Here is a 56,881-nt window from a genome sequence, read left to right on the forward strand (position 1 = left end):
CCCCCACACCAGACCCCGCCACACTCCACCCCGCCTGCCCATTCCAGACCTCGCCGCATCCCACCACCCACTACCCACCACCAAAGGACGCCCCATGGCAAAACACAGCCCCAAAAATCGCCGCGCCACACGCTCTCCCGTCCCAAACCTCACCCCTGAAAACGGCCCCACGCCCGAACGCAGCACCCGCTCGGAATTTGTCGGCACAGCCCCCACCCGTGTTCTGCGCACCGTGCAGGCGCTGCTTCAGGCCGGGGACATTACGCAACCTGCCGCCGATGCCGCGGAACGCTGGTATCGGGATTATGTTTTTGGCTACTGCGATTATGTGGAGTTTTCAGACCAGCACCGCCCCGGCACACTCACCCGGCATGATGCTGTGTCATGGCAACTGGTCCGCGCCCGCGCGATGGCCCGCGTGACGGACGTGCGGGAGGCGCTGGGCCTGTGCGCGCACCAGCGCCTGCGGATGCTGCTGGTGGATGAACTCTCGTTTCGTGCCATGGGCGAGGCCCTGTTCCCCACCATTTCAGCCGGGTCCTCCCAGCGGAAAATTGCCGCCCAGTGCGCCCTGTTGCTGGAACAGCTCGCCGCGCGGGAGGAGGCCGCCCGTAAGGCCGCCAAAGCCGCCCGCACCACAAAACACAGCCCCGCGCAGAGCACAGACGCCACAGAAGAGGCTTGACGCGCAGGGGTATTTCAGAACAGGGCAGGGGAGACCAGTCCCGCATCAGCAAGGAGCCGCGCAGCATGACCCGAAAACTCTATATCTATGATCACTGCCCGTTCTGCGTGAAAGCAGAGATGATTTTCGGCCTGAAAAACCTTCCCTTCGAGCGCATCATCCTGCTGAATGATGATGAAGCCGGGCCAATCGGCATGGTCGGCCGCAAATCCCTGCCCATTCTGGAAGAAGAGGGCCGGTTCATGCCGGAAAGTATGGATATCGTCACCCATATTGATCAGCAGGGCACCCCCATCCTCACCGGCACGCCCAACCCGACCATCACAGAATGGATCAGCGCGACCAGCAGCGCGGTCTATCGTCTGTTCCTGCCGCGTGCCGCCTGCGCGCCGCTGCCGGAATTCGCCACAACCGCGGCCCGCGCCTATTTCGTGACCAAAAAAGAAGCCTCAACCGGCCCGTTTTTTGAAATCCTGAAAGATAGCACGGCAGAAATCGGCACCCTGAATAAAATGCTGGAAATGCTGGCCCCCTTTATCCGCAGCCCGGAGGCAGTCAACGGCACCCTCTCCACAGATGATATCCATCTGTTTGCTCACCTGCACAGCCTCTCGCTCATTCGCGGTATCGTCTACCCGCCCGCCGTCGAAGCCTACCGCCAGACCCTCTCCCGCCTCTCCGGTGTCAGGCTGTATGACGCGATTGCCGCCTGACCCTCTTTTCTGCGTCAGCTCTCAGGTCACGGCCTCTTTAGTGCCGTGGCCGTTCTGAACGGATCCTCTGTGGCATCGGCTGGAGCGCGTTCTGTAACAGCCGCAGCTTTTCTTCAGCGACGCAAAAGCCGATATCCGCGGCAAACCCCGTTCCCTCAGGGCTGAAACCCGATGTGTCCAGGCAGCTTTGCGTCACCTGCTTCAGCCAGAGCGGATAGGATTGCTCCGTAAGGCCATGCGGCGTGCGCGACGCCAGACGCGGCCTGATCGTGCGGTCAAGATAAACAGTGATATCGGAAACGCAGAGATTTGTCGTGCGCTGGTCAGGGTGGCAGGTCTTAAGCGCTGCATTGATACAGCTTTCTACAGCATCATCAGACGTATAAGGACTATGGATGCACTGGTGCAGAGCCGCCATATCCGCATCCTGCTCACACCGTTTCTCAGCAGGAACAGGCTTATCGTCTGGTAGGTGATGCGGATAAAAAATGCAGTCTGTTAAATGGTCTCTGCTTAAAACAAACCGTAGGGAAACCGGCAGCGTCTTTGCCCCGTCAGACCATATCCCCTGCATCCCGGACGCAGTGTAAAAGCTGAGAGGATCTGCCTTCTCCCGGCTGCCGGATACAAAATGGAGCGTGAAAACCTCCTTATCCTGCCCGGATAAAACAACATGATTACCTGTAACCTGCACAGTCAGAGGAATAATTTTTTGCGCGGAGGCAGAGGAATAATGCGCCTTTGTCGGATGCGTCCAGTTTTCAAGAGTGATAATCATCGCAATCGGTTCTTCCCCGACCGTGCCACTCATTCCCAGATCCTGCGTGGCCGGAGGATTCCCCTCTGCATAAGAAGAGCCCGGCCCCATCATGCAGACCATGAGGAACAGAAAAACGCCACGCAGCACGAAGCCAAAACCCGTCACGGCCTATTTTTCCCGTTCCATAAACCGACCATACACCGTCTCCAGTTCACTCTGATGGTGCCGTGTCAGGGCCTCCAGACAGCCAAAATGCGCTGCCGGGCCGCCTGACCCACCATCATAGAGGTGATATTCAGCATCACAGAGCCCGTTTTTATAGCGTTCCCAGTCCTGTTCCGCGTGCTGAAAATCGTCCAGAGAAGCAGCAGGAAGAGTGTCCCGAATACGCTTCTCCGCCTGTGCAAGCCGCGCATCCGCCTGCCGTGCTGCGTCAGAAAGGCAGTGTGTAAAAACGCTGTTAGGCCCAACGGACCGGCACGGAGCATCCGGCGCATTCATATGCTGTGCAAAGCCGGAAACAGGTACCGCCACCAGTGCGGCCCCCAACACCATGCCGGTTAAGCGCCTGCCCATCCTTACTCACCCTGAGCCGGTGTGCTGCCACCCGCCGGAGGGGCCCCGCCGTCAGGCTGCTTGCCAGAAAGCCGCCAGATCACATTGCCCACATCATCCGCCACCAGCACAGCGCCTGTCTTGTCCAGCGCCATGCCCACAGGCCGACCGTGCGTCTGGTCTTCATCCGGCGTCAGAAAACCCGTCAGCACATCAATCGGCGCGCCCGAGGGGTGACCATTCAGGAACGGCACAAAAATCACCTTATATCCGCTCTTGGGGCGGCGGTTCCATGAGCCATGCTGCGCAATCAGCGCGCCATTCCGCCAGACGGCGGGCAATGTGCTCTCCTGCGTAAAGATCAGGCCAAGGCTCGCAGTATGCGGACCAAGCGCATAATCGGGCGCAATGGCAGAAGCTACCAGTTCCGGGTTCTGCGGGCTGACGCGCTGATCCACATGCCCGCCATAGTAGCTATAGGGCCAGCCATAAAAAGCCCCGTCTTTAACGGATGTCAGGTAATCCGGCACCAGATCACTGCCAATTTCATCCCGCTCATTCACAACCGCCCACAAAGCACCAGACTGCGGTTCCCACGCCATGCCGTTCGGGTTACGCAACCCGGTCGCAAAGGGCGTTAAACTGCCGGTTTTTACATCAAGTTTGTCAATGCGGGCACGGCCTTCTTCCGCCTGCAAGCCGTTTTCGGCCACATTGCTGTTGGAGCCAATGCTCACATACAGGGTTTGCCCATCCGGGCTGGCCAGAATGTTTTTCGTCCAGTGATGGTTATAGCCGGATGGCAGATCCACCACTTTTTCCCCGGCGGAGGTGATGGATTTCTCACCGGCCTGATACGGAAAACGCCAGACAGAATCAGCATTTGCAACATAAAACGTGTCGCCCACCAGCGCCATGCCAAAGGGGGAATGGAGATGGTCCAGAAAGACGCTCTGCTCCTCCGCTACTCCGTCACCATCTGCATCCCGCAGCAGCAGAATCCGGTTCGGGCTGGGCACATCCGCTCCCACAAGCCCCTGAATGGTGCGGGCAATCCGGTTTTTCAAATTTTCTTTGTCTGTCCCGGGGGAGTTGGTTTCGGCCACCAGAACATCGCCGTTCGGCAAGGTATAAAGCCAGCGCGGGTGGTTCAGCCCGCTGGCAAAGGCCTTCACGGTCAGCCCTTCAGAGGCATGGGGCGTTTCTCCCGCCTTCCAGCCAATCGGGCGGGCAATATTAACGGTCGGCATCAGAGTTTTGTTCGGCGGCGGCAGCTTGGGGTGCGGCCCTGTGCCCGCGGAAACAGAGAGCTGGGCCGTCTCCGGCCTCAGAACAAATTTGTAGGTCCCTGCGCCAATCACGGCCAGAACAACCCCCAACCCGAGAAGATAGCGGCTCGTACGTGTCATTGTGTGGTTATCCCTGTTGTCAGGCACACGGTTACAGACCTGCACCGGAGCCGCATAAAAGGAATTTCAGGTCACAAAATATCGGGACGCAAGAAAAATCGTCCTGCATCCCGTTAAAACACACAGCCGGGGAGGGAGTTCATTCAGACCCTCTTTTTTCAAGGAAGAAAAAAACGTTATCCCCCCTCTTCGTCACGCCCCTGCGGCGCACAGTCCGGCCCGGAGAAGGCAACAGGCCGCTGAGCCGCATCATTCACCCGTAAACTGAACACATCCGGCCGGGCATAATGGCCCGCAACATCCAGATCATATTTCGCCCGGATCACATCATCCAGATCAATATCCGCCGTCAGAATGGCTTCCCGGTCATAAACCGGGCCAGCAATAATCTCCCCAAACGGATTTACAATCACGCTGCCACCCCGGATCAGCACAGTATCCGGGTTATTGCCCTGATGACAGTGATACTGCTCCGGGGCGTCCGCCCGCGTCATATACTGGCAGGCGCTCAGCACAAAAGTCCGGCCTTCATACGCAATATGCCGCATGGACACCTGCCAGATAGCGCGTTCATCCACCGTTGGCGCGCACCAGAGGCTAATGCCCTGCGCATACAGGCTCTGGCGCAGCGCAGGCATATAGTTTTCCCAGCAGATCGCAGCACCTATCCGCCCGATATCGGTTTCAAAAACCGGCAGGGTGGAGCCATCGCCCTGTCCCCAGACCAGCCGTTCCGTCCCGGTTGGCATCAGCTTGCGGTGCTTGCCCAGAAGAGCGCCGTCCGGCCCAAAAAACAGGGCCGTGCAGTAAAGCGTGGCGCCCTCACGCTCAATCACGCCCACTACCAGATGCGCCTTCATCTTCGCGGCAAAGCCGCCAATCCGCGCCGTCTCAGGGCCGGGCACGGTAATGGCCGATTTCCAGTATCGCAGGTAATCCTCACGCCCTTCCGGAAAACGGCTTCCCAGAACCGCTCCAAAGCTCAGCCCCTTCGGATACCCGCCAATATAGGCTTCCGGAAAAACAGCAAGCTCAACCCCCTGCGCCGCCGCGGCCTCGCACAGGGCCTCCATGCGGTCCAGTGTGCGGGGCGTGTCAAAAAGGGTGGTTCCTGCCTGTATAACAGCAACACGACGCTGGCTCATGTCCGGATCTCTCATGATGATCGTAACAGTGGGGGAGAGCAGAAGAGTGGACTTTCTCCCCATATCAGGCAAATTGATTGTTTGGATAATCAAAATCACCACGGTCGATATGTCCCGCCTCGATTTCAATCTGGCCACCGTCTTTCTTGCGTTGTGGGAAGAGCGCAGCGTGTCAAAAGCCGCCCGGCGTCTGTCGCTCAGCCAGTCAGCCGTCAGCGCCGCGCTGGCGCGCCTGCGTGAGGCTGCGGGAGACCCTCTGTTTGTCCGCACGCGGGAGGGCATGCAGCCCACCCAGCGCGCCCTTGCCATGGCCGAGCCGATGCAGAGCGGCGCAATGCTGATCCATTCCGCATTTTCCGCCCGGACAGCGTTTGACCCTGCAACCAGCCGCCAGCATTTTTCTCTTGGTATGTCAGATGATTTCCAGATTGCCGCAGGCCCCCTGATTGCACGGCGCCTGGCGCAGGAGGCCCCCGGCATTACCGTCACATTCAGGCAGGCCAACCGGCATCGTGTTGAAGCCTTGTTTGAAGCCGGAGAAATCGATTTTGCCGTTATCGCCCAGCCCGCGCAGCCATCCACCCTTCAGCAGCAGGAGATCGGCCAGTCCGCTTACGCCTGCCTGCTGGACCAGCGGGCCTGTCACGTCCCAATTCCCCTCACTCTGGAGGACTATCTCGCACTCCCGCATATTCTGGTGTCGTTCTCAGGGCGGGACGGGATTGTGGACCATGTTTTGAAAAAACTCCGCCGCACCCGGCGGGTTCAGTCAGCCCTGACGCATTTTTCATCCCTGCCGCCTTTTCTCACAGGCACCCGCGCTGTCTCCACACTCCCGGTGCATGCCGCCCGGAGCCTCGCCGCCATCTCCGGCCTGACCGTCTGCGCGGCCCCCATCCCCCTGCCGTCCTACACCGTCTCCCTTCTCTGGCAACGCACGGCCGATACTCTCTGGATGCGCCAGCTTATCAGAGATGCTTTCCAGCAGGTTTTACCGGAACCAGAAACGCTTTCTCTCCTCTAAAGCCCTTTTCATAGCCCCCAATCTGCGCTCTTTTCCGTTTTTGTAACCCGTCAAAAAACCCTTGTCGGCGCGCGTGGTCACTCTTACTCCTTGGGCATCATCGCAACAGTCTCGCCAGCGGGGTTTCTCCCCGGCGCGGCTCAAGGCGCGATGAAAAATTTCTCAAAATCTCAGGAGTTTTCATGGCGCGCTCATTCCCGTCTGCGTGCCTGCGGACAGGGGCTGTGTTCTGTTCGGCCGCCACATGGTGGGTTCTGGTTGCCAGACAGGAGGCCGCGCTGGTTTTCTGCCCCATCCTCGCGCAAACCGAAAACCATCACCGGGCAGACCTCCCGCTCCCCTGGGCGGAGGCCCTGCAAGCCGGTTGCCCGGATGGCACGCGCATCCGCTGCCGTCCCGTCCTGCGGGCGTCCACCTACGGGCTGACCTATCGCGGCCAGCTCGGCGCGTGCTTTACAGAACGGCTTGTTCTGGCGCTGACCACGGAACTCCGCCACCGTCAGCGGGAAGACCGCTTCGCACCACGTCTTCCCAAAAATGCCCCGTCCTGCCGGGGTGCACTCTCCCTGCCTCCGTTGCGCCCGGAGCCCCGCTCCCCGCGTGCCCTGCATTTTTTCTGAAAGATCATGTCAGAAAAACCAGCTTCACCAAAACGACGCCCCAGAAAATCCACGCCCATCACCCCGCTGGATATTTTCACCCGCGTCATGCTGGGGGATGAAACCATTACAGACCGCCAGTTTGACGCCGCCAAAGTAGCCGCCCCCTACCTGCATCCCAAACTGGCAGGCCTGTCCATGAATGCGGTTGTCCGCCGTGGCGTTGAGGAGTTTTCGGATGATGAACTCAGCACACTTGCGCAAACAGGCGCAGCAGGCAGCCCGGACTGAACTCGCCCGGCGTGCCGCCGCACGGGATGGCCTTCTGGATTTCACGCGCTACACCATGCCGGACTACAAACCCGGCGCGCATCACCATCTGCTGTGTGAAAAACTGAACGCGGTCGAACGCGGCAGCATCACCCGCCTTATGGTGTTCATGCCACCCCGACATGGAAAATCCGAGTTAACCAGCAAGCGTTTTCCCGCATGGTATCTCGGGCGAAACCCCAAAAAACAGGTTGTCTGCGCGTCCTATGGGGCCTCTCTGGCGCAGGATTTCGGGCGGGATGTCCGTAACCTTGTCGCCTCTCGCCGCTTCAGTTCCCTGTTTCCCACCGTCACGCTGGCAGCAGACAGCAGCGCGAAGGACGCATGGCACACAGGGCAGGGCGGTCTCTATGCCAGCATGGGTCTCGGCGGCGGGCTGACAGGCAAGGGGGCCGATCTCGCGATCGTGGATGATCCCGTCAAGGACCGTCAGGAGGCCGAAAGCCCGGCCCGCCGCGCCGCCGTGTGGGACTGGTACCGCGCCGTCCTGCGCACCCGCCTCATGCCCGGAGGGGCGATCGTCTTAGTCATGACGCGCTGGTCCCCGGATGATCTTGCGGGCCGCCTGCTTGATGAAATGCACAGCGGCACGGGGGAACAGTGGGAGATCCTCAGCCTGCCTGCACTGGCGGAAGAGGCCGATCCACTCCACCGCCCGCCCGGCGCAGCCCTCTGGCCACAAGCCTTCCCGGAGCCGGAACTCGCCCGCATCCGCCTTGCCATCGGCGCGCGGGAATGGGGCGCGCTCTATCAGCAATCCCCCGTCCCGGCGGAAGGCACGCTGTTCCAGACGAGCATGATCAGCGTGCAACAGGCCGCCCCGGCAGGCGGCCAAACCGTGCGAAGGTGGGACCTCGCCGCCACCCGCCAGGGCACCGGGCGCGATGCGGACTGGACAGTCGGCGTCAAACTCTCCCGCCTGTCCGATGGCCGGTTCTGCGTGCTGGATGTCACCCGCCTGCGCGGAGACCCCGCTCAGGTGGAGGCAACCCTCCTCGCCACCGCAGCGCAGGATGGTCCCGCAACCCGCATCATCCTGCCGCAGGACCCCGGTCAGGCCGGTGTCGCGCAGGCCCGTTACCTCACAGGCCGCCTCGCGGGCTATCAGGTTAAAACCGTGCGGGAAACCGGGGATAAAGCCACCCGCGCCGCGCCCTTCGCAGCGCAGGTCAACGCAGGCAACGTCCTCGCTGTCCGCGCCCCGTGGACCCCACATTTTCTGGAAGAACTCGCCGCCTTCCCCGGCGGCGGACATGACGATCAGGTCGACGCCGCCGCCGGCGCCTTCACAGCCCTCACCGACACCACACTCCTCCCACGCTTCGCCCCGGACTTCCTTTCCAGAATTTGAATGTCTTAATGCGCCGCCCGCCTCTTCTCATTCTGCCGCTTAATTTCCTCTTCCCGCTCCCGCCGTTTGCGCTCACGAATTTCATCCATATGCGCGCCCAGATGCGCTTCCCCCCGTTCGGCAGCAAGCTGGGCCTGCCGCTCCCGCTCGGCATAACGGGCGCGCTGCTTTTCATCGCGTTCGTTGTAGCAATGCGGGCAGCTTACCCCATGCTCATAGTGGGGGGAGGTCATTTCCTCAGCGGTCAGCGGCATCCGACAGGCGTGGCACTGGTCGAGTGACCCCGGCTCCAGCCCGTGCTTCACTGTCACGCGCTGGTCAAACACAAAACACTCGCCTTCCCACAGGCTCTGCTCCTGAGGAATATTTTCCAGATATTTCAGAATGCCGCCCTGAAGGTGATAGACCTCGTCCAGCCCTTCAGCTTTTACAAAGGCCGTCGCTTTTTCACAGCGGATACCCCCGGTGCAGAACATGGCAATGCGCGGCGTGCGCCCGTCCGCCAGCAGGTCCGCCCGATGCGCGCGGAACCAGTCCGGAAACTCGCGAAACGTCTTGGTTTTGGGGTCAATCGCGCCTCTGAAGGTGCCTGCGGCCACTTCATAATCATTGCGCGTATCAATCAGGATGGTGTCCGGGTCTTCCAGCAGGGCGTTCCAGTCTTCAGCGGCCACGTAGTGCCCCACGTCAGAACGCGGGTCGAGCCCCGGCACGCCCATCGTCACAATCTCTTTCTTCAGCCGCACCTTCATGCGCAAAAACGGCATACTGGGCGCGCGGGAGAACTTGACCTCGATTTCCGCACAGCCGGGCAGGGCCCGAATATGCTCCAGCACCGCCGCAATGCCGGCATCCGTACCAGCAATGGTGCCGTTAAGGCCTTCACGCGCCAGCAGCAGCGTCCCCTGCACACCGTTTGCATCACAGACTGCCTGTAACGGGCCGCGCAGATCGGCAAAGTGTTCAAACGGCGTAAAGCGATACAGCGCAGCAACGCAAATCGGCAAATCGGTCTCAGTCACGGCAGCACCCAGTCCAGAAGTGTGATTGCAGACCCGTCAGGCCGTATACCGCCCCTGCCGCAATCAGGATGAAATCAGCCCGCCAGACTTACTCCTCCACCCCGGTGCAGGACAAGGGGCGCAGTTCAGCCTGCGCGGGGGCCACCGGCTGGCGGCGCGTGGCCAGCCAGCACAGGGCAGACCCCGCACAGACAATCAGACTCCCTTCCCAGAAGGCCAGAGGCAGAACCGTGTGCAGCATGCTGGCCGCCAGAAGGGCAGAAAAAACCGGGATCAGGTTGGAGGCCGCCGCCAGAACAGTAATGTTGCCGTATAAAATGCCCACATTCCACGCCGCATAGCCAAACCCGAGTGCGGCTGCCCCCAGCAGCAGCGTCAGCATCGTATGGAGCGTCAGGTGGACAGACTGGAGTTCCGCCCCGCCGGTCAGCAGCACATGCCCCCACAGCAGGCACGCCATCAGCGGGAAAAAGACCGTCACCGCGTTCTGCCCTCTGGCCGCGCGCGTCGTCAGGGAGGAATACAGCGCCCACAACACCGCCCCGGTCAGGGACAAACCATAGCTGAGCGGATTATTGAGGATATTCTGCGCAAATGCGGAAAGGCTTGTCCCGCTCTCCCCGGCCAGAAGGCGGAAAATCCCGGCCAGTGAGAGCAAAACGCCCGGAACAATAAGGATGGTCGCCTTCTTTCCGTTAAACAGAATAGACGCCACAACCGTAAAAGTGGGCCACAGGTAATTGACCATCCCGACTTCAATGGCCTGCCGTTCCGTGTGCGCCGCCCCGATGGAGCAGATCAGGCACAGTTCACACCCCGTCGCCAGCAGCGTACCCCAGATCAGATAAGATGGCGGAAAACGCCGCAGCCGCGGCACCCCCAGCGTCAGCCACAGGAGGCCGGAGGCAAGAGTATACAGAATAGCCGGGCCGGTGGTCGGGCCCGGATTTTCCGTAATGGTGCGTATCATGCCCACCACGGCACTCCAGAGCACCACGGCAAGAAGGCCGGTCAGTGTTGCGCCGCGTGTGGACATCGTGGTTCCGCACTCTCAGAAAGTTTCCGTCCTGATAGCGGATTTTACCCGGCGTTCAATCTTTTTTCTGCGCAGGCTGCGCCACCCGCCAGACCTGCACGGCTTCCAGCGTTTTCTGCACATGCGTTTCCGGGTCGCCGGAGGTATAGCTCAGCACAATCCGGCCCTCTGGCGTGATCACAAAGGATGTGCGGGTGGAGAGCACAAAGTCCCCCTGCGTTTTTTGGCTGTCATATAAACCGGCCACTTTCGCACCGGGGTCCGCCAGCACCGGGAAGGCGCTGCGGCACTCTTCCTTGGAAAATTCCGCCACGCGCTCACTGTTACCCGCCGTCACGCCCACAACGGTCGCGCCCAGCTTCTGAAAGGTCGGGATCGCCTCCGCAAAAGCATGTGCCTCCAGCGTGCAGCCACTGGTAAACGCGGCGGGGAAGAAATAGAGCACCACCGGCCCCTTCTTCAGCTCTTCCTTCAGTGAGAATTTAATGGGCTTCCCGCCCAGTGCGCCGTCCAGTGTAAAATCCGGGGCCGTCACACCATTGGCCAGCGCCGCGTGCGCAGCAGGTGTCAGGGCATCCGCACCCAGCACGGCAGACCCGGCCAGCATCGGGGCAATAAGCGCCAGCCGCGCAAGGCGGCGCATCGGTGTCACAAGACGAGTCATCATACTACTCCGCATGTCGTTGCAGGACAAAAAGGACAAACGCTCAGGCGCACACACCGGTTCACAGCAGACCTCACAGGCTAATCCCCGCAGGCAGATCCTGCCGCAAACCCGGCAGACAAAACGCACGGGCGAACCACACGGGCACATCACATAAGCAAACCCAGCAGACACACACCACACTGGCAAACCAGACAAGTCACCCCGCATACCGGCGCACACCCTGAGCCATTACAGCCGCATCTCAAACCGCTGCCTCTGGCCACCACATTGGCACAGCGCCCGGCGGGACGCTATTTTTTCAGCAGGGCAACCGCACCCCAAACGCAGGGCTGACGCAGAATCGTCACTTGAGGCTCTTCCTTTTTTCTGCCCATGCTGCATAGGTGAAGGGTCAGTTAAAGGATGAAGACCATGAGCGATGATATCATCAGCGACGAAAACGAAGTGATCGTCGGCTACCTCGTGCAGCGTGAAGACGAGGACGGCGACGTGACGTTCTGGGACCCGCGCAACGAGTGGCAGGAAGACCCCAACGAAGGCAAGTTCTACGAAAGCGAGGACGAAGCCAACGCAGACGCCAAAGCTCTTCAGGAAGGTGACAGCGCAACCATCACGGTTGAACTGGTCTATGAAGATGATGAAGACCCTGAAGAAGACACTGAGGAAGGCGCTGAAGACAAAGCCTGATCCCTCAGGTTCTTTCTTCACCCCCCGTCAGACACAGAGCTTTTGTGTCCGCAGGGCAGGGCGAGAAAGCACGGGGCGCTTACCGGCGTCCCGTATCTCTCTTTGCCGCGCCTTCCTTTTCCTGCGTGTCAGTCCGCGTTCAGGAATCCGCTTTCAGCACCGCACAGGCCACCCGGTCGCCAGACCCGCCAATCGGCTGCGTCGTGTAATCATCAGGGTGCACATGGATCACCAGTGCTGCGCCGCCATTCTCCAGCAAGGCTGCCCGCGTGGTGCCGGGTTTGAGAGAAACCAGCGTGGAATAGAGTTCCACCGTCGCCTGACCATCCGGCCCGACATACAGGTTCGGTAAATCCCCGTTATCATTTGCGTTTTCATGCAGCAGACCATGCACCACCGGCTTGGTGGTATGCACATGCGCGCCAGCACTGGTAAATTTCGGGGCTTCACAGCTCGCTTTTTCATGGAAATGCATCCCATGCCAGCCCGGCGTGAGGTTACGCGCGTTCACCCGTAGCAGCACGCCGCCCGGTGCATTTGTCACCGTCACAGTGCCCACATTCGCACCGTCCGTGCCCACCAGCGTCCCGGTGGCGGTCTCCGCCGCACGGGCCAGAGGGGATGCCATAACGCCCAGCAGCAGTCCCGCTGCCAGTGCTTTTGTCAAACCTGTTGTCATACCGGCTGTTCCTTCAATTCTGACAATCCGCAAACCGTAACCCGCTTACAGGCTTCGGGTTCCGTCGCCTACGTTTTTGTGAGCGCACCACCCCGCACACGCTCCAGCCTCCCTCTGCTCCGGAGACCTCCCCCATGCCCCGCCCGCCCTTCCTGTCCCGCTGGCTCCCGGCCCGCGCCCGGTCTCTCGAACATGCCCTATCCCCGGCGCGGTCCTCCTCAGATTCCGTAGCCAGCCTGATCTCCCCTGCAACTCGCCCATCAGGTTTTTCACCCACTTCATACCCAGTCCTGCCCTATGTGCCGCCTCCAGCACCTGCTGCTGCCCGACAGGAACCGCGCTTCAGCTTTCCGCTCGCCTCAGCCAGCACACCGCGCAGCCCGCTTTCCGCCAGCCAGAACGCTCCTCACGGCATCGGCCCGCGTGACATGGCGGAAACCCTGCGTGCGCAAAGCCTTCCGCCACAGGCAGACATCTTCCGGCCCTACCAGCCGCCCAGAGGCGTGCGCGGTGATGGCCGCACCCATCTGGCGATGGACAGCACCGCCTCCACCAGTCCCGGCCTGCTCGGCTGGCTGAGGCAGGCAGTGGCGGAGGGTGTGGCCTTCCCCGGTTACCCCCGTCTGGCGGAAATGTCCCAGCGGGCCGAATACCGGCATATGGTGGAGGTCATCGCGGCAGAGGCCACGCGGGAATGGATCACCTTCCGCGCCCGTGGCACAGCGGACAAAAAGCAGCGTCTGGCCGATCTGGAGCAGGAATTCATCCGCCTGAACGTGCGGGACGTGCTGCGCCGCATGGCGGAGTATGATGGCTATTACGGCATGGGCCTGCTCTATGTGGATACCGGCCAGCCCCGCACCGGCGGCGGGCTGGAAGCCCCGTTACTGCTCCGGCCGGAAACCTTCCGCAAAGGCTCCCTCCGCGCCCTCGTGCCGATCGAACCCGTCTGGACCACGCCGGACCAGTATGACACGACAAACCCTCTCAGTGCCGAGTTCTACCAGCCCTCCCGCTGGTGGGTGCAGGGCGGCCTGCTGCACAGCACACGGCTGTTGCAGTTCATCTCGCGCCCGGTGCCGGACCTGCTGAAACCCGCTTATAATTTCGGCGGGTTGTCGCTCTCACAAATGGCCCGCCCGGCGGTGGACAACTGGCTGCGCACCCGCCAGTCCGTGTCAGACCTGCTCAATGCGTTCTCCATCGTGGCACTCTCCACAGATATGTCCGCCTACGCGCAGGACCCGGAGGGTCTCCTCAGCCGTGTGGAAGCCTTCAATCGCTTCCGCTCCAATCGCGGCACATTCGTGCTGGATAAAGACAGGGAAAAACTGGAGCTTCTGGCAGCCCCCCTCGCGGGGCTGGACCGTCTGCAAGCGCAGGCACAGGAGCAGATGTGCGCAGTGGCGCAGGAGCCGCTGGTCAAATTCACCGGTATCACCCCCAGCGGCCTGAACGCCTCAGCGGACGGAGAAATCCGCGTTTTCTATGACCGCGTGCACGCCTTTCAGGAAACACTCTACCGCAAAAACCTGACCACCATCCTGCACATGGTCATGCTCAACCTGTGGGGCGCGATCGACGCGGAGATCGATTTCACCTTCGTTTCCCTCTGGCAGATGGATGAACTCTCCCGCGCCACGCTCCAGAAAACCCGCGCGGATATCGACGCCCAGAACATCCGCTCCGGCATCATCACCCCCACGGAAGCCCGCTCCCGCACCGCGCATGACACCAGCGGCCAGTACGCTGCCGTCAATCTTGCAGGCGCACCCCCGGCGGCCTGAACACGCCTCCCGGCACGGTCCGGGTCACACCCCCCAAAGCCGCCCACGCTCCGGGGCAGGCAACCTTTTCCAAAAATCCCGAGACAGGACAAAGCATGACGCCGCCTGACCCGCCCGCTCAGCCTTCGCTTCCCGCCAGTTCCGGGCACCCTCCCAGCCAGACACACGGCCCGTTCGCCCACCGCGCTTCAACATCAGCATCCGCACCCTCTCTTATGCCCAATCACGCCGCAGATCCCGCTTCAGCCCCCACCATTCTCCGCAGTTCCGGTGCTCGTTGCTCGCCGGATACCCCCTGCGGCAAAGGGCGAGATGCCGTCGTGCTCGCACTGGACCGTTCCGTGCGCCGCACCGATGTCGATGGACACCTCCACATTGCCCGCTGCATCCTCTCCGCTGCCACGGTCTGCCCCTATTACGGGTCGGAAATTCCCGGCGCGGAGGCTCTGGGGCTGGAGCCGGATACGCTGTATCAGGTCTATCGGGACCCAGACGCTCTCGCCCGCGCCGCTGCCAGCATGGCGGGCAAACCCATCCTCATGCAGCACCAGCCCGTCTCCGCGCAGGACCACCCCAAAGAAATCACAGTAGGTGCCGTCGGGAGCGATGTCCGGTTTGAAAACCCAAACCTGATCGGCAGCCTGACAGTGTGGGACCAGTCCGCCATTGCCGCCATAGAAAGCGGGCAGCAACGGGCTGTTTCAGCAGGCTACCGCTACCGCGCCATCCCACAGGGCGGCGTGCATGGTGGCATGCCCTACAGCCTGACCATGACAGATATCACGTTCAATCACCTCGCTCTCGTCACGCAACCACGCGTGAAAACCGCCATCATTGGTGATTCCGCTCCCGCACTCCACAGGGATCATGCTTCCATGACACACCCCACACTCCAGCCGTCAGAACAGACACAGTCGAGTCCAACAAAAACGGAAAACCCCTTGTCTGTTGCAAACTGTTCCTCCAGCCATCCTCCGGCGGTCCTCTCCGCCAGCCCCGGCACACAGCCCCCGGTAATGCCTGCCACGCCGCCAACGTCGCAGCCTTCCGGCTCCCCGACCACCGCACCCGCTCCAGTCCCCACCACAATGGACGCCGCCCTCACACAGGCCGTCCAGCAGGCGGAAGCGGATGTTATTCGCCGGATGGAAGCCCTCCATACCGCCCGCGCCGCCGTGCGCCCGTTTGTGGGGGATGTCACGATGGACAGCGCCACCGCTGTCTACGGCTTTGCCCTGCGTGAACAGGGCATGGACCTCACCGGCCTACCGGAAGAGGCTTACAGGCCCCTGTTCCAGCAGGTTGCCCGCCTGAAGGAAAAAGCAGCCCCGCTCGGGATGGATGCTGAAAAAACCGTCTCTTTTCGTGACACGTTCGGCCTCGGCCGCATTACGGTGAAAGCATAATTCATGGCTTTTCAGACACAGATCAACACCCAGCCCGCCCCCGGCCTGCCGGGAGATTTCGCATCCCTCAACCCCACAGCCACCTTTCCGGCAGGGGAGGGCGCTCTGGTCGCCGCAGCCGGAGGATGCACCATCGGCGCGTTCGGCTGGGTGCAGACAGATGGCCGCAGCGTGGCCAACGCGCCCGCCAGCGGCACCACCACCGCGCCGGACGGCTTCGTGCATCGGGACCTTTCGGGCCAGATCAGCAGCCTGTTTGATGAAAGTAGCCTGACCATCCCACAGGGTTTTCCGGTCAGTCTGTTCACGGCGGGGGATTTCTGGGCCCGCTGCCGGAACCACCGTCTCCGGTGCCGTGCAGACCCGTTTTTACGTCGCCTCGGCTGGTGCTGCGGGTGACCTTGTCAAAATCTCAAGCTGGAGCCACGCTGTATGAGCGATTTCACAACACATCTGGCGGAACTCAATCGCCTCGGCTTCATCATGCCGGAAGCACGCGGCATGATCGCCAACAGCCTGCTCGCGTCGGATGCTCTGGCGCAGGACGCCCAGCCCGCGCTGTCCACCACCGCCAGCGGCGGCATCCCGGCCTTCATGAGCGCATGGGTCGATCCGGCCCTTATCAAGGTCGCCTTCGCCCCCATGCGCGCGGCGGAACTGCTGGGTGAGGTCCGCAAGGGGGACTGGGTAACCCGCACCGCCATTTTCCCGATGATCGAGACAACCGGCGAGGTCTCCAGCTATGGTGACTGGAACGGCAACGGTCAGGTCAGCCTGAACCCCACCTACCCGGACCGCCAGTCCTACCATTATCAGGTGTTCGTCTCGTGGGGGGAAATGGAACTGGCTCTGGCCGGTCAGGCCCGCCTCCAGTGGGCCGCCAGCCTGAGGGAAGCCGCGGCTCTCAAGCTGAACAAGTTCCAGAACCAGACTTATTTTTTCGGAATCAACGGCCTGCGCCTGTATGGGTATCTGAATGACCCGCGCCTGCCTGCCGCCATCACACCCGCCATCAAGGCCGCAGGCGGCACCGGCTGGGCCGCCGCCACGCCGGAAGAACGGCAGGATGATGTCATTGCCCTTATCAACCAGCTCCGCAGCCAGACCGCCGGGCTGGTGGATACGGAAACCCCGATGGTTCTCGGCCTGTCCCCCACGCGCATGGGCCTGCTGACCCGCCGTAACAGTTTCGGCCTGTCTGCGGCCTCCCTCCTGAAAGATACCTATCCCAACATGCGTTTTGTGCAGGCGGTCGAGTATGGGGATGCCGCGGGCAGCACCACTCAGACCATGCAGATCATGGCCGAGCATGTCGGCGCACAGAAAACGGCAGAAACCGCCTTTACGGAAAAACTCCGTACCCATGCCGTGGTGACGGACGCTTCCGCATGGAAGCAGAAACTCTCTCAGGGCACATGGGGCGCCATCATCTACGTCCCCGCAGGTATCGCCACCATGGCGGGCCTGTAAAAAACGTTTCCGTATCCTTCTTCTTTTCTCATACCCTCAGTGTAAGGAAACATCCCGGCATGGCCACACCCTCCACCGTCACCATCGGCTGCAAACTGCCCAACGGCCTCGTGCTGTCACTGGGCGAAGCCCGGCATGAGCTGGCGGGCACCCGCGCTTCCGCCGTGATCGGCGGCTACGGCCTGACCCCGATCCCCGCAGAGTTCTGGGCCGCGTGGTCCCGCGCCTATGCGGAGTTCCCGCTGCTGAAAAACGGCCTGATCTTCGCGCAGACAACGCTGGAAAAAGCTACGGGGCAGGCGCGGGAACAGGCCGCCCTGCGCACGGGCACGGAACCGCTCAACCCCGCCACACCCGCCCCCGGCATCACCCCGGCCTGACAGGGCAGGGGGCGGCTCTATCCCTATTCCCAGCCAGTTCCGTAAAGGAAAGTCCCAATGCCCTCCGTGCTGTTTGATGCGCAGGTCTGGCAAACCCGCTATCCCGCGCTCTTCGCCACCGTCGGGGCAGAGGGCGCACAGGCCTGTTTTGATCAGGCCAGCCTGTTTTTGGCGAATGACGAAACCTCACCCGTCAGCAACCTCTCCCGCCGCGCCATCCTGCTAGGTCTGATTACGGCCCATCTGGCGCAACTCGGGTTTGGGGCGGCGGCTCCGGCCGGGCAGGAGCAGCCCACACTGGTTGGCCGCATTACGTCCGCCCGTATGGGCAGCGTCGCGGTCGAGGCGGACATGGGGCCAGTCACGGCCTCTCAGTCCTGGTGGACGCAAACGCCTTATGGTGCCGCCTACTGGGCGGCCACGGCGTTCCTGCGCACCGCCCGCTACGTGCCGGGTTCCCCGCAAACCCCGCTGTCATGGCCATAGCAGACGCGCCTCATATTGCCGTACCCCACAGCGTCTCAGCCGATTTCGGTCAGACGGATTTACACCCGTTTCCCTAAAATCGCCGTCAGAAAAAGCCCTGCTTTCATGCCCATACCCATACTCGCGCCCGCGTCTACGCCCACGCGCATGTCAGCCAGCCCCACGCCCGCTTCCCTCTCTCCTGCCAAAACGACCGCAACACATCAGCCCGAACCCGCCTCCGCGCCAAGTCCGACACCACCCGGCACATCCTCCACCCAGACCCCCTCTGTCAAAGCCGGGTTTTTCAAAACAGCTACGGAAGCAGACGGCACGCCTGTTGGCTCTATCGCTGCTGTGCAGGAGTTTGGCGCGGTCGTGCAGGGCAGGGGCGGGCATCCTATCGTCATTCCACCGCGCCCGTTTCTGCGCCAGGCCATCGCGCGCTGCCGCAACGCATGGCTCCGTCAGTTAGCAGATGCCCTCAGAGCCAGCCTTCGCACCCGCGCAGGCACTCCCTCTGGCGGGGCAGGCGCCACGCAGTCTTCTTCCGAGAGCCTCCAGAATTTCAACACTCTTTTGAAAACCCTCACAGCACGCGCCTCTACCTCACAGGCTCTCACCGCACTGGGGCACAGTATGCAGGCGGATATCACGGATACCATCCGGCAAACCCACACCCCACCCAACGCCCCGTCCACAATCCGGCATAAAGGGTTTGATAACCCTCTGGTGGAAACAGGGACCTTGCAGAATAGCGTCAGCTTTCAGGTGGACGCATGAAAAACCTGTTTCGCCTCGCCGCAGCGCAGATCAGCAGCATGACGCCCCCCATCATCGCAACCCTCCGTGCGCAGGAGGGGCACAGCACTCAGCCCGATGGCACAGTCACCCCGCGCTATCAGGACCTCCTGCTCCGTATCATGGTGCAGGCGGCCTCCAGCGCTGATCTCACACAGGTTGCCGGGTTGAACCAGAGCACAGATACCCGCGTGGTCTATCTGCCAGCGGAACTCAAGGGCATCGACCGCGCCCACCAGTTCGGTGGCGATATTTTAGTGTTTGAAGGCTCGGAATGGCTGGTCACAGGCCAGCCCGAAACATGGGGAGGCGGCCAATGGTCGAAACTTCTGGTTACCCGTCAGCGTCCGTCAGCCTGCCTCCCGTAACAGCAGCGCTGACTACCGCCCTGCGGGCTTTTCTGCTGGCTGTTCTCCCGCCGGATGTGCCCGTGCTGCTCGCCCGACAAAACCGCATGCCCGCCCCCAACGGGCCGTTTGCTCTTATGGCCGTGCTGCTCCATCAGCCCGTCGCCACCAGTGCCACGCGCTACACGGCCACCAGCCGCATCATCCTGCAACAGCAGGAGGTTACCGTGCAGGTCAGCCTGTTCGGGCAGGGTGCTGCTGACAACTTGCACCGCATCAGCACCCTGTTCCAGAATGGCTGGGCTGCAGAATTTTTCACGGCGTTTCAGCAAAGCGCACCTGCACCGGCTGCATCCGCCTCATCTGCAAGACTGCTCGCCAGCCCGGCAGACATCCCGCGCATCGCGCCCCTCTATGCCGGGTCCGCCCGCCAGCTCCCGTTTGTCAACGGAGAGCAGCAATATGAAGAGCACTGGCAGATCGACCTGCACCTTCAGGCCAGCTTCGCCCTCTCACTTCCACAATCCATGGCGTCTGCGGCCCGGCTCGTGCTGGCAGATGTCACCAGTTCACAGGGTTCTCCTTCCGCATGACGCTTCCCATCAGCTCCCTCGTTACCGTTACACCGGGCGTTCTCTCTCCGGGTGGCACTGTCAGCCTGCTCAACGGCATGGTGTTTTCTCAGAATACGGCGTTGTCATCTGGCGTTTCCTCATTCGCTTCAGCGGAGGAGGTCTCTGCTGTCTGTGGCGCAACCTCTGTGGAAGCCAGTATCGCCAGCATCTATTTCTCGGCTTACACAAACGCGCAGGATACGCCGGAAAAACTCTATTTTTTCCAGCTTCCCGCCACGCCCGTTGCGGAGGAATACGGCACCTATCTCTCCACCGCGGCCGATCAGGCCACCGACTGGTCCCCCTTCCTGTTCGCGTCCGAGCCGGAACCCGCCGCCAAAACCCAGATCGCCACATGGCTGGCTGCACACCCCAACCGCTACTGGGGCGTGGTGCAGGACAGTGATGCATCCATCCTCAGCGCCAATGCCACCACCAGCTTCGGGGCGACCGTTACGGCTGCCAACACGCCCGGCCTGACCTGCCTGTGCAATGTGCAGAATAACAGCGGCACACTGGCCGCCGCCCTGTGCCTCGGCTGGGCCGCAAGCCTCAACCCCAACCGGGCCGGGGGGCGCACAACGCTGATGTTCCGCAACAACAGCGCGGTCCCGCCCCTCACCAGCCTTACAGCCTCACAGGCGCAGGCTCTGCTCGGGAATGGCTACAGCTTTTATGGCTCTTACAAAAGCACAGATTCCACATTCAGTTTTCTGAATAACGGGTCTGTCTCCGGCCCATTTAGCTGGGCAGATAGCTATATCAACCAGATCTGGATGAATGCCAGCTTCCAGAATGATCTCATCACCCTGTTCTCCAGCGCCGGGCAGATCCCCTATAACGCCGTCGGAGATTCGCTGATCGCCACCGCTGTACAGAGCACGATTGATACCGCCCTGTCCTTCGGGGCCATTCAGCCCAATGTCACTTTGTCCGATGCGCAGAAGCAGGCCGTCAATGCGGATGCCGGGCGGAGTATTGATACCGTCCTTTCCACCCGTGGCTGGTATCTTCTGCCGGGTGCCTCGACCACATCCGCCGCTGTCCGCGCAGCACGCGGCACCGTGCAGGGCCGGTTTTTCTACATGGACGGTCAGTCCGTGCAGTCTATCGCTCTGGCCTCTGTAGAAGCCCAGTAAAACCCAGACCAAAAAGACTTCAGTGAAAAGCCCGCAGTCAAAAACCGGCTGAAAAACCAATAATAAAAAGACCGAAGTCAAAAACAGATAGAGGGCTGCGCAGTCACGCTCAGGCCAAAATCCCGGTCAAAGTCCGGCAGACGCACTGCAACGGGGTCACAAAACGCCCCGACACACTTCTGCTCAACCTGCACCATAAAACCCCCTGCAAGGAGGCCCGCCTGCATGTCTGATTATGACATTACAGCCGCAAATTCCGTTTACACCATCACCGTGCCGGGGCTGTACAACACGCCCATCACGCTGGAAAATTATGCTGCCGACCGCGCGTTTGAAACTGAAGCGCGCGAACTTGCTGAAACCGCAATGAGTATCGACGGCTATCTCAACGCAGGCTGGATTCCCAATCCCGTCACCCAGACCATCGCTCTGGCCGCGAGTAGTGAAAGCGCTTTGATTTTTGAAGCCATTGTCATGGCACAGGATGCCCGGCGGGGCCTGTATCGCATGGGCGCTGAAATCCAGATCCCCGCCATCGGGCGTAAATATACCCTGGTGCGTGGTCTGCTGCGTTCCATCGTCGGCGTGCCCACAGCAGGCCGGGTGCTGGAAGCCCGCCATTTTGAAATCACATGGGAACGCGTCCTGCCTGCCGCCATCTGAGCAGTCCTGCAGAATCTATTTCAAAAAAGCAGATTTCATGGCCCGTCATGCCGACTCCGCATACGGGATGCCCCACTTTCCCTTCCGTTTTATGTAAAATCTTCAGGAAATTTTTCATGAAAACAGTTGAGTATACGCACAGTAAAACCGGAGCGGATGAAGGCAAACGCTTTGTCCTGACGCGCATGGATGCCTTTTCAGCCGATAAATGGGCACGCCATATCCTTCAGGCCGCCATTCGGGGTGGCGCGCGGGTCGGGGCGGATCTGGCGGAGGCCGGGGTTGCAGGTCTGGCCAGTCTGGGGATTGAAATTTTCGGTTTTATGGAAGAAGCGGATCTGGACCGCGCACTGGACCGCCTCATGCAGTGCATCGCCCTGCGGCCAGACCCCGCTCACCCGGAGACAACCCGCGCCGTCATCGCCACAGATTTTGAAGAACCGGAAACCCTCGGCCTTGTCCGGGCAGAAGCCTTTCGCCTGCATGTGGGTTTTTTGCTGGCCGCCGCACACCAGCTCTTCCCCGTCGTGGCGGCCTTGCTGGGAGACACCGCGCAGGAGAAACCCCGCCCGTCCGCTGCGTAACAGTTTCGCCCGCAGTGGCGGCGGTCATCACAGCAGGCCTCGCCACCCTGCATGAGCTGAAAACCCTTTATGACAGTGAAGATCTTTACTATCTTCTGGAAATTCTGTCCGTCAGAAACTGGAACGCCGCGCATGTCGGAAATGCTGATTGATGAACTGGTCGTCCGGCTGGGGCTGGATACCTCCTCCCTGCACTCCGAGGCCCGTCAGACCACACAGCTTCTGGACAAACTCCGCCAGAGTGCGGAGCAGATGGGTACCAGCACAAGGCAGGCCAGCACACAGGCCGCCACAGCACTGGCCCGTATGCGGGGGGAAGCCGTCAGCCTTCTGGCCGTTCTGAGTGGTGGCCGTGGCCTGAACCGCCTTCTGGCTGACCTGAACACGGTATCCAGTCAAACCCCTGCCCGACGCACGGCCCCGCGCCCTTCCAGTGCCAGCCCGCTCCCGGCGTCTTCCGCCACGTCCGGCTCTGCCGCCCCTGTCTCCTCCGGATCGCGCGCCTCGCGGCAAAACCAGACACCCCCCGCGGCCCCGTTTCTCAGGTCACCGTTCCGCGCTCTCCCGGTCATACCGCGTGCCAGTCCACCCGGCCTCCTGTCCACGACTTTCCATACTGCCCCGCACAGCATTCAACAGACCGCCCCTTTCAGCATCCCCTCTGCTGCGGCCGTCTCACAGCAGAACCCGGCCTTATCTTCCCAGCCTGTTTCATTGTCTGCGGCCCGCCAGCCCCGCTCCGCCGACATCGGTCATTCTGTCTTGCCGGGGGCCAGTCAGAGTTCTGATCAAAAGCGCAGATTCTCTCACAATTTTCCGCAGCATCAGCCAGAAGCCGGGTTCTCAAAAACTGGAAAAGCTTTTCCCGCAGACCGCATCTTGCAGGAAAGACCAGTCCGCATACACTCTGAGCAAGGCACCCCACGCTCCGGCAGTCTGCCCCGCACTCTGTCTCTCCCGGTCGCCGAACGTCCGGTCGCCCGCTCCGGTATGGCGGTCCTTCGCACGCATCCGCTCTCTCTTTCGCAGCACGCGGAGAAAAAAGCTTTTTCCACCCTGTCCGCTGACCCAAAAAAATCTGCAAATGTACAGTCAGCTGCGTCCCGATCATACCAGCAGCAATCAGACCGTACAGCGTCCTCCGCGTTGGCCCGTTTCATGACGCAGGTCATGCGTCACACGGCACGGAAAAGCGGCGGATCACACGCCTCCCTCCATCAGCCCGCAGAGCAGACAGGAGAAAGAACGCCTCTTGCTACAAGAGCGTTCTCCTCAAAATATGGCAGATCACAAAAGCAGCTTCCCAGATCGGATAAGCCACACAATCTCTCCAGACCGGTATTCGGTCAGAGCCTCCCCTTCGGCCTCCTGCCCGAAAAAATGCCCACCGCGCGGACGCAGCGGCACACCGTTCCGACGGACGCGCTCAGAACAGAAACCCGCACACTCTCCCGCGCCCTCGCCAGTTTGCAGGATTACGCAGGCCGCGTGCACGCAACGCAACCTTATCTGCCGGGTTCGCCTCTGCTCAACGCGGCCGCGTCCCGCTCCACCCTATCCGGCATAAATGCGACCCGCCCCATAACCACGACCCATATCGGCCCGGTCACCATCACCGTCCCGTCCGGAAATCCGCACGCCATCGCGCAGGCGCTTCAAGGGTTGGGGGGAGGGGACAGCCACACCCTTACAAGCCTCGCCACAATCGGCACCGTTTAAAAAAGGAAGTCTCCCATGCCCATGGTGCCCGTCACCCTGCCTTCGGTGTGGGATATCCCCGTTGCCGCAGGCGTGCCCGCCTTGCTCGGGCAGTCCGTCACAACCGGCATCCGGGCAGCAGCCTCCGTCAGCCTCGGCACGGTGCTGGATGATCTGATGATCAGTCAGGCCGCTGGCCAGTGGGGTATTTTTACCAGCGCCGGAACCTGCGTTCTGTCCGCAGCCCGCGTCATGTCCGTCTCGGCGGAAAGTAGCAGTCCCATCGCCACAGCCCCGCTGGAGGACGGCGCATTTCTGTCCTACAGCAAAGTGCAGACACCCCGGCAGCATCGCGTGCTGATGGTGTGTGATGGCTCGGAAACCGGCCTGTCCGGCACGGAAGCCAGCCTCTTTTCCGGGATGGACCTCACGCGCCTTGCAGGCGTGGAAGCCCTTTATGTTCGCAAGACATTTTTCAATACACTGGCAGCGCTGGAAGCTGACCTCTCACTCTACGCGGTCATCACACCCGAGCGGAAATACAGCAATGTCAGCATTACCGGCCATCGCTGGGTGCGGGACGCGCGGCACGGTATTACCATGCCGATGGTGGAAATCACCCTTCAGGAAGTCAGGCTGACCGGCACACAGACTTTTACACAGACACAAACCCCGCAGGGCAGCCGCACGATCTGCACCGGTCTTGTCTCGGCACGGTCCCTGATGGCATCCGGGTATTCCTTCCAGACCGCTTCTGCCAGCATCTCGAACAATACTCTGGACGCGGCAACCCTGCTGAAAAACACGCTTTAGCGCCCATACCGTCGCGCCCTAATGCCAGAGCGGGAAAATACACGCCTGCCTCTGGCTTTCCGGCATCATCCTCTTTATTCCTTGGAAAGAAATTTTCATTTTGTGTGATACATGCGCGGATCATGACATTTCTCCAAAACGCCTTTTGTTCTGCCAGAGCCCATAAAAGCCGCCCGGCGCCGTGCATATGGTCTTTCCACGGGGCGCGGGTGCTTGCTCTTTTCACTGTCAGTCTGCTGCTTCCGGGGTGCGCGGATGATCATGGCAGAGGGGATATGCACGCTGCAGTCTCAGGCTGTTTTTCAAAATACCCGTTTGCAAAAGGTACAGCGTCTCAGCGCTTCACCTGTATTTATCAGGCCCATACCCAGTATGGCTCAGCGGCTCTCGGTGCACAGTCGAGACTATTACTGCAAATAGACCTCGCCTCTCTGACGGTCGGACAGGATGTGGATTCCGGGGTTTTAACACAGGAAGAAGGCCGCACGGCCTTGCGCTGGGTGACAGAAAAAGCGTTTTCACAGGCATCCCGTAATTCACGGCTTACGGGCGCACCCCAGACATCTGATGCAGCCCATCAATAAAAAAAGGGATGTTGCAAGCGCAACACCTCCTTTTCCCGGTTAAATCAGCCTTTTCCGGCCAGTTCTTATTGGGTCCGCGGCACAATAATCGGTGCGGCAGATTTCTTCTCGGTATTCAGCTCAACATTTCCGGACTGTTTGGAATAGGTCGCAGAGGGAGACTGCTGCGGCGTTCTGGGCGGGTGGAAGGCCGAAACAGGACCAAAAATCCCGCCCGTAGAGCGGTTCATGGTGCCTTCCGGCTGGCGGGCACACCCACGGGTGATGATCGAGCACACGCCGTCCGTGCCGATCATTTCATCATCATTACCGGTATAATGCACGTCGGAAACGCGGTCATTATCCAGACGGATCACAGCCGTACAGCCCGTGCCGCCACCGCCGCCCAGCACGTTGACAAGGGTTGAGATATCCCCCACCGGGATAAGCGTGGAGCCACCATAGCTCGGCGCGGCCTGAGAGCCTGTGTAGACAAAAATCTGCGTCGTATCATTAATCTGTTTGGTGGCTGACGGCAGCCCCGCGCAGGCCTGAAGATCATAGGATGTCATCCCGAGCATCGCGATCTGTGCTTTATGGGCAGAGCGGGAATCAAAATACCCGCAGCCACTTAACCCAACAGAGAGCGAGGTAACCGCAAACAGACCCCAGAGACGACACTTCATTTTCCCGACTATCCTCACACCATGTCCAAAAAGCTTTTATCAAGACGTACAGAGTTATTACGCTACAGTGCTCTTTTCATGCAATGCAAGAGGAGAGACGACGCATAAAATATTTCTCTCCTGACAAAATATGATTTTCTCGTGTTAATATGACGTTTGTATTATGACTTCTATAGAATTTCTCTTCAAATCAGGCGTCCGTCACTCCTGTATTGCCTTTTCTTCCTTTTCATACGCTATTATCATGGGATTGTTAAAGAGTGTTGTCTGAGGCTCCGCGCTGTCCTGCAAAACGGTTGCTGCGGTCAAAGGAGAATTTGCTGATCATGTTGCGTCCGTCCCGTCATCAGGTGCTGACCTGCTCGTCCCTCGTTGTCTCACTGTTTGCCCTGAGCGCCTGCATGAATCCCGGCCAGCCGCCCGCGCCCCCGCTGCCCGCTCTGGCACAACCGTTTCCCGTGGCTGATACAAATCTCGCCGCCGCCATCAATGATGCCGATCTGACCCATATCGCACTGGCCACTCTTGCCCAGACGCACGCCGCCCGGAGCGATATCGCACAGCTTGGCACAACAATCGTCAAGGATCTGACAGCCAATCACGATACGCTGGCCACACTCGCGGCAACCGGCAAGACAGAACTGGCGGCCAAGCCCTCAGCACAGAGCCAGAAAGTGATTGATCAGATGAAGGCCCTGCACGGTGCGGCATTTGACAAACGCTATGTGCGCTACCTTGCAGGCACCAAAAAAACGACAATTCCGGCGCTTGATCGGAGCAGCTCTGAATCTAAAAACGCCGATCTGCAAAAACTCGCTGCTGACCTGAAAACAAAACTGCTCGGCTACACAAAACAGCTTTAATAAACATACTCTTTCCTGCTCTCCTGCCCCACACCGGCGGGGGAGCAGGCTTCTTGCGGGCATATCAAAACAAAGTATCAGAGACGTCGGTTTTTTTGATGGACGCCCTTGAGGAAGATCTCAAGAAGCACTCCCGTGCTCCGTGCTCCGTGCTCCGTGCTCCGTGCTCCGTGCTCCGTGCTCCGTGCTCCGTGCTCCGTGCTCCGCACTCCGCACAATCCGCTATTTTTCCTTAAAATATCACAAACACCCTCCAGCCCCACATAACCGGAGTGGTTTCCGCATGTCTTCACTATCACAGCAAACATCCCTGGTGTCCTTAGGCGTCATCACCGCAGCACAGGGCAGCTTGGTCTCCGCGTCCTCCCTGCTCACCGTGCCTCTGTCGGCTCTTCCCGCGCAGACACTCAAGGTTTCGCTTTCCGGCACCCTCGTACAGATCACCCTGCGCCAGCGCAGCACCGGCCTGTATGCGGATTTTGATGCCGGCACCACGCGGCTTCTGTCCGGTGTGCTGTGTCAGGACCGCACATGGCTGGTGCGGGACGCCGCAATCGGCCTGCCCGGAGATTTCCTGTTTGCCGACACTCAGGGCCAGCAGGACCCGGACACAACCGGCCTCGGTTCCCGCTTTCTCCTGCTCTACGCTCCCATCTGGTCATCCTGACCTTCCATTCTCTGGCTCCGGATCCGGATCACGCTCACCATGTCTCAAACCTCGCTCCAGAACCGCGCTGTGGATGTGACGTTCCGGCTGCTATCGCAGGCTTTTGGTTCTGATGGTGAAGATACGATCACCCTGTCCGGCCTGCGCGTACACGCCGAGGTCACTCAGGCCCGTTTCCCTACGGCAGAAAGCGCAACAGTGCGGGTGGAGGGTATGACCCCGGACGTCATGAACCGCCTGAGTATGGCAACCCCAGATCCCACCCGGCAAAGCGCGAGCGAACTTCTCCTTACAGCTCCGGATGCAGCCGGGGGAACGGCGCTCATTTTTCAGGGCGGTATTACACTGGCCTATGTGGATTATACCAGCGCACCGGATGTCGCCTTTGTTGCACAGGCTTTTTCAACAGTCATTCCCAACGCCATGCCTGCCAGCCCGACAGGGTATAAAGGCGCGGTTTCCGCTCAGCAGGCCCTGGGCGGTATTGCGGCCAAAGCCGGTCTGACCCTGCGGTATCACGGCCCCGGTCTTGTCCTGCATGACCCGTATTTTCACGGAAGCCCCGGCCAGCAACTCAGCCAGTGTCTGGATACTGTGCCGCTATGCGCCGGGCTTGGGCGCGGAGACCTGTCTGTCTGGCCAGCTGTTTTTACGGGTCAGATTGCCGCGTCGGGCGCGGACTCATACACCGCGTCTGCCAGTTCCGCGCAGGCTGTATCGGTCTCAGCGGAAACAGGGCTGATCGGCTATCCCGCATGGTCCGCCGGAGGGCTTGCTTTGCGGATGCTGTTCAATCCGCGCATCAGTTTTAACAGCCTGATCGCTCTGCACAGCCGCTACCAGCCCGCGGGGTCGGGGCAGCAAAGCGGGCCTGTGCCGGTGGGCCTCTGGACGGCCACACAGGTGCGCCACACCCTGCAAACAGAAACCCCTCACGGCGCATGGTTTACGGATCTCGTCGCACAACCCTGCCGGACAGTAGCAGCGTGAGGCACTCAGTCCTGAGGCACCTTGCATGACCCAAACCTCCACCTTTTCCTCACTCCCTCCAGCCCAGACCGCCACGCCAACATCCCCGAACCAGAGCGCGTCTCAGGCGTCCGCCAGCCCTTATCCTGTTTTCAATCGGGCCGATGCCAGTGCGTCAGATTTCAGTGCTCTGAACACAGTTATCACCCGGCTTCTTTCCGGCCGAAGGACCATTATTCCCGTGCAGGTCAAAGCAGTGTCCGGCACAGGCCTTAATCCGGTCGGCACGGTGGATGTGCAACCTCTCGTGCATCAGCAGGACGCCTCGGGGCGCGTCACGCCGCACGGTATTCTGTATAACGTACCCTATTTCCGGCTTCAGGGGGGCACCCGCGCCGTTATTCTTGATCCCTCACAAGGGGATATCGGTCTCGCTCTGGTAGCGGACCGTGACATCTTCAACGTCAAAACAGCCCGCGCCAGTGCAGCCCCCGGCTCATTCAGGCAGCAGAATATGGCGGACGCCCTCTATATCGGCGGCTTTCTCAACGGCACACCGCAGGATTATCTCTGGTTTAGTGAAAACGGTATTGCGCTAAAAACCAGTGGCACATTCAGCATCGATGCCCAGACCACGCACATCACTGGTCCTGTCTCAATAGACGGCCCACTCACCGTCTCGCAGGACGCCACCGCAGGCGGTATTTCTCTCACACACCACACCCACCCCGGCGTCCAGCCCGGTTCGGGCACAACCGGCACCCCGCAGGGTTAAGGTGAGGCTGAGCACGGTAACAATGGGCTCGATAACACGAAAGCGCAAGACAGCCTTTCCCATAGCGTCTCTTGCAGAAGCTGGTTCGCACAATAAAAAACCACGACCCCGGAGAAATCCAGAGTCGTGGTTTCTATATTTCTTAAATGCAGTATCAGATTTTTGTTCTTGAACAGCACGGGACACAGGCGGAATATTAGCCCAGAGCCCAGAGCCCAGAGCCCAGAGCCCAGAGCCCAGAGCCCAGAGCCGCGGGAAGACTTAGACCGTTTTCTTCCCGCTCGTAACCGTCTGGAAAAGAAAAAAGATTTTCTGTCCCTGCTTACGCTGCTCACACAGAATGAACAGACGCCTCACGGTCCCAGAACCGCAGTTTCCGGCAGGCGGCCACAAACCCATCCGCATCTTTTCCGGATTTCAGTTCAATCACGCCCCCATCCATCGCATCATCGACCACACCGGCACGTTTCAGCAGCGGCAGGGCATCAGACGTGTAGCCAATAAATTTGGCATGGGCATAAGCATCGGTCACAAAATCCCGTGCATCGGCGTCCTGCGCAAGCTGCTTTGCGCCGTCGGCGGAGGGCAGAAGAACCACCGCGTCAAACAGCACGGAGGGACCACCCGGCACACGCTGGGCCGCAGGCACATGCTTGCCATCAGCGGTTTTGATGCCGCCAATCTGCGGCGCAATCAGTTCGACCTCAGCGCCTTCCGCTTTTGCGGCTTTCTGTAAGGCTTCCAGCAAGGCCCCATCGGCCCCATTGGTTGTCAGCACACCAATTTTGCGGCCTGCAAAGCTTTTGGGGCCATTTTTCAGGATGCTAAGAGCCGGGGAGGGCGGCAGATCAACCACCTTCCGCGCGGGTGGTGCGGCCTCTGGCAGCGTGTCCAGCCCCAGACCGTCTGCCACCGCTTTCGCCAGCCCTTCATCAATAGTGCGCAGGTGCGAGACGACGCGGCTGCGGATCGCGGGTGTTTCCACCTTGCTCAGTTCAAAGGTGATGGCCATTTGCACATGCGTCTGCTCCACCTCGGTCTGGCTTTTGTAAAACTGGCGGGCCTGACTGTAATGGTCCGCAAATTTTTCAGACCGCACCCGTTCCTTCTGGCCACTCACGTCCGCCGGGAATGTCCTGAACCCCTTTTCCGGGTTTTCACGCGGGCCGCCAGCTTCTCCACCCCAGGAGTTCGGCTCGTAGTTCACGCGCCCTTTCGGGTTATGCATGGCCATATGCCCATCCTGCTGAAGGGTATGGAAGGGGCATTTGGGCGCATTGATCGGGATATGCGTAAAGTTCGGTCCCCCCAGCCGTTTAAGCTGCGTGTCGAGATAGGAGAAGTTGCGGCCCTGCAAAAGCGGGTCGTTGGTAAAATCCACACCCGGCACAATATTTTGTGTGCAGAACGCAACCTGCTCGGTTTCCGCAAAGAAGTTATCCACCATGCGGTCCAGCACCAGACGCCCCACGGGCTGCACCGGCAGCACTTCTTCGGGGATCAGCTTGGTGGCATCCAGAATATCGAACTCAAACCGGTCCGCAAATTCGTCGTCAAACAGCTGAACACCCAGCTCCCATTCCGGAAAATTGCCGGACTGAATGGCGTTCCATAAATCACGACGATGAAAATCCGGGTCAGCCCCGCTGATTTTCAGGGCTTCATTCCACACAACCGACTGCAAACCCATTTTTGGTTTCCAGTGGAATTTGGCGTAGGTGGACTGGCCCGCCTTGTTCACAAAGCGGAAGGTATGCACCCCAAACCCTTCCATAAAGCGGAAGGAGCGGGGGATGCCGCGGTCGGACATCACCCACATGATCATATTCATGCTTTCCGGGGTGAGGGAGATAAAATCCCAGAAATTATCATGCGCCGACTGCGCCTGCGGAAAGGCCCGGTCCGGCTCTTCCTTCACCGCATGCACCATATCCGGAAACTTGATGGCATCCTGAATAAAGAACACGGGGATATTATTCCCCACAATGTCCCAGTTGCCTTCCTTGGTATACAGCTTGACGGCAAAGCCCCGCGCATCCCGCGCGAGGTCGGTCGAGCCCTTGCTGCCCGCCACGGTAGAAAAGCGGACAAACGCCGGAACGCGCTCGCCCTCACGCTGCAACACATCCGCGCTGGTAATGTTGGAGAGCGAGTTGGTCAGTTCAAAATAACCATGCGCTCCATAACCACGCGCATGCACAACACGCTCCGGGATGCGCTCATGGTCAAAATGGAACAGTTTTTCCCGAAAATGGAAATCTTCCGTCAGGCTCGGCCCACGCGCACCGGCCTTCAGCGTGTTCTGGTTGTCAGAAACCGGCACACCCTGCTGCGTTGTCAGGGTTGGGACGTCACCGCCCGCCGTCTGGTGCGTTTCTCCGCCCGCACCGCGCTGCACGGTTTCCTCTCCCAGCGTCACGGTTGTCTGGTCAGTATGGGCTGATCTGGCGCTCATGGTCATCTGCCTTTGCCTGCTGGACTATACAATAAGGGTTCAGTTCAGAATGATGCAGTCTTAAGGCCACCTTTTTAGGCTGCACAAAATGCCGCACAGCGTTCAGGGCGTGCAGAACGGGGTCTGCTCTTCAAACGTCACGCTGGCGCTAAGGTTGCCTGCGCCGCTGCGGCATCTGGCGGATAAACCCTATTCAGTTTTCAGGGGTGTCCGGGTTGTGGCCCTGCGTGGTCACCCATAGCGTTCCGGCACACTTGTCCGCAGCGTCTCTTCTCAGCGCATCGCGTCCTCCGTCACACCCACACACATAAAAGACCCTCAGAATGCAAACCCTGCTTCTCGACAGATCAACATGGGATCTGGTGGTTGACGCCAGCGGCAGCATTGCCGTCGCGTCAGCGCCCTATGCCGTCGCCCAGAACGTCGCCTGCGCGGTGCGCGTCTTTCTGGGGGAGTGCTGGTACAACACTACACTCGGCCTGCCTTATCTCACCGCCATTCTGGGGCGCACTCAGTCTGCGGCTCTGTTCCGCGCGGATGTTGAGCAGACGGCCCTCGGTGTGGACGGCGTGGCGCAGGCTGTCTGCGTTCTCACCGGCCTCAGCCCGGCCCGCCGCCTGTCCGGCGTGATCCAGCTTACTCTTACCGATGGGAGCCAGACCGTTGTCAGCCTCTGAACCCTCTGCCAGCCTGTCCTCCTCCGGTACAGCCTCTTCCGGCACCACGTCTGTCCCGGCTCCTGTGCTGGATGCCACGGGCTTCATCATGCCGGAAGAAGCCGATATGCTCACCGGCGTTCTGGCTGATATCAACGCCGCTTTTGGCAATACCCTGACAACGGACCTTTCCACGCCACAGGGCCAGCTTGCCATGTCGCTCACCGCCATTCTGGGGGATGCGTATGACCAGTTTCTGGCCCTCGCCAACGGCGTGGACCCGGCCCGTGCTGAAGGCCGGATGCAGGATGCCATCGGGCGTATTTATTTCATGTCCCGCCTGCCTGCCACGCCCACAACCGTCACCTGTGTCTGCACCGGGGCGGCGGGTACAGTCATTCCGCAAGGCACGCTGATTACGGATCAGTCCGGCAACAGCTACACAGCGAACACGACCCTGACACTGGATGGCACCGGCACAGCGCAGGGGCTTTTTACCTGCACCAGCGCGGGGGAGGTTGTGTGCCCGGCTGGCAGTGTGCGTATCAGCCAGTCCGTGGCCGGGTGGAGCGGGGTGAATAACCCGGTTGCTGGCGTTACAGGCCGCGCGGTGGAAAGTCGCACAGCCTTTGAGGCCCGGCGTAAAACATCGGTTGCCGCAAACGCCATTGGCCCGCTGGATGCCATTTCCGCTGCTGTTCAGGCTGTTTCCGGGGTGACGGATGCCTATGTGACAGATAACAGCACCGCCGCGAGTGTCACGGTCAACGGTGTAACACTCGCGCCGCATAGTCTGTATGTGTGCGTCAATGGCGGCGCGGATGCGGACATTGCTCTGGCCATCCTGCGCAAAAAGCCACCGGGCTGCGCCTGTAATGGCAGCACCAGTGTCACGGTCACAGACCCGGCCAGCACCTACGGAACACCGCCGAGCTACACAGTCAGTTTTCAAAGGCCTGTTGCCACGCCGGTCTATGTCACAGTGCGTCTCGTTGCCTCCGCTGCCGTGCCGTCAACCGGGACATCGGATATTCAGGCTGCCGTACAATCTGTTTTTCTGGGGGATGATGGCGGAACCCGCGCACGGATTGCCAGCACACTCTATGCAAGCCGGTTTTATGCGGCTGTCTCGTCTCTTGGCGGATGGGCCCAGATTACGGAAATCACGCTTGGCACCAGCGCAAACCCCACGGGCCTATCCGTGCAGATGCAGGCAAACCAGATCCCGACGCTGGATAGCACCACCATCAGCGTGGAGTTTGTCTGATGCAGAGCGTGCAGAAAACACTCCTCTCACAATATGCCTGCGCGCCGGGGATCAACGCGCTCATTACCGCGTGGAATCAGGCTTTTGATCCGGTTGATCTGATCAGCCAGTGGTATGACCATATCTGGAACATCGCTACGGCGCAGGGATATGGGCTGGATGTGTGGGGCCGGATTGTCGGCGTTCAGCGTGTCCTGACAATTTCGTCTGAAAACTTCGTCGGGTTTTTAGAGGCGGCTGACCTGACGGAACAGGGCTTTAACACGGCCCCCTGGTATAACGGCACGGCGACAAGCAGCAATGTGCGCCTGTCTGATGAAGGGTTCCGTCAGCTCATTTACGCCAAGGCAATGGCCAATATCACGGATGGTTCTGTCCTCAGCCTGAACGCCATTCTCATGGCGCTGTTTGCCGGGCAGGGCGATGCGTGGGTGGAAGACCACGGCACAATGAGCATGAGCTACGTTTTTAATTTTATCCCGACCGATGTGCAGATTTCCATTATCCAGAGCAGCGGTGTTCTGCCGCGTCCGGCCGGTGTGGCCGTCTCTTACGCCATCAGGGGGCATGCATGAAGCAGTCTGATTTTCCCGCCCGTCTCGCCACACCCATTGCCGCAAATGCCGCGGGGAGTGACATTGCGGCCATTCCCGCAACACAGGCCCATCCGGGGGATGGCACGGCCTCGCTCGCGCTGGGCTTTCCGCCGGAAACCTTTATAGCCCGTTCCGCCGGGGGCGTGCCCCCGCGCGGGCAGGATATGAACGGCCTGCTCAACCTTATTTCCAAAATTCTCCGCGCGTATCAGGCCGGATGCTGGGGAATGTTTGATTCGGGCTTTGCTCAGTCCATCGGCGGCTATCCCGCCGGTGCTGTTGTGTCGGGGACTACCCCCGGTACCTTCTGGGTTTCCACAACGGATGATAACGTCTCCACCCCCGGTGCGTCAGGCGCTGCATGGCAAAACCTGTTTACCGGATATCTGCCTTTGTCCGGAGGCGTTGTCTCCTGGCTGACAGTGGAAGGGGCTCTGGTGCAGGAAGGGTTTGACGGGGTCTTTGCGCAGGCCAGCCCCACGAACCCGCAAATCGGGGATTATATCAACTATCCAACCTTTTCTTCCAAAGCCAAAGGGCGGGGCGGGCAGTTTTCAATGGGCCTGCAGGAGCAGGTGGGCACAACCTTCCGGGCTGTGCTCTCCCTGCAATTTAATGACGGGACATGGCGTTATATCCGGTGGAGCCAGAACCAGCGCCTGAATGACAGTCAGTACGGGGATGTCGCGTATGTGTCAGACCTGCAAAACTATGCCGCCAGATCTGATCTCCAGAATTACGCCACACACGCGGACCTGCAAAATTACGCGCCCGCCTCAAGCCTTCAAAACTATGTCGCGGCGACAACCTACGCGAGTGACTTCGCAACATCTGATAATCGTGTGATCAATCTGGCCTATGGCCACCGCATACAGGCGTTTACAGTGCCTAATGTTGTCCATGCCGGAAGTGGCACAAATTACGTGACGTTCCCCGTTGCGTTTTCCGGCACGCCTGTCGCGGTTGTCGCCAATGCCAGTCAGAACGGGGATATGGATGTATGGACGTACAACTGGTCCAGCACACAATTTGCCATCAATATTCCGCCGGACAGTAATTCATCCAATGAAACTGTCTCGATTATTGCGATCGGACCACGCTAATGACAGACATAAAAACACGTTATCCAGACCGTTATTATGCGGCGTATGATCTGTCAGCCACCCAGCCCACCCCGGTAACAGGCTGGTATGATACATGGGGGATGAGCAGCGTCGCAACCGTGCCACCTGTGTCAAACCTGCTTCCCGTCAGCGCGGAAGACTGGTCTGATACCACGTCTTTCCGCCTGCCGACGGGCCGCGGCGTGCTGGCGGGAAAAGTGATTGACTACACAGCCCCTATCCCGCCCGTGCCGCTGGCAACACAGGCCCGCAACGCACTGGTCACGGCCCGCCAGACCGTGTGGGAAGAGTATGGCGCCCTGAATGACCCGACCCCGCAGGTGTGGGTGGATTACCTCAAAGCTCTGCGGGGCATTGCACAAGGGCAGGAGACAAGCTGCACAACCCTGCCGGAGCCCCCGGCATGATCCCGCCTCTGGCATCTCCCAACTGGCAGCCCGCCCCGGCCCGCACACTCCCGCTCACACCGCCACCCGGCCTGCGCCTGCGGGGGTTGGTGGCGGAAGACCTCTGCCTTGCATGGGCGCCCAAAGCCAGCGGCGATAATCTGGATTTCAGCCTGAACCCGGAAAACTGGCTCTATGGCACAGGAGATTCCCTCACCTCTGTTTCCGCCCGCGTGCTTACGCTCACCGGGGCCGTGACAGACCTGACCGTTCTGTGGGCCACGCTTTTGCAGGGGCAGGCCTGTCTTTTTCTGGGGGGCGGCGTGCCGGGCACTGTGCAGCAGGTTCAGGTGTGCGTTACCACGCAGCAGGGGCGTAGCCTCGTGCAGCCTGTCTCCGTGGCCATTCTGGCGGACACGCCTGCGGCGCAGCCGCAGCCCGTCCCGCGTCTGGCCGATGGTACGCCCGTGCCCCCCAATGCTCTGGCGTTGCCGGGCGGTGCGATCCTCACCGGCCCCTCCGGAACCCCTTATCTTATCGCGTAACGGGAGAACCCATGTCCGGGTCAAACAGTTTCACGGCATCCACGCCCAGTGGTATGCCGCTTTCGGCGTTGCCGGTGCAGTCTCAGCCTGCCCCGGCTGATCTTGTTTTTGGTATCTTCAGCGGGCAGGGGCAGTTTGTCCCGCAATCTGCCATCTGGACAGGGGCCGTTTCCAAAACAGGTGATACGCTTACAGGCTTGCTGAGCTGCGCTCTTGCGCCGACGGATAGCACCCATCTGGTCAACAAGGCCTATGTGGACGCACAGGGCGGGCAGGTGAGCGGTATTGTCTCAACCCTCGTCACACAGGCGCAGGATGCCGCCACACAGGCACAGACAGCCTCCTCCCGCGCGGCCGGAGCCGCGTCAACCGTTGTCGCGGCACAAAAGGGTGTTCCCAATGGTCTCGCCACACTCTCGCAGGAGGGCAATCTGGTGCTGGGTGGTCTGGACTGTCTGGGGGTGCGGAACGGGCATGTGCTGATGGCCATGGACCTCCCCACCACAGATCCCGGTATCTCCGGTGTCTGGTGGAATAACGGCGGCTATCTCTGCATTTCACAAGGCACGTCTGCATGACATCTCTTTTTAAAACCCGTTTTCTTCTCAGCCTGTGTTCCGGTGTCGCGCTTGTGGCCGGGGCGGGGGTTGCGGCATTTGCGCGGCCTAACCATCTGCTCCCGCAATATCAGGTGCTTGGTCAGGCAACACAGTCCGCGCAGTCCACGGATACGGCGGCGACTGCCACCGCCAACACCACCACAACCACCACACCGGCATCTGCCGTTCCGTCTTCCGGCTCTGGTGCAACCGCGTCTACCCAGACGGGGGCTTCAGCCTCCTCAGCTTCGGCCTCGCCTCTGCTCGCCAGAACGGCGCGTCTGCGCAGTGTTCTCATGGCGTCCCCGCTGGCCAGCAGCGCCCCCACCTATGGCCCCACCCGGCCTCCGGGCGGGCTTGATGCGGCAACCGGCGTACCGGCTTTGTGGCAGAATGCGACCATTGGCCAGATCGGCGCGATGGCGGATGGCAGCGTGCAGCAGTCGGACAAAAATAGTCCAAACGGCGTTGCGGGGCTGGATGCCACCGGGGTAATGACAGCCCCGGTCTCAGGAGATCTGTCCTCCGCCACCGCACGGATTAGCGCAGCCGGGGCCGTTGGCAGGCCGCTGGCCGAGCGCTTTGCCGACCAGCTGAACGCGAAGGACTTCGGTCTGGCGCTGGACGGTAAAACGGATGATACCGCCGCCCTTCAGGCTGCCAAAAATGCTGCGGCGTCCGGCGCGGTCATTCAGCTTCCCGCCGGAAAACTTGCGCTGAAATCAGCCCCTACGGGCAGCACGCCTAACCTGTGGCAGGCGAATGGCACCTTGCAGGCGGATGGCGGGCCGCTGCTCAGTCTGGGCACGGATGTGCTGGAAAGCACGCTGGAAGGAGGCAAATATTTTGTGCGCGGCCAGACAGCGGCGGATATGCCCCCAGTGCTGCGCAAGGATCTGGATATTACGCATTCTGGCGGCACGGCCGGATTTGTCATGAATCTGGAAAAAGGCAACTGCACCATTCCGTCCGTGGGGGCCGCGCTGAATGATTATGTCTGGTGCCACTCCACCGTGCTGAATAGTGCGGCCTTTGGTGGCGGCCAGCATGTGGCGCAGGCCAGCATGGCGCAGAGACCCGCCAATGCACTGGCGGACGGCAAAGGCTCCCGCTCCCAGATCTGGGCCGGGTATGATGAAACCCGTGATGATACCGGCCAGCCTTCCAATATTGCAGGCAGTCTGGTGGGGCGGGAAATTGATATTTACGCCAACGCGGATGATCCCAATAACTGGCGTATTGGCCTCCAGCTTCAGATTGCCGGAGCAGACAGCGCCGGCACCCCCGGTCGCATTGGTAAAGGCATTGCGCTGGGCAATAATGACAGCACAAGTGCGTATGGCATCATGATTGATGCGGCAGGCCGGTTTGATACTGCGGGGATTGACCTCTCCCGCAGCACGCCGGTCAATAATGCGCCGGTGCTGAACATTGGCGCAAACCGGAATCTTGCGTTCAGTGATGATCACAAACCGCATTTTCAGTTTGATTCCGCCGCCTATACCCTGCGCTACTGGTATGACACCACACCGCTTTTTTCTGTCGGCATGAACGGGGATGTCACCACCGCGATTGCCAACCCCGGCAGCGGTGTGGCGTGGACACTGGGCGGGCAGGCACTGATCGGTCTCAATCTGAGCAGCCTGACTACACCGGAAGCCGTGCGTCTGGGGGCAGGGCAGGCCCTCTCATGGGAACCAACGGCTGCTGTGCAAACCCGTTTTGCTGACGGCAAACTGACAGAGCAGGTCGCCGCCGGAGTGGCCCGCACACTGGACACGCAGGGGAATGAGACCATTCCCGGTGCAGCCCATAACAGTCAGACAGTCGTCAGCCTCAGCCAGCCCACCGCATCCGCTTTTGTGGCTCAGGGTAAGGCCGCGATCGGGCTGGATACCACGAGCCTTACCGCACCGGATGCGCTGCGTCTTGCCGGAGGGCAGGCCGTATCGTGGGAGCAGACGGCAGCCGTGCAAACCCGTTTTGCCAACAGCACATTGCAGGATACATGGGGTGGCGCTGCTCTGCGCACGCTGGACCAGAGCGGGAATGAAACCGTGACGGGCAGCACCCTGAACAGCGGCATGACCACCCATGTGAACAACAGTTCCGCTAGTGCTGTGACAGTGAGTGGCACGGCTGGCATCGGGGTCAACCTGTCCGGGCTGGCAACAGCACAGGCCCTGCGGCTGGGCAGTGGTCAGGCTGTGGCATGGGAGCCTACGGGGGTCATCACCACCGGCTACACCGCCACCGGTCTGCGGGACGCCAATGGCAGCACAACCCTGCGCGCGCTGGATACAGCGGGGAATGAAACGCTGAGCGGTGCCTTAACCCCCGCGGCCGGTGTCCGCCTGCCCACCTTCTCCCGTGCGGCCATCAAAGGCATGAGCAACCTGCCCATTGGCACCACCCTCTACGACGCGGATGATGATACCCCGGCCATCTACACCTCCGCCGGGTGGAAACTGGCGACGCTCAGCGCGATTCCCTGATCTCTGATTACCTGAGCGTCCGCTCACGCCCGGTCTCCGGCCCTCAGGCTGTAAAAACGGCGCGTGGGCGGCCCGGCAGGCGGCTAAAAAAGGCGGATTGATCAAAGATGGCTTCCGTAGCCTTATAACATTTATCCTTCATAGGAATAAATGTTATTATTTTTGAGAAAACCTGAGTCAAAAAAGGTTTTTCAGATCCCTCCGGGTGGAAACAGAATGCTCTGCCGCTCTTACAGGCACAGCATTTTTCCTGTAGAACGGCAGCCAGTGACATTTTTCAGACATATTTCATCATAGCCCTTTCACGGCTGCCGCTCAGACCTGTTCAGCTCAATGGATCTCAAACGTCATGGCGCAAATTATCGTCTCCTCCGGTCAGTCTTCCTCCGGCCTGACCATCAGCGGGAATGACTCCCTGCTCGTTCAGTCTGGCGGCACAGTGCAGAATACTGTTCTGCAGGGCAGTGAAAACGGCATGGGCAACGGCCCGACGGAAGAGGTGCAGGGCAGCAGCATCGCCACACAGATTGGCAGCGGCTCCCAGACGATTGACGCGGGCGGCTCCGCTCTGAGCGCCACGGTCGGCTCGGATGGTGTTCAGGCTGTGCAGAATGGCGGGTCCGCCAGCTTCACCACAATCCAGAGTGGCGGGGAAGTTGACGTCGGGGATCAGGAGGCAGATCCGGACGCCGCTCTGGCCGTTATCACCTCCGCAACGGTCCAGTCCGGCGGTGAGCTTGATATTTATAATCAGGGCGTCGCGTCCGGCACAGTGGTTTCCGCCGGCGGAGGGCTGGATATTGCCGAAGGCGGGCTGGCGTCCGGCGATACTATTCTCTCAGGCGGCGTTCTGCTCGTCGGGCTGGGCGGGTCCGCCACGCATGAGACGGTTCAGGCTGGCGGCCTGATTATCAAATATGCCGGTGCAACGCTCACGGACACCAACACAGATGGCGTTCTGGCCGGTGTTGTTGTGATGGATGATGATGACAGCGTGGTGTCCTCCTGGCTTCAGTCCGGAGATGCAACGCTCAATAATCTCGATCTGTCCACGTTAAGTGGCCCAAATGAGTATGACGGGCTGGATGTGTTTGTCGGGGGTGGAGAAACCGTCAACACCCTTACGCTGAACTCCGGCATGGACGTCGATATTGCCGGCACCGTGAACGGCCTGACGAGCGGATACGCCGATGTCTTTCAGGGTGGCGTTCTGACGGGTGTTATCTCTTCTGTTGAGGTGACAAATCAGGGTGGCCTGATTTCCGGCGCAACGCTGACCCAGAGCGCAAGTCTGGTGAATTCGGGCGGGCTGGTTGCGCAGGTCACGGTGCAGAGCGGCTCCTTTGTGACGATTGGTATGCAGCCGCAGCAGGACGATGATGATGATGATGACGGCCCCACCCTGCCTGCCGCACAGGCTTCGGGCATGGTCGTTCTCTCCGGCGGGCAGATGACGGTTCTCTCCGGCGCCAGTATTGCCGGGGATACCATTTCTTCTGGCGGCTTTGTGTATCTGTCCGCCGGGGCCTCCGCGTCTCATGAAACCATTGCCGATGGCGGTATTCTGATCCGTGAAGGCAATACCACTGTCAGCAGTATAGATGGCACGCTGGCCGGGCTTGTGGTGGCGGACAACAGAGGGGCAGTCAAACAGGTCTTCTTCCAGTCGGGCTCTGCCACGCTCAGCGGCCTCACGCTGGATATGGACAGCGCAACCCCGTCCGGCGGCACCGTGACAGTGGGGTACGGTGAAACGGTTGAAAGCCTGACCCTGACGGGCAGCAGCTACACCACCCTTAATATTGCAGGCACAGTATCCGGCCTGACGGCAGCGGGCACGCAGGCAACCCTCCTGCAAGGTGGCGTTCTGGGCGGTACCCTTGCCAGAAGCAGCCAGACCGGCGTGAACTGGTTCTCCGTGACGAATAGTGGGGGCAGCATTTCCGGTGCGGTGCTGGCCAGCGGTGTGAGCCTTGCGAATGCCTCTGGCCAGATTGACGGGCTGACAGTGGCCAGCGGTGCCACGCTGTCATCAAATGATATGAACATGACCGGAGTTGTCGTGCAGAGCGGCGGCACGCTCCGGATTGATTCCGCAACCGATATCGGGTCCGCAGGCGGGGTGCTGGATATTGGCGCCAGCCTGTTTCTGGGCCAGGGCGTCAGCGCGGTCGAGTCTGGCGGCAGTCTTATTGTGTCCAGTGACGGTACTGTGGTGCAGACGTACACGCTGGACACCTCGGACGGCACACCCATTCTGCTGAATACAAGCAATGTCGCCATTTACGGGGAGACAAACTATACGCTGGCGGCGGGGCAGATTGTCTCTGCCGGGCAGACATCCTCAGGGTATGTTGTCAGCGCCGCAGGTGTGCAGATGGTGTCCGCCGGTGGCACCAGCCTCAGCACCACCATTCTTGGCAGCGGGCAGGAAGTGGTTTTTTCCAGTGGGGTGGCATCCGGCACGATTGTTCATTCGGGCGGGACGGAGACCATCAGCGCCGGTGGGTCGGCTGTCGGAGGCGTGATTTCCTCTTATGGGTCTGAGGTGATCTCAGCCGGTGGTTCCTCCCTGCAGACCGATATTTTGTATGGTGGCGCCCAGAATGTGACCACTGGTGGCACCGCATGGTCCGCCAAGGTTGAAACGGGCGGCACGCAGACTGTCAACGGCGGGACTGCGTCCGGCACACAGGTTAGCGGATATCTGTCTGTTTATGGTGGCCGGACTGTCTCTGCCGTGGTGTCCGGCGGCGCGACGGAAAATGTTGTCAGTGGTCAGGCGGTTGCCACCACCGTGCAGAGCAACGGCCAGATGGAGGTTGCACAACACGGTTCGGCTGTGAGTGCCGTTGTAGAAACTGGCGGGTTCCTGACAGATGCGGCCGGGGTGATAACCGGGACCACCGTCCAGTCCGGTGCAACGGCGCAGGTTTACGGGGCATCGTCTTACGTCTGGAGCAATGGCAGTTCGGTTGCAAGCACGGTTGTTGGCTCTGCGGTGTCAGACACCGTTCTGTCTGGCGGTGCTCTGCTGGTCGGCTCTGGCGGACGTGCGTCCGGGGATGTCATTTCCTCCGGTGGCTATGTGGAAGTGCTGTCCGGCGGCACCATTGCCAATGAGTCCGTGCAGAGTGGCGGCGTGATTATTCTGGATAACGGTGGCACCGTAACAGGCACCAATACGTCCGGTGTGCTGGCGGGCGTTGTGGTGCGGGACGGGCAGGGGAGCCTGATTTCCGCCATTGTGCAGTCGGGTGACAACACGGTCCATTCGCTGGATCTCACCTCGGTCGGCAGCGCCAATGTGGTCCATAGTACTCTGGTTGCTTCGGGTGAGACGGTCAGCGGTCTTTCGATCGGGAGTTCCGGACTGTACAGCTATCAGAACACGCTGAGCATCGGGGGTATTGTTTCCGGTCTTGCGATCAGGAACGTGAATACGACGATCCTGTCCGGGGGCGTGCTTGAGGGAGATGTCGCGCTGACAGGCGGCACAAACTCCAGTGAGACGTTTTACCAGTATACTTCTGTTGAGAATTCGGGCGGAACGGTATCCGGCGCGGACATTTTTCAGAATATCACACTACGGAATGAAAGTGCTGGTATTCTGAGCCACGTCACCATTCATAGTGGCGCGACGCTTCAGACGGTGGGGAACACTCTTTCTGACGTGCTCGTGCAAAGTGGCGGCACGATAGAAGCGTCTTTCCAGAGCGGTACCGGCCAGACGGGCGGCACTCTGGATGTTGGAGCGCACTTCGTAACAGATTATAATCTGTCAACAACGGTTGAGAATAACAAATTCTCTCTCTCAAGCTCAGGCACACTTCTTGAGCAGTTCAATATTGCTCTTTCTTCTGATGCGCAGACTGGTGAAACCGGCGTTCTTCTGGCGGGCAATAATGGATATTATACAGTCGCGGAAGGGTACGTTGTCAGCGCGGGCCAGACGTCAACCGGGCTGGTGGTGCCGGGTTCTCATGCGCTGGAGGTTGAGGCTGGTGGCACCAGTGTAGACGCCACGCTGTCTTCCCCTGCCAGCAACGGGTCCGGAACGATGGAAGATGTGTGGGGCAGCAGCCTCAGCACGCATGTCCAGAGCCAGACACAGCAGGTTATTCACTCAGGGGGCGTCAGCCTTCAGGCGACAATTCAGGACCACGCACAGCAGACCGTTCAGTCCGGTGGTGTTGCGTCCGGCGCCACACTGAGCGGGTGGTTTGCAGAGCAGACTGTGCAGAGTGGCGGCAATGCTGTCAGTGCGGTGCTGTCAGGCGGCGCGCAGCAATATGTTGACACGGGCGGTTCCGCGCTCAGCACAACACTGGCGTCCGGCGGTGAAGAAGTGATTTATTCGGGTGCGACTGCATCCGGGACGGACATTCAGTCCGGCGGGGTCACCTATGTCTACCAGCAGGCTACGCTGGATGGGTTCACCGTTGAAAATGGCGGCAGCCTGAGCGCGTATGGTCAGGTGCTGCACGGGACTGTGGAGAGCGGTGGCACCCTGAACTTTTTGAGCGCGTTGTCCGCGTCCGGCGGGAGTGTGCTGGCTACGGGTGTAACGGTGGATCTCGGGGCGCATATGACATTTGCCTCCGGTCTGTCCGGCCAGATTGAAAATAATACGCTGGTGCTGACCAGCGGTGGCGTCGCGGTGGAAAGTTTTGCCCTTGGTAACCTGCCGCCCAATGCCGGAGGGGAAACTCCTCTGCTGAAAGAAGTGACGTCCGGCTTCCAGACTTATTATGAACTGGATGATGGCACGCCCTGCTATTGCCCCGGCACGCTGATTGCCACCACCCGTGGCGAGGTTGCGGTGGAAGATCTGAAAATCGGGGACCGTGTGGTAACGGCCTCCGGCAAACGCCGCCCCATCCGCTGGATTGGTAACCGGGCGTATTCCGGCCGCTTTGCCGCGACCAACCCGGATGTTCTGCCCATTCTGTTCCGGGCCGGGTCACTCGGGGTCGGAGCCTCGGGCGAGGCTCTGCCACGGCGGGATTTAAGGGTCTCCCCGCTGCACGCCATGTATCTGGAGGGCGTTCTGGTGCCCGCGCAGGCGCTGGTGAATGGCACGTCCATTGTGCGGCTGACGCAGGTGGATCATGTGGCGTATTTCCATGTTGAGCTGAAAACGCATGACATTCTGCTGGCGGAAGGTGCTCCGGCGGAAAGCTTTGTGGATGATGATAGCCGCGGCATGTTCCACAACGCGCATGAGTATGCGGAGCGCTACCCCAATGAGCGTAAAGCCAGCGTGCAGTATTGCGCACCACGGGTGGAAGACGGCGCGCAGCTTGAGGCCATCCGCCAGCGGCTGAACAGCCTGCCGGTGGCGCAGTGCGTCAGCACAGCCCGCGCCGGATAAGCCGGATGCGGGGGTGTCTCTCTCAGGGAGACACCCCGCAGCTTGCCTAAAGGGTGTAGGGTGTCCTCACTAAAACCCCCAGCAAAGTCTAAGGGAACGCAATCCCGGCGCGGAAAGACTCTGCCAAAGCCTCTGCCAAACCCTCAGCCAGCGAAGGGTGCGCGTGCATCTGCGCCGAAGCCAGACTCTGCGTCTAAACCTAAACCTCAGCTTAAGCTTAAGCTTAAGCCTGAGCCGGAGGTCCCGCGTCAGAAGAAGCGGGATGTAGCCTCTGAGGTCCGGAAACCGCGTGTGCGGAAAACCGCTGTAAAAGCGGCGGCCTCGCCCCGTGTCGGGCCAGCGCTGGCGCGCCTGCGCGCACGCCAGAGAGCGGCATCTGCCAGAAGAACACGCGCAAAACAGCCGGAACAGAAAGCCGCTCCGGAGCGGATCTCTCAGGCAAAGCCGCGCAGCCGGAAACCGGACGGCAGGACAGCCGCAGTCTCACCTGCGGTTATTCAAAAAGCCCGCGTCCCTAAAACAGAGAGTGCGAAACCTTCCGGGAGCACACCGGCGCAGGCCACATCCGTCACACCGCCGCAGGTCATAAAAGCGGAACAGGCTTCCGGGCCGCGCTTCCCGCCATTACGGGGGCATCTGGACGTGCGGGAGCGCGGGCGGCTGGCAGGCTGGGCGAGTGATGGCTCCGGCAGGCCGGTGCGGCTGCGGGTGCTGGATAATGGCGTAACGCTTGGCACAGTGCTGGCGCAAACCTTTCGGGCTGATTTGAAAAAAGCCGGATTTGGCGAGGGTCAGTGCGCCTTTGAATTTATTATTGAAGGCGGCCTGTCCGACACGGAAGACCATGCCATCCGCGTGGAACGGGTGGAAGATCACGCGGCCCTTGTGGGCTCCCCGTGGATTGTCCGGGCAAAACGCCAGCCTGTGGCCCCGGCGCGGGCCGTCGCCCCGCTGCCGTTACCATCAGCAGAGTGCGGGCAGGGCTATCTGGATTATGTGGACCATCGGCGTGTCTGCGGCTGGGCGCAGGATGCCGCGCGCCCCCACCTGCCGGTAACAATACAGATTCTGGATAACGGCGTTCTGGTAACACGGGTTTTGGCAAACCGCTACCGGGGGGATCTGGATGTGGCCGGGTCTGGCGGCGGGCGACACGGGTTTGACTGCCTTCTGCCCGTGCCCTTTACCCCCACAGAGCGGCATGTGATCCGCGTCCTGCGGGATGAAGACGGCGTGGAACTGCGCGGCTCCCCGTGGGTTCTGGACCCTGTTGCGGAGCTTGGGGCTGATGTGCAGGACGCCTTTGCCCGCATTGTCCAGAATCTGCATGGCCGAAAAAACTCTGAGCAGGCGCTGGGGTTTCTCATGGAGCAGGTGACAGCGCTGAGGCAGAAAATAGCGGATCAGGCGACGGGCCGCCCCCGCAAGGCGCAGGAGCGCGACCAGGCTGTGCGCTCTGGCATCCGTGCAGCCGGGAAAGCGAAGGCACAGGCGGCAGGGCGTATCCTGTTTGTGGATGACTATTTCCCCGATCCAACTCGGGATGCCGGGTCTCAGGCCATTTTTTCCCATATGCAGGCGGCGCAGGCACTGGGGCTGGAGGTGGTGTTTGCTGCGTCCCGGGAGCAGGTTGCGCCCCCGGCTGCACGCGCCCTGCTGGAGCGGGCGAAAATATCGGTCTGGAGCCTGCCCTTCTGTGCGTCGGTTGAGGAAGGACTGAGGCTGGAACAGCACGGTTTTGCCTGCGTGTATCTGCATCGTGTGGGGATTGCGTCCCGCTATATGGATCTGGTGCGGCTGTATCAGCCCAAAGCGCGTGTGATCTATAGCGTGGCGGACCTGCATTTCCTGCGGCTGGAGCGGCAGGCGCGGGAAATGGAACAGCCGGAACTGCTGCCGCGCGCAGCCAGAGTGCGGCTGCTTGAAGGGCTCGGCGCATTGCAGGCCAATGTCACGCTGACCCATTCCCCCGTAGAGGCTGCGCTGCTGCACCAGCTTGCGCCGGGCGCGCGGGTTTGCATCGTGCCATGGTGTGTGCAGACCGTCCGCAAAAAGCCGCGTCTGGCTGGGCGGCGCGGCGTGGTGTTTGTGGGGCATTACGCCCATGTGCCGAATGTGGATGCCGCGTTCTGGCTGGTGCGGGAGGTCATGCCGCTGGTCTGGGCGCATGCGCCGGATATGCCGTGTGTGCTGGTGGGCAGTTCCATGCCGCCCTCCGTGCAGGCGCTGGCAGGCCCGCAGGTGCAGGCTCTGGGGCATGTGCCGGATCTGGCGCCGCTTTATGCGCAGATGCGGGTGGCGGTTGCGCCCCTGCGGTTTGGGGCTGGCGTGAAAGGCAAGGTGCTGGACAGTTTTGCGGCGGGCCTGCCGTGCGTCATGACGCCTGTGGCGGCTGAGGGCCTCGCTCTGTCTGAGATTTTGCAACCCCTTGTGGCACGGGACGCCGCCGCGTTTGCGCGGGTGATTCTCGCATTGCAGGACGATGCGCGGGCAACGGCTGTGGCGCAGGCCGGGTGGGAGTTTGTAAAAGAGCATTTCTCCCGGAAAACCATAACAGGCAGCCTGAAAACAGTCTTTTTATGACGATTTCGTGCTGCCGCGTGTTCTGCTTGATCCGCCCGCCGCCGCTCCTGTAATCTGCCGGTGGGATTGTCCCGACCCCAAAAAGGCAGACAGGATTCATGACAAAAAAAGCAAAAATTGTCCTGCTTGCAGGTGGCCTTCTCTTTGGAGGCGCACTGCTTCCCTCCCACACGCCCGCACACGCCAGAACAGTGCATTTTACCCCGGATACAAACAGCGCTGTGGTTTCCGGCACAGTAGAAGGAACGGAGATGATCCCGTTCCGGCTGGCCCTGCGCGAGGGGCAGCGGCTGGATGTGCAGTGCCATTCCCGCAAGAAGGGGATCTTCTTTGTCGTCAAAGATCCCACCGGCGCTGTGATTTATAAGAGTGCGGAAAGCCCGCAGCCCGACAGGTGGACCGGACAGGCCAGTGCGCCCGGCCGGTACACGCTGGCGGTCTACCAGCAGCACCCGGCCACCCGTAAGGGGCAGACGGCGTTTTTCCGGCTGCATCTTACGGTTGCGGAAGCCTCAGCCGCCGGTTTTCTCCCGTAACGCGGCCAGCGCCATTGTGGTGGCGTGCGTCAGCGGTGCGGGCAGGGCAGTCAGCGGGAACCAGTCCAGACCGCCATGTTTGTGCGGCTCCTGCACACGCGCCTGCCCGGTAAAGCCGGATACGGTATAAACAGGGGCAACCCAGTGCGTGCCCGCAACCGTGTCAATCTGGTCCACAACACAGAGCAGGGCTGGCTGACGGATCACCAGCCCGGTTTCCTCCAGAACTTCCCGCGCAACGGCAGCGGGAACGGTTTCAAACGCATCGACCTTGCCGCCCGGCAGGCCCCAGCACCCGGCTTCCGGCGCGCGCAGGCGGCGCAGGAGCAGAATGGTTCCCTCCTGCAAAATCAATGCGCCACAGCCTAGTCGGGGTTCTCTCATTCGACGGGTCCTTCTGGTCCGTGGGTGGAGTGCCCTGCATATCCCGCTGCGGACTTTTACAAAACAGTGTGGTACACCCCCACCCTGCGGTGCGGGCAAAAAACTGCCTGACACGGGAGCGGGGCGAGACAGGAAGGCAGGGTGCGGACAATGACGGTGGGGAAAACTTTCAAGGCTCTTCTGGACCGGGCCAATGAGAGCATTGCTGTCAAAATGACCATGCTGTTTGGCAGTATCTGGTGCGTGTACGTGTTTTTTGTGTTCTCGCTGATCCCGGTTCTGGTGCCGCAATGGCAGAATACCCTGCTCTATATCAGCAACTGTATCCAGCTTGTCGCGTTACCAGCGCTTATGGTGGGCAATGCCGTTCTGAGCCGGGGCGCGGACAAGCGGGCGGCGGAAGACCATCAGGCGCTGCTGGAAATCCTGTCAGACGTGCGGGAGGAACTGGCGGACCTGAAGGACCGTACCGCGGGCCTCGCCCAAAGCACATCGGAAGCGCTGCAACGGCCTGAGCTGGAAAACGTGTCCATTTCCGACCAGACTTTTGTGGATGTGGAAGGCCAGAACAGCCGCGTGACGGACTGACTGGTGACGGACTAAATGGTAACTGACTGGCTGGCGGCTGGCGGGCTGGCGACTGACTGACGGTCTGGCAGACCCGCCTGCGGGGCCTGCCGGACAATAGAAGGGGCCGTTTCCGGCATGCAGGAGGCAGGCTTTTGCGGGAGTGCTGCGCATGACGTCTCTGGGCCTTTTCGCGCTGGTTATTGGACTGGCTTCTCTTTTTGCCCTGCTGAATGAGCGCCTGCTCCGGCTGCCGCTGACCATTGGTATTCTGGTGTTTTCCCTGCTTGCAGCGGCCCTGCTGCTGCTGGCGGAGGCTGTGCTGCCCGGTTCTGGCGCGGCACAGGCGCGTGCCCTGCTGGTGCAGATTGACCTGCCGCACACCCTGCTGGATGGCGCGCTGGCCTTCCTGCTGTTTGCCGGGGCGCAGACGGTGGATGTGCGGGCCTTATGGGGGCGCAGATACTCCGTGCTGGCGCTGGCCGTGCTGGGCACGCTTCTGGCGGTTCTGCTGTTTGCAGGCGGGATCTGGGGCGTGTTTGGCCTGCTGGGCTTTTCCATCTCCTTCCCATGGTGTGTGGTGCTGGGCGCTATTCTGGCCCCGACAGACCCTGTCTCCGTGGTGGGGATGCTGCGGCGGCTGGGGCTGCCTGGCCCCATACAGGCCCTGTTTGCGGGGGAAAGTCTGCTGAATGATGGCGTGGGCGTGGTGATTTTTACCGTAGCCCTCAGCGTGGCGATGGATGGCGGTTCGGCCCATGCTACCCGCCTTGCGGAAGCCTTTATGTGGGAAGTTGGCGGGGGCCTGCTGGTGGGGCTTGCGGGGGGTGGTCTGGCGCTGGCGGCGTTACGGGCCGTGCGCGATCATCACGTGGAACTGCTGATCTCTCTGGCACTGGCCAGCGGGGTCTACAGCGGTGCCGCCGCGTGGGGCATGTCCGGCCCGATTGCGGTTGTTGCGGCTGGGCTTATGCTGGGTGCACCCGTTGCGCAGGCCGCGCTGACTCCGCAGGGCCGGGTGGACCTCGCCGGGTTCTGGAGCCATGTGGATGAGGTTCTGAACGCCCTCCTGTTTGTTATTATCGGGCTTCAGCTCGTGGCCCTCAGCTTTGCCCTGCCGGTGGTGGCAGCCGCCTGTATCGCGCTGCCGCTGGCTGTGCTGGTGCGCGGGGCCAGCGTGCTTCTGGCCACACTCCCGCTGTATGTTCTGCGCAGGGAGCGTCTGGGCGTGCTGGCGGTGCTGACTGGCGGGGGCCTGCGGGGTGGTATTTCTCTGGCGCTGGCCCTCAGCCTGCCTGCCGGGCCGGAGCGGGAGCTGCTTTTGTGTGTCAGCTATAGTGTTGTTGTGTTTACCATTCTTGTACAGGGCATGACCATTCAGCCACTGGTGCGGAAATTTTATCCGGTCGGCCAGACCGGAGCAGAGAAAGGATAAACCCTGATGCGGGTGTGCGCTCACGCACGGCAGATCTTGCTGGCCACTGTTGTTTTTTCGGGCGTGGTGCCCGTTGCCACCCGTGCACAGGCAGCAGGGGGGGAGACGCAGGCCCGCAGCCCGGTGGCGGAGCGTGATGTGCAGCAAAGCACTTCGGCTACGGCCTCCCGGCGTGCGCGGGTCGGGAAGCCCGGCCACGTAGCAGCCGGTCACGCAGCAAAAGGGTCGGGTGTGGCGCGCGTCGGAAGGGGTGTTCAGGCGCACCCGGCCGCATCCGGCCCGGTGCAGGCGCAGGGGGCGGAGCATGTGGACGTGCATGCGGACCCCGTGGCGCTGCATGCGGGCGGCGGGCTGCTGCGGCCGCAGGATGCGCCAAAGGCGATCAGTGTTGTGGGGGCGGATTTTATCGGGCGGCAGGCTCCGTCCGCCACGGCGTTTGATCTGGTGGCTCTGCTGCCGGGGGCCAATGTGGCCTCGTCCGACCCGCTGGGTTTTTCACCCCAGACCAATATTTCCGTGCGTGGCCTGAACGGGGACGCCATTGGCTATGTGCTGGAAGGCGCACCGCTGAACGATATTGCCTATTACACCGGCTATCCCAGCCAGTTTGCCGATAGTGAGAACTATGACAGCATTGCCCTTCAGCAAGGGGCTGCGGATCTGGACAGCCCGGTGCTGAACGCGGCAGGCGGGCTGATGAGCCTGCGCTTCCGCACCCCGGCGGAAAAGGCCGGGGGGCAGGTGGATATCTCCTATGGCTCCTATGACACCAACCGTGAATATATCCGGCTGGAGAGTGGCGAGATTGGCAAAACCGGCCTGCGCGGCTTTGTCTCTTACTCCCACGCGGCCAGTGATAACTGGCGCGGGCCGGGGCGGGATGTGCGCCAGCACGTGGACTTCAAGCTGCAAAAGGACTGGGGGCGGGGGAATACGGCCTCGTTCCTCGGCTCATGGAATCAGGCGATTGACAGTTATTACCCGCAGGTTTCCAAAGAAAGCTGGGCGCAGGACGGGATTCACGGCGCGAATAATCTGGCCCGGCGCTACGATATGACCAATGCGGCGGCGGGCACGGATTACTGGCGGTTGTATCGCCAGCCCGAGCGCACGCTCTATCTGGCCGCGCCGGTCAGCCTGCATCTGGCGCATGGCCTGACGCTAAAGGCCACGCCCTACGCGCAGGGCGCCTATGGCAACGCCCCCGGCGGCACGCAGATCCCGACCTCCGGCCTGTATAACGGCACCCAGCCTCTGGCGGATGCCCTGACGCTGCCCAGCACGCAGGATGGCTGGGCGACTGTCCGGGCGGATTACACCCAGCGCAGCTACCGTTCCGGCTTTACCGCCGCACTGGACTGGAAGCGCGGCGTGAATGATCTGGTGCTGGGCTACTGGTATGATTATTCCGACGATACTGAAAAGCAGCAGTTTACCGCTGTGTCCGATGGAGGATATGCCGCCAATATCTGGGGCAATGGCGGGGTGAGCGGCATTCATCTGTCCGACGGGTCTCTGCTGCTGGGCACCAATAACCACACCGTGACGCAAACCAATGCGCTGTTTCTGGGTGACCGGCTTTCCCTGCTGCATGACCGGCTTTTGCTGACGGCAGGCTTTAAGGAAGTAATGATGACGCGCACCGGCACCAACGCCATGCCGGGTGCGGCCTATCATGCCAACACCAACAGCGCGGTGCCGCTGCCGCGTCTGGCGGCGCGTTTCCAGATTACGCCGCATCATCAGGTATTTTTCAGTGCGACCACCAATTTCCGTACCCCTGCGGAAACAGCGTTGTATGATGTGTTTGACCCGACCTCCGGCCAGACGGAAAGTAAGGGCAGCACGCATGTCAAAAACGAATATTCCATCTCGGAAGAGTTGGGCTACCGCTACGCGGATGATCGGTTTGTAGGCAGCGTCACGCTGTTCAACTACAATTTTACAAACCGGCAGGTTGCAACGCTGATTTCAGAAAACGGTTCTTTTGTACAGTCCACCATGAACGCGGGCGGTCAGACCAGCCGGGGCGTGGATGTGGAGTTTGGCCTGCGCCCCTGGCATCACCTCAGCCCGTATGTCTCGGGCGAGTATCTGCACGCCACCATTGATAATGATATCGAAACGAACGGAGACCTGCTGCCCACACGCGGCAAAACCGCCGTGCGCAGCCCAACACTTCAGGCAGCGGCAGGCCTGACGTACGATGACGGGCACTTTTTTGGGATGGCGACCGTCAAATATACCGGCCACCAGTACGCGACGTTCATGAATGATGAGCGCATGTCCGACCATGTGACAGGCAATCTGGCCGTGGGCTACCGGCTGGCGGATGTGGCGATGCTGCACAAGCCGGAATTCCGCATGAATTTTATCAATATCAGTAACCAGCATTACCTGTCCGGCGTGGCGGACCCGACGCTGAATGCAAAGGACACGACGGGCCGTTACGGCACAACTCTTGCGGGCAGTGCGCCCGATTATTACGTGGGGGGCGGGTTCGCGGCCTTGTTTACCGCCTCTACAGGGTTCTGAGAGGCATGTCCGGTCTGCCGTCCCGCCTGCTGCGTGATCAGCCCTCCGGAGCCTCTTCGGCGCAGCCGCCTGCGGTGGTGTCTGGCGGGGCGGCTGACTCCGGCGCACCCGGCCAGTTTGGCGTGCATGGCGTGCAGGAAAAGCGGGACTGGCCGCCGCTGACGGAGGCGGAAGTGGCGTCCGTGCTGGCGCATTATCCGGCCCTGCCGCCGGTTGCCGCGATCCTCTGGCACAGTATGCGGCCCTTTTCCGCCGCCGGGATTGTGCAGATGCAGGGGGCACTTCCAAAAACCGTTGTGGTCAAACGCCATCATGCGCAGTTGCGCAGCGTGGCGGCGCTGGAGGCCGAGCACGCCTTTATGCGGCATCTTGGCGCGCGGGGGCTCCCGGTCAGCACAGTGTTGCGCACTGGCGGCGCTGGCAACGGCGCGTCTGCGCTGACGCAGGGCCAGTGGACGTATGAGGTCTTTCTGCCTGCGCGGGGCGAGGATCTGTATCGGGAGACCATGTCCTGGCAGCCCTATCAATCTTTGGACCATGCGCGGGTGGCCGGGGCGGAACTGGCTCGGTTGCATAAGGCGGCGGAGGGGTTTGAGGCTCCGGCGCGGGGAGAGGCCTGCCCGCTGGTCTCCAGTATGGTGGCGGTCGGGCAGGAGGATTTTTTGCCCGCATTGCGTGCATGGGGCGTGCGGCAGCCGGGGCTGGCGCAGCAACTGGCTGGCAGGGCGTGGGAGCAGGATGTGCAGGCGGCGCTGGGCCCGTTTCATGCCGTCCTGCGTCCGCTGCTCGGCGCGGTTAAACCCTGCTGGGGGCACGGTGACTGGCATGGTTCCAACCTGCTCTGGGCGCCGGGGCCTGCCGCCGGGATACGCAGCGTTCTGGATTTTGGCATGGCGGACCGCACCTGCGCGGTGTTTGACCTTGCCGTGGCGCTGGAGCGTAGCGGGGTGATGTGGCTGGATCTGTCTGGCCCGGATGTGGTGGTGTATCCGCAGATACAGGCGCTGCTGGAGGGTTACCAGAACGTGCGGCCCCTGAGTGCGGCGGAACGCGCCCTGCTGGTGGCGTTTCTGCCGCTGGTGCATGTGGAGTTTGCGCTCTCGGAAGTGGCGTATTTTGGCACGTTGCTGAAGGATGCGGCCTCGGCGGAGGTTGCCTATACGGAGTATCTGCTGGGCCATGCCCGCTGGTTTGCCGGGGATGAAGGCCGTGCCCTGCTGGACTGGCTGCCTGCGGCGCTGGCCCGTGGTGCGGCTGCAGCATCATGAGCCTGACAGAACTGTTTGCGGTGCTGTTCAGTGCCGCGGGGGTGTGGCTCACGGGGCGCAGAGCCATGCTGTGCTGGCCCGTCATGCTGGTGGCGTCCGTGCTGTATGGCGTGGTGTTCTGGCAGGCGCATCTCTATGCGGATACAGGGTTGCAGGGCGTGTTTGCAGCGCTTTCCCTCTATGGCTGGTGGGGCTGGCTGCGGGGCGTGCGGGATGAGGGCGCGGTGCAGATTGTCCAGCCTGCGCGCGCCACGGTGCTGCGTGGCGTGGCGCTGAGCCTTGCCGCCGGGCTGCTGATGGGGGCAGCCCTGTTCCGCTGGACGGATGACCCCAACCCCGTGCTAGATGCGCTGCTGAGTGTGTTCAGCGTGCTCGGGCAAATCTGGATGGCCCGCCGCTATCTGGCCTGTTGGGTGGTCTGGGTGGCGGTGGATATCGTCTACACGGCGCTATTTGTGGTGCGTCACCTGTATCTGACCGCAGGCCTCTATGCCGCTTTTGTCGTGCTGGCCGTTATGGGGTGGACCCAGTGGCGGGCTGCGGCACGCAAGACCGGGGCTAATCCTGCCGGTTAATCGGCTGTCACCTGCTGGGGGCGTCATACTGAAATCCTGAAACACGACGGACCCTGCATGTTCAGGGAGAGAAGGAACCACACCGCCTTCTACAAAATTCTGGAAGCCTCGTTCCTTGTGTGCTTCGCGGCGAGTGCCCTGATTCTGCTTCACGCGCGAGGGTGCTGGCAGGGTGGCGCAGGGAGTGTGTTGTAAGGAAGCCGCAGAAATCCGGCATTCCAAGATAAGTTGCCTCTCCTACTTGACAATAATTCTCATTATCACGTAAGCGCCGCGTATCGGTAACGTATGTGTGGGCAGCAAGGTAGCTATGAGAATTTCGCGCTCTGTGACGGGTGTGCTCCCGGCGGTTTTACTGGCCGGGGCCTCCATATCTTCAGGTGCCGCGGCGGAAACGCTGCCTGTGGCGGAACGTCAGTCTGATACGGATAACACCGACAGTAAGGAGAAAGGGCGCAAGGCCAGCGCCCGGCCGGAGGTGGTGGTTGTTACGGCAACCGGGCGCTCCAGTGCCTCGGCCTCCACCAAAACCCGCACGCCTATTATCGAATCCCCTCAGACAATTTCCATTGTCAGCCGGGAAGAAATCGAACTGCGCGCGTCGCCCACCATTGCGGATGCCCTGTCCTACACCGCCGGGGTGCAGGCCGAACCGTCCGGGATTGATAGCCGCGTGGATGAAGTGTCCGTCCGTGGGTTTGGCGCGGGTGGGTTTTCTTCCAACAATAACTTTGTGGATGGGTTGCGTCTGCCGTCTGGCGGGCAATGGACGCGTACCTCGTTTGACCCGTTTGCGCTGGAACAGATTGAAGTGCTCAAAGGCCCGTCTGGCGCGCTGTATGGCCAGACGGCGCCGGGCGGGGTGGTCAACCTTGTCACCAAACGTCCGACGGCCAAAAGTGAGGGCGAGTTCTTTGTGCAAGGCTCCGGTTTTACCAACCTGAATAACGGGCAGGGTCAGGCCTCGGGCGATGTGTCCGGCAAACTGAATAAGAGTGGCACGGTCATGGGCCGCGTGGTGGCGCTGGCGCGGTATGGCGGCACGCAGGTCAACAGCGTGAACACCGGGCGCTATTACATCTCCCCCAGCCTGACATGGCAGCCGACGGTCAATACAAAATGGACGTTGCTGGCCCAGTATCAGCGTGATCAGGGTGGTTCCACCTTCCAGTTCCTGCCCGCCACCGGCACGCTGTATCCGTCACATGGCCGGTACATCAAAAACGATGCGAATATCGGTGAACCAGACTGGGATACGTTTGACCGCAATCAGGCGCTGATCGGCTCTTTTTTAGAGCACAAGTTCAGCAAATATCTGACGGTGCGCAACAACACGCGCTACACCTATCTGGATACGCTCTACCGCGCCACCGTGCTGTCGGGCGATACGCTGAGCAAATGTGCCCCGACCATCAAAGGCTGCGTTGCGGGTGAGACCGTGAACCGCCGCGCCGTGGAAGGGCGCGGGCGCTCACAGGGGGTCGCGACCGATACGCAGATTGAAGGCCATGTGATGACAGGCCCGGTGCGGCATCTGCTCCTTGCCGGGACAGACTATTTTTATACCGACTGGAATCATGACCGCGATCTGGTCAGTTCCTCTCTGGTTCTGCCGATGCTGAATATTTTTGACCCGCAGTCCCGCGGGGCGGCGGGGTATAGCCGGGCGCTTTCTCCGCAGGTTTATACCTCCACGGAAAGCCGCCAGAATGGCATCTATTTTCAGGATCAGCTTAAATTTGACCGTCTGCGCGTCACCATTGGCGGGCGGCAGGACTGGGCGCGGGATGATACGCTGAATATCCTGACGAAAAAGCGGTATGTAACAAAATCCAACGCCTTCACATGGCGCGCGGGCGGTGTGTATCTGTTTGATAACGGGCTGGCCCCGTATTTCAGTTACGCGCAGTCCTTCCAGCCGCAGGTGTCTGACCCGTCCAGCGCGCGGGATGGACTGCCCTTCAAACCCACCAAGGGTGACCAGTATGAAGCCGGGCTGCGCTACCAGTACGGCAAAAGCATTTACATCACCTTTGGTGGCTACCAGATCACCCAGACCAACATGACCACGCCGGACCCGGAAGGCACCATGTGCGGCACCGCCACCTGCCTTGTGCAGACGGGCAAAGGCCGGGTGCGCGGGCTGGAG

The 56,881-nt window shown here is 60.9% G+C and carries 55 protein-coding genes and 1 pseudogene (1 of these 56 cut by a window edge); 45 read left to right on the top strand and 11 right to left on the bottom strand.

What is annotated here, in order from left to right; translation table 11 throughout:
- Nucleotides 1-226: 226 nt before the first annotated feature.
- Both KP699_RS08595 and grxB read left to right on the top strand, forming a co-directional pair.
- Nucleotides 227-685: pseudogene (locus KP699_RS08595) on the top strand (hypothetical protein); the annotation flags it as partial.
- Between the two features lie 65 nt (nt 686-750).
- A complete protein-coding gene (grxB, locus tag KP699_RS08600; protein ID WP_086655903.1) occupies nt 751-1,398 on the top strand; it encodes a glutaredoxin 2 in 648 nt (215 codons plus the stop codon).
- A gap of 37 nt (nt 1,399-1,435) precedes the next feature.
- On the opposite strand, the gene KP699_RS08605 is transcribed toward grxB, so the two are convergent.
- The 4 genes from KP699_RS08605 to KP699_RS08620 form a co-directional block, all read right to left on the bottom strand.
- A complete protein-coding gene (locus tag KP699_RS08605; protein WP_215762311.1) occupies nt 1,436-2,323 on the bottom strand; it encodes a hypothetical protein in 888 nt (295 codons plus the stop codon).
- A gap of 3 nt (nt 2,324-2,326) precedes the next feature.
- Nucleotides 2,327-2,734 carry a lysozyme inhibitor LprI family protein gene (locus KP699_RS08610; RefSeq protein ID WP_215762312.1) on the bottom strand — a complete coding sequence of 136 codons (408 nt, stop codon included), beginning with the start codon at nt 2,732-2,734 and terminating at the stop codon, nt 2,327-2,329.
- A gap of 2 nt (nt 2,735-2,736) precedes the next feature.
- Complete coding sequence (locus tag KP699_RS08615) at nt 2,737-4,122, bottom strand: sorbosone dehydrogenase family protein (protein WP_215762313.1); 1,386 nt, start codon at nt 4,120-4,122, stop codon at nt 2,737-2,739.
- A gap of 176 nt (nt 4,123-4,298) precedes the next feature.
- Nucleotides 4,299-5,267, bottom strand: coding sequence for a carbon-nitrogen hydrolase family protein (locus KP699_RS08620; RefSeq protein WP_215762314.1), 969 nt, complete (start codon nt 5,265-5,267; stop codon nt 4,299-4,301).
- Between the two features lie 73 nt (nt 5,268-5,340).
- On the opposite strand from KP699_RS08620, the gene KP699_RS08625 reads away from it, so the two are divergent.
- The 4 genes from KP699_RS08625 to terL all read left to right on the top strand — a co-directional run bounded on the left by KP699_RS08625 (nt 5,341) and on the right by terL (nt 8,571).
- A complete protein-coding gene (locus KP699_RS08625) occupies nt 5,341-6,291 on the top strand; it encodes a LysR family transcriptional regulator (RefSeq protein ID WP_252346891.1) in 951 nt (316 codons plus the stop codon).
- 182 nt (nt 6,292-6,473) lie between these two features.
- Nucleotides 6,474-6,911 carry a hypothetical protein gene (locus KP699_RS08630; RefSeq protein WP_215762315.1) on the top strand — a complete coding sequence of 146 codons (438 nt, stop codon included), beginning with the start codon at nt 6,474-6,476 and terminating at the stop codon, nt 6,909-6,911.
- Nucleotides 6,912-6,917: 6 nt separating this feature from the next.
- Nucleotides 6,918-7,181, top strand: coding sequence for a hypothetical protein (locus KP699_RS08635; protein WP_252346892.1), 264 nt, complete (start codon nt 6,918-6,920; stop codon nt 7,179-7,181).
- Nucleotides 7,129-8,571, top strand: coding sequence for a phage terminase large subunit (terL, locus tag KP699_RS08640; protein WP_374196909.1), 1,443 nt, complete (start codon nt 7,129-7,131; stop codon nt 8,569-8,571). The genes KP699_RS08635 and terL overlap by 53 nt, the downstream gene beginning before the upstream one ends.
- 5 nt (nt 8,572-8,576) lie before the next feature.
- Here the strand turns inward: terL and KP699_RS08645 are convergent, their stop codons facing one another.
- The 3 genes from KP699_RS08645 to KP699_RS08655 all read right to left on the bottom strand — a co-directional run bounded on the left by KP699_RS08645 (nt 8,577) and on the right by KP699_RS08655 (nt 11,296).
- Nucleotides 8,577-9,593 (bottom strand): rhodanese-related sulfurtransferase, encoded by a 1,017-nt coding sequence (locus KP699_RS08645; RefSeq protein ID WP_215762316.1) that lies wholly within the window; start codon nt 9,591-9,593, stop codon nt 8,577-8,579.
- Between the two features lie 88 nt (nt 9,594-9,681).
- On the bottom strand, nt 9,682-10,629 hold the full coding sequence (gene yddG, locus KP699_RS08650) for an aromatic amino acid DMT transporter YddG (RefSeq protein ID WP_077931099.1): 948 nt from the start codon (nt 10,627-10,629) through the stop codon (nt 9,682-9,684).
- A gap of 55 nt (nt 10,630-10,684) precedes the next feature.
- Entirely contained in the window at nt 10,685-11,296 is a 612-nt protein-coding gene (locus tag KP699_RS08655) for a peroxiredoxin (RefSeq protein WP_237388985.1), read from the bottom strand.
- A 411-nt stretch (nt 11,297-11,707) separates the two neighbouring features.
- Between KP699_RS08655 and KP699_RS08660 the strand changes: the two genes are divergently transcribed.
- A complete protein-coding gene (locus KP699_RS08660) occupies nt 11,708-11,983 on the top strand; it encodes a hypothetical protein (protein WP_025826830.1) in 276 nt (91 codons plus the stop codon).
- 139 nt (nt 11,984-12,122) lie between these two features.
- Here KP699_RS08660 and sodC read toward each other — a convergent pair whose 3' ends face one another.
- Nucleotides 12,123-12,662, bottom strand: a complete 540-nt coding sequence (sodC, locus tag KP699_RS08665; RefSeq protein WP_215762317.1) for a superoxide dismutase[Cu-Zn] — start codon at nt 12,660-12,662, stop codon at nt 12,123-12,125.
- A gap of 134 nt (nt 12,663-12,796) precedes the next feature.
- Here sodC and KP699_RS08670 point away from each other — a divergent pair, with 134 nt between their 5' ends.
- From KP699_RS08670 to KP699_RS08745, 16 genes are all read left to right on the top strand, one after another.
- Complete coding sequence (locus tag KP699_RS08670; RefSeq protein WP_252346893.1) at nt 12,797-14,449, top strand: DUF1073 domain-containing protein; 1,653 nt, start codon at nt 12,797-12,799, stop codon at nt 14,447-14,449.
- Between the two features lie 215 nt (nt 14,450-14,664).
- Complete coding sequence (locus tag KP699_RS16410; protein WP_374196911.1) at nt 14,665-15,855, top strand: DUF2213 domain-containing protein; 1,191 nt, start codon at nt 14,665-14,667, stop codon at nt 15,853-15,855.
- 3 nt (nt 15,856-15,858) lie between these two features.
- Nucleotides 15,859-16,254: a hypothetical protein gene (locus KP699_RS08680; protein ID WP_252346895.1), complete on the top strand. Its 396-nt coding sequence runs from the start codon at nt 15,859-15,861 to the stop codon at nt 16,252-16,254.
- Between the two features lie 33 nt (nt 16,255-16,287).
- The gene (locus tag KP699_RS08685) at nt 16,288-17,325 is read left to right on the top strand and encodes a major capsid family protein (RefSeq protein ID WP_215762318.1); all 1,038 of its coding nucleotides are present in this window, start codon (nt 16,288-16,290) and stop codon (nt 17,323-17,325) included.
- A gap of 59 nt (nt 17,326-17,384) precedes the next feature.
- The gene (locus tag KP699_RS08690) at nt 17,385-17,705 is read left to right on the top strand and encodes a hypothetical protein (protein ID WP_212376954.1); all 321 of its coding nucleotides are present in this window, start codon (nt 17,385-17,387) and stop codon (nt 17,703-17,705) included.
- A gap of 57 nt (nt 17,706-17,762) precedes the next feature.
- On the top strand, nt 17,763-18,191 hold the full coding sequence (locus KP699_RS08695; RefSeq protein ID WP_215762319.1) for a DUF4054 domain-containing protein: 429 nt from the start codon (nt 17,763-17,765) through the stop codon (nt 18,189-18,191).
- 105 nt (nt 18,192-18,296) lie between these two features.
- Complete coding sequence (locus KP699_RS08700) at nt 18,297-18,953, top strand: hypothetical protein (protein WP_215762320.1); 657 nt, start codon at nt 18,297-18,299, stop codon at nt 18,951-18,953.
- Nucleotides 18,950-19,339 (top strand): hypothetical protein, encoded by a 390-nt coding sequence (locus KP699_RS08705; RefSeq protein ID WP_212363459.1) that lies wholly within the window; start codon nt 18,950-18,952, stop codon nt 19,337-19,339. The genes KP699_RS08700 and KP699_RS08705 overlap by 4 nt, the downstream gene beginning before the upstream one ends.
- Nucleotides 19,288-19,911, top strand: coding sequence for an LIC_12616 family protein (locus KP699_RS08710; RefSeq protein WP_215762321.1), 624 nt, complete (start codon nt 19,288-19,290; stop codon nt 19,909-19,911). Before KP699_RS08705 ends, KP699_RS08710 begins: the two co-directional genes overlap by 52 nt.
- Entirely contained in the window at nt 19,908-21,071 is a 1,164-nt protein-coding gene (locus KP699_RS08715) for a DUF3383 family protein (RefSeq protein ID WP_215762322.1), read from the top strand. Before KP699_RS08710 ends, KP699_RS08715 begins: the two co-directional genes overlap by 4 nt.
- Nucleotides 21,072-21,296: 225 nt before the next feature.
- A complete protein-coding gene (locus KP699_RS08720) occupies nt 21,297-21,734 on the top strand; it encodes a phage tail fiber protein (RefSeq protein ID WP_077931110.1) in 438 nt (145 codons plus the stop codon).
- Nucleotides 21,735-21,850: 116 nt separating this feature from the next.
- Nucleotides 21,851-22,318 (top strand): hypothetical protein, encoded by a 468-nt coding sequence (locus tag KP699_RS08725; RefSeq protein ID WP_212363467.1) that lies wholly within the window; start codon nt 21,851-21,853, stop codon nt 22,316-22,318.
- A gap of 14 nt (nt 22,319-22,332) precedes the next feature.
- Nucleotides 22,333-22,470, top strand: coding sequence for a hypothetical protein (locus KP699_RS08730; RefSeq protein ID WP_215762323.1), 138 nt, complete (start codon nt 22,333-22,335; stop codon nt 22,468-22,470).
- Nucleotides 22,451-24,037 carry a hypothetical protein gene (locus KP699_RS08735; RefSeq protein WP_215762324.1) on the top strand — a complete coding sequence of 529 codons (1,587 nt, stop codon included), beginning with the start codon at nt 22,451-22,453 and terminating at the stop codon, nt 24,035-24,037. The genes KP699_RS08730 and KP699_RS08735 overlap by 20 nt, the downstream gene beginning before the upstream one ends.
- Nucleotides 24,038-24,052: 15 nt before the next feature.
- The gene (locus tag KP699_RS08740; RefSeq protein ID WP_215762325.1) at nt 24,053-24,829 is read left to right on the top strand and encodes a phage baseplate protein; all 777 of its coding nucleotides are present in this window, start codon (nt 24,053-24,055) and stop codon (nt 24,827-24,829) included.
- Nucleotides 24,830-25,104: 275 nt separating this feature from the next.
- Nucleotides 25,105-25,413 (top strand): hypothetical protein, encoded by a 309-nt coding sequence (locus KP699_RS08745; protein ID WP_215762326.1) that lies wholly within the window; start codon nt 25,105-25,107, stop codon nt 25,411-25,413.
- Between the two features lie 65 nt (nt 25,414-25,478).
- On the opposite strand, the gene KP699_RS08750 is transcribed toward KP699_RS08745, so the two are convergent.
- Nucleotides 25,479-25,973, bottom strand: coding sequence for a hypothetical protein (locus tag KP699_RS08750; protein ID WP_077931800.1), 495 nt, complete (start codon nt 25,971-25,973; stop codon nt 25,479-25,481).
- A 431-nt stretch (nt 25,974-26,404) separates the two neighbouring features.
- Between KP699_RS08750 and KP699_RS08755 the strand changes: the two genes are divergently transcribed.
- From KP699_RS08755 to KP699_RS08770, 4 genes are all read left to right on the top strand, one after another.
- Nucleotides 26,405-26,941 (top strand): DUF4142 domain-containing protein, encoded by a 537-nt coding sequence (locus KP699_RS08755; RefSeq protein WP_215762327.1) that lies wholly within the window; start codon nt 26,405-26,407, stop codon nt 26,939-26,941.
- 283 nt (nt 26,942-27,224) lie between these two features.
- Entirely contained in the window at nt 27,225-27,608 is a 384-nt protein-coding gene (locus KP699_RS08760; protein ID WP_252346896.1) for a hypothetical protein, read from the top strand.
- A 39-nt stretch (nt 27,609-27,647) separates the two neighbouring features.
- On the top strand, nt 27,648-28,598 hold the full coding sequence (locus tag KP699_RS08765; RefSeq protein WP_215762328.1) for a hypothetical protein: 951 nt from the start codon (nt 27,648-27,650) through the stop codon (nt 28,596-28,598).
- Nucleotides 28,599-28,623: 25 nt separating this feature from the next.
- Nucleotides 28,624-29,352, top strand: coding sequence for a Gp138 family membrane-puncturing spike protein (locus KP699_RS08770; RefSeq protein WP_215762329.1), 729 nt, complete (start codon nt 28,624-28,626; stop codon nt 29,350-29,352).
- A gap of 331 nt (nt 29,353-29,683) precedes the next feature.
- On the opposite strand, the gene KP699_RS08775 is transcribed toward KP699_RS08770, so the two are convergent.
- Nucleotides 29,684-31,807 (bottom strand): catalase, encoded by a 2,124-nt coding sequence (locus tag KP699_RS08775; protein WP_215762330.1) that lies wholly within the window; start codon nt 31,805-31,807, stop codon nt 29,684-29,686.
- An 88-nt stretch (nt 31,808-31,895) separates the two neighbouring features.
- Here KP699_RS08775 and KP699_RS08780 point away from each other — a divergent pair, with 88 nt between their 5' ends.
- The 12 genes from KP699_RS08780 to KP699_RS08835 all read left to right on the top strand — a co-directional run bounded on the left by KP699_RS08780 (nt 31,896) and on the right by KP699_RS08835 (nt 47,968).
- The gene (locus KP699_RS08780) at nt 31,896-32,048 is read left to right on the top strand and encodes a hypothetical protein (RefSeq protein WP_215762331.1); all 153 of its coding nucleotides are present in this window, start codon (nt 31,896-31,898) and stop codon (nt 32,046-32,048) included.
- Nucleotides 32,049-32,130: 82 nt separating this feature from the next.
- Nucleotides 32,131-32,484, top strand: a complete 354-nt coding sequence (locus KP699_RS08785; RefSeq protein WP_025826863.1) for a hypothetical protein — start codon at nt 32,131-32,133, stop codon at nt 32,482-32,484.
- Nucleotides 32,456-33,730, top strand: coding sequence for a baseplate J/gp47 family protein (locus KP699_RS08790; RefSeq protein WP_215762332.1), 1,275 nt, complete (start codon nt 32,456-32,458; stop codon nt 33,728-33,730). The genes KP699_RS08785 and KP699_RS08790 overlap by 29 nt, the downstream gene beginning before the upstream one ends.
- Entirely contained in the window at nt 33,730-34,305 is a 576-nt protein-coding gene (locus KP699_RS08795; RefSeq protein ID WP_215762333.1) for a DUF2612 domain-containing protein, read from the top strand. Before KP699_RS08790 ends, KP699_RS08795 begins: the two co-directional genes overlap by 1 nt.
- On the top strand, nt 34,302-35,429 hold the full coding sequence (locus KP699_RS08800) for a phage tail protein (protein WP_212376911.1): 1,128 nt from the start codon (nt 34,302-34,304) through the stop codon (nt 35,427-35,429). Before KP699_RS08795 ends, KP699_RS08800 begins: the two co-directional genes overlap by 4 nt.
- Nucleotides 35,429-35,857 carry a hypothetical protein gene (locus KP699_RS08805; RefSeq protein ID WP_252346898.1) on the top strand — a complete coding sequence of 143 codons (429 nt, stop codon included), beginning with the start codon at nt 35,429-35,431 and terminating at the stop codon, nt 35,855-35,857. Before KP699_RS08800 ends, KP699_RS08805 begins: the two co-directional genes overlap by 1 nt.
- Nucleotides 35,854-36,381, top strand: a complete 528-nt coding sequence (locus tag KP699_RS08810) for a hypothetical protein (RefSeq protein ID WP_215762334.1) — start codon at nt 35,854-35,856, stop codon at nt 36,379-36,381. Before KP699_RS08805 ends, KP699_RS08810 begins: the two co-directional genes overlap by 4 nt.
- Nucleotides 36,382-36,392: 11 nt before the next feature.
- Entirely contained in the window at nt 36,393-36,959 is a 567-nt protein-coding gene (locus KP699_RS08815; RefSeq protein ID WP_086655846.1) for a hypothetical protein, read from the top strand.
- Nucleotides 36,956-39,475 carry a hypothetical protein gene (locus tag KP699_RS08820; RefSeq protein WP_215762335.1) on the top strand — a complete coding sequence of 840 codons (2,520 nt, stop codon included), beginning with the start codon at nt 36,956-36,958 and terminating at the stop codon, nt 39,473-39,475. Before KP699_RS08815 ends, KP699_RS08820 begins: the two co-directional genes overlap by 4 nt.
- Nucleotides 39,476-39,824: 349 nt before the next feature.
- A complete protein-coding gene (locus KP699_RS08825) occupies nt 39,825-44,849 on the top strand; it encodes a Hint domain-containing protein (RefSeq protein WP_215762336.1) in 5,025 nt (1,674 codons plus the stop codon).
- A 291-nt stretch (nt 44,850-45,140) separates the two neighbouring features.
- Nucleotides 45,141-47,432, top strand: coding sequence for a glycosyltransferase (locus KP699_RS16725; RefSeq protein ID WP_215762337.1), 2,292 nt, complete (start codon nt 45,141-45,143; stop codon nt 47,430-47,432).
- Between the two features lie 98 nt (nt 47,433-47,530).
- Nucleotides 47,531-47,968 (top strand): hypothetical protein, encoded by a 438-nt coding sequence (locus KP699_RS08835; RefSeq protein ID WP_077931129.1) that lies wholly within the window; start codon nt 47,531-47,533, stop codon nt 47,966-47,968.
- Here the strand turns inward: KP699_RS08835 and KP699_RS08840 are convergent.
- Nucleotides 47,945-48,352 carry an NUDIX domain-containing protein gene (locus KP699_RS08840; protein WP_215762338.1) on the bottom strand — a complete coding sequence of 136 codons (408 nt, stop codon included), beginning with the start codon at nt 48,350-48,352 and terminating at the stop codon, nt 47,945-47,947. The genes KP699_RS08835 and KP699_RS08840 overlap by 24 nt on opposite strands.
- Before the next feature lie 150 nt (nt 48,353-48,502).
- On the opposite strand from KP699_RS08840, the gene KP699_RS08845 reads away from it, so the two are divergent.
- The 6 genes from KP699_RS08845 to KP699_RS08870 all read left to right on the top strand — a co-directional run.
- A complete protein-coding gene (locus tag KP699_RS08845; protein ID WP_212355787.1) occupies nt 48,503-48,940 on the top strand; it encodes a hypothetical protein in 438 nt (145 codons plus the stop codon).
- 151 nt (nt 48,941-49,091) lie between these two features.
- Entirely contained in the window at nt 49,092-50,354 is a 1,263-nt protein-coding gene (locus KP699_RS08850; protein ID WP_215762339.1) for a sodium:proton antiporter, read from the top strand.
- A 6-nt stretch (nt 50,355-50,360) separates the two neighbouring features.
- The gene (locus KP699_RS08855) at nt 50,361-52,889 is read left to right on the top strand and encodes a TonB-dependent receptor (protein ID WP_215762340.1); all 2,529 of its coding nucleotides are present in this window, start codon (nt 50,361-50,363) and stop codon (nt 52,887-52,889) included.
- A 5-nt stretch (nt 52,890-52,894) separates the two neighbouring features.
- Entirely contained in the window at nt 52,895-54,157 is a 1,263-nt protein-coding gene (locus KP699_RS08860; protein ID WP_215762341.1) for a phosphotransferase enzyme family protein, read from the top strand.
- Nucleotides 54,154-54,732, top strand: coding sequence for a nicotinamide riboside transporter PnuC (pnuC, locus tag KP699_RS08865; RefSeq protein WP_215762342.1), 579 nt, complete (start codon nt 54,154-54,156; stop codon nt 54,730-54,732). Before KP699_RS08860 ends, pnuC begins: the two co-directional genes overlap by 4 nt.
- Before the next feature lie 310 nt (nt 54,733-55,042).
- On the top strand, nt 55,043-56,881 hold the 5' portion of the coding sequence (locus KP699_RS08870; protein ID WP_212355723.1) for a TonB-dependent siderophore receptor. 444 nt of this gene lie beyond the right edge of the window; the window shows 1,839 of its 2,283 coding nt (coding positions 1-1,839); it begins with the start codon at nt 55,043-55,045; its stop codon lies off the right edge, out of view.

This window comes from Acetobacter sp. P1H12_c, assembly GCF_018811975.1.
GTDB classification, from domain to species: domain Bacteria; phylum Pseudomonadota; class Alphaproteobacteria; order Acetobacterales; family Acetobacteraceae; genus Acetobacter; species Acetobacter persici.

Coding starts and splice junctions, on each gene's coding strand:
- KP699_RS08695 (WP_215762319.1), top strand. CDS start 17,763: ATGCCCTCCGTGCTGTTTGATGCGCAGGTCTGGCAAACCCGCTATCCC.
- KP699_RS08785 (WP_025826863.1), top strand. CDS start 32,131: ATGCAAACCCTGCTTCTCGACAGATCAACATGGGATCTGGTGGTTGAC.
- KP699_RS08845 (WP_212355787.1), top strand. CDS start 48,503: ATGACGGTGGGGAAAACTTTCAAGGCTCTTCTGGACCGGGCCAATGAG.
- yddG (WP_077931099.1), bottom strand. CDS start 10,629: ATGTCCACACGCGGCGCAACACTGACCGGCCTTCTTGCCGTGGTGCTC.
- KP699_RS16410 (WP_374196911.1), top strand. CDS start 14,665: ATGCCCAATCACGCCGCAGATCCCGCTTCAGCCCCCACCATTCTCCGC.
- KP699_RS08795 (WP_215762333.1), top strand. CDS start 33,730: ATGCAGAGCGTGCAGAAAACACTCCTCTCACAATATGCCTGCGCGCCG.
- KP699_RS08690 (WP_212376954.1), top strand. CDS start 17,385: ATGGCCACACCCTCCACCGTCACCATCGGCTGCAAACTGCCCAACGGC.
- KP699_RS08805 (WP_252346898.1), top strand. CDS start 35,429: ATGACAGACATAAAAACACGTTATCCAGACCGTTATTATGCGGCGTAT.
- KP699_RS08715 (WP_215762322.1), top strand. CDS start 19,908: ATGACGCTTCCCATCAGCTCCCTCGTTACCGTTACACCGGGCGTTCTC.
- grxB (WP_086655903.1), top strand. CDS start 751: ATGACCCGAAAACTCTATATCTATGATCACTGCCCGTTCTGCGTGAAA.
- KP699_RS08660 (WP_025826830.1), top strand. CDS start 11,708: ATGAGCGATGATATCATCAGCGACGAAAACGAAGTGATCGTCGGCTAC.
- KP699_RS08705 (WP_212363459.1), top strand. CDS start 18,950: ATGAAAAACCTGTTTCGCCTCGCCGCAGCGCAGATCAGCAGCATGACG.
- pnuC (WP_215762342.1), top strand. CDS start 54,154: ATGAGCCTGACAGAACTGTTTGCGGTGCTGTTCAGTGCCGCGGGGGTG.
- KP699_RS08790 (WP_215762332.1), top strand. CDS start 32,456: ATGGGAGCCAGACCGTTGTCAGCCTCTGAACCCTCTGCCAGCCTGTCC.
- KP699_RS08760 (WP_252346896.1), top strand. CDS start 27,225: ATGTCTTCACTATCACAGCAAACATCCCTGGTGTCCTTAGGCGTCATC.
- KP699_RS08700 (WP_215762320.1), top strand. CDS start 18,297: ATGCCCATACCCATACTCGCGCCCGCGTCTACGCCCACGCGCATGTCA.
- KP699_RS08610 (WP_215762312.1), bottom strand. CDS start 2,734: ATGGGCAGGCGCTTAACCGGCATGGTGTTGGGGGCCGCACTGGTGGCG.
- KP699_RS08655 (WP_237388985.1), bottom strand. CDS start 11,296: ATGATGACTCGTCTTGTGACACCGATGCGCCGCCTTGCGCGGCTGGCG.
- KP699_RS08755 (WP_215762327.1), top strand. CDS start 26,405: ATGTTGCGTCCGTCCCGTCATCAGGTGCTGACCTGCTCGTCCCTCGTT.
- terL (WP_374196909.1), top strand. CDS start 7,129: ATGATGAACTCAGCACACTTGCGCAAACAGGCGCAGCAGGCAGCCCGG.
- KP699_RS08860 (WP_215762341.1), top strand. CDS start 52,895: ATGTCCGGTCTGCCGTCCCGCCTGCTGCGTGATCAGCCCTCCGGAGCC.
- KP699_RS08615 (WP_215762313.1), bottom strand. CDS start 4,122: ATGACACGTACGAGCCGCTATCTTCTCGGGTTGGGGGTTGTTCTGGCC.
- KP699_RS08840 (WP_215762338.1), bottom strand. CDS start 48,352: ATGAGAGAACCCCGACTAGGCTGTGGCGCATTGATTTTGCAGGAGGGA.
- KP699_RS08680 (WP_252346895.1), top strand. CDS start 15,859: ATGGCTTTTCAGACACAGATCAACACCCAGCCCGCCCCCGGCCTGCCG.
- KP699_RS08670 (WP_252346893.1), top strand. CDS start 12,797: ATGCCCCGCCCGCCCTTCCTGTCCCGCTGGCTCCCGGCCCGCGCCCGG.
- KP699_RS08815 (WP_086655846.1), top strand. CDS start 36,393: ATGTCCGGGTCAAACAGTTTCACGGCATCCACGCCCAGTGGTATGCCG.
- KP699_RS08850 (WP_215762339.1), top strand. CDS start 49,092: ATGACGTCTCTGGGCCTTTTCGCGCTGGTTATTGGACTGGCTTCTCTT.
- KP699_RS08780 (WP_215762331.1), top strand. CDS start 31,896: ATGCCGCACAGCGTTCAGGGCGTGCAGAACGGGGTCTGCTCTTCAAAC.
- sodC (WP_215762317.1), bottom strand. CDS start 12,662: ATGACAACAGGTTTGACAAAAGCACTGGCAGCGGGACTGCTGCTGGGC.
- KP699_RS08810 (WP_215762334.1), top strand. CDS start 35,854: ATGATCCCGCCTCTGGCATCTCCCAACTGGCAGCCCGCCCCGGCCCGC.
- KP699_RS08800 (WP_212376911.1), top strand. CDS start 34,302: ATGAAGCAGTCTGATTTTCCCGCCCGTCTCGCCACACCCATTGCCGCA.
- KP699_RS08855 (WP_215762340.1), top strand. CDS start 50,361: ATGCGGGTGTGCGCTCACGCACGGCAGATCTTGCTGGCCACTGTTGTT.
- KP699_RS08750 (WP_077931800.1), bottom strand. CDS start 25,973: ATGCTCGGGATGACATCCTATGATCTTCAGGCCTGCGCGGGGCTGCCG.
- KP699_RS08710 (WP_215762321.1), top strand. CDS start 19,288: ATGGTCGAAACTTCTGGTTACCCGTCAGCGTCCGTCAGCCTGCCTCCC.
- KP699_RS08740 (WP_215762325.1), top strand. CDS start 24,053: ATGCCCATGGTGCCCGTCACCCTGCCTTCGGTGTGGGATATCCCCGTT.
- KP699_RS08745 (WP_215762326.1), top strand. CDS start 25,105: ATGCACGCTGCAGTCTCAGGCTGTTTTTCAAAATACCCGTTTGCAAAA.
- KP699_RS08775 (WP_215762330.1), bottom strand. CDS start 31,807: ATGAGCGCCAGATCAGCCCATACTGACCAGACAACCGTGACGCTGGGA.
- KP699_RS08635 (WP_252346892.1), top strand. CDS start 6,918: ATGTCAGAAAAACCAGCTTCACCAAAACGACGCCCCAGAAAATCCACG.
- KP699_RS08720 (WP_077931110.1), top strand. CDS start 21,297: ATGTCTGATTATGACATTACAGCCGCAAATTCCGTTTACACCATCACC.
- KP699_RS08630 (WP_215762315.1), top strand. CDS start 6,474: ATGGCGCGCTCATTCCCGTCTGCGTGCCTGCGGACAGGGGCTGTGTTC.
- KP699_RS08820 (WP_215762335.1), top strand. CDS start 36,956: ATGACATCTCTTTTTAAAACCCGTTTTCTTCTCAGCCTGTGTTCCGGT.
- KP699_RS08685 (WP_215762318.1), top strand. CDS start 16,288: ATGAGCGATTTCACAACACATCTGGCGGAACTCAATCGCCTCGGCTTC.
- KP699_RS08735 (WP_215762324.1), top strand. CDS start 22,451: ATGTCGGAAATGCTGATTGATGAACTGGTCGTCCGGCTGGGGCTGGAT.
- KP699_RS08620 (WP_215762314.1), bottom strand. CDS start 5,267: ATGAGCCAGCGTCGTGTTGCTGTTATACAGGCAGGAACCACCCTTTTT.
- KP699_RS08725 (WP_212363467.1), top strand. CDS start 21,851: ATGAAAACAGTTGAGTATACGCACAGTAAAACCGGAGCGGATGAAGGC.
- KP699_RS08825 (WP_215762336.1), top strand. CDS start 39,825: ATGGCGCAAATTATCGTCTCCTCCGGTCAGTCTTCCTCCGGCCTGACC.
- KP699_RS08770 (WP_215762329.1), top strand. CDS start 28,624: ATGACCCAAACCTCCACCTTTTCCTCACTCCCTCCAGCCCAGACCGCC.
- KP699_RS08765 (WP_215762328.1), top strand. CDS start 27,648: ATGTCTCAAACCTCGCTCCAGAACCGCGCTGTGGATGTGACGTTCCGG.
- KP699_RS08835 (WP_077931129.1), top strand. CDS start 47,531: ATGACAAAAAAAGCAAAAATTGTCCTGCTTGCAGGTGGCCTTCTCTTT.